The following is a 46,619-nucleotide window of genomic DNA, read 5'->3' as shown; positions in this document are numbered from 1 at the left end:
GCTGCCAAGCAGCCGGCCTCACCGGATCTCCCTTCGGCTCCGCCGCCGCTCACCAGGTCGCGCGTCAATCCCCGCTGAGCACCGTGTCGTTGAGGTCCACCAGGCCGAGTTCATGGGCGAAGATGACCAGATGCAGCCGGTTGCGCAGGCCCAGCTTCCGCATCAGGCGCTGGACATGGGACCGCACCGTGTTGCTGCTCACCCACAGCCGGGCCGCGATCTCGGCGTTGTTGCGGCCGGTCCCGATCAGTGTGAGCACTTCGCGCTCGCGCTCCGAGAGGGCGTCGAGGGCCGCCCCCGCGTCCCGGTTCACCGTCCACTCGAAGACCAGCTTCCCCATGCTCAGCCGCTCGTCGGCGAGGATCTTCTCCGACACGACGGTGCAGCGCTGGGCCACCAGCAGCGCGGCATCGGACAGTTCACGGTCCGACGCCGCGCTGAGGATGATGCCGTGCGCGCCGAACCACATGACGCCCGCCAGCTCCGCGAACGGTTCGTCCACCACGAGGAGCGTCGGCGCGTGCACCGAGTCCAGCGCCGAGGCGACGCGATGGGCCAGCCAGACGCTGTCGCGGTCGACGGCGGCCACCAGCAGATCGGGGCGTCGCCGTTCGGACCGCCCCTTCTCGTACGGCAGTACGTCGAACCCGCCGAGGGCGACGAAGCGTAGCTCCAGTGCCGTACGACGTCTGTCGTCCGGACACATGACGATCACCGATACCAATGCTCCCCCTGTCAATGGCACGTTCGGATCGACGCGAGACGCGAGACGCGAGACGCGGCAGTGCTCAACTCCTCTGAGTACGCCCCCGGATGCCGGCTTTTTCCAGCCGGGGGACAACTTCGCTCGCGAAATACTCAATTTCGACAAGGTAGTCCACAAAAGAGAGCGCGATCCCGGAAACGCCTGCTTGGGCGAACGAGATGATGGTGTCGGCGATCTCGTCGGGCGTGCCCACCAGCGGGTGGCCGCCGTGTCCGGCGGCGAAGCGGGGCCGGAACATGTCGATCTGCTCCTGGCTGAACGACTGCGGATTGATGCCCTGACCGCTCATCACGGTGTCGACACCGTCCCAGTCCGCGTTCTCCCGCGCGTAGTAGTGCAGGAACTCCTCGGCCTCGGCGTGGGTGGGCCGGCAGACCACGTACGCGTTGGAGAGCACGCCGACGCCGCGGCCGCCGTTGCGGGCGGCCGCCTCCCGGACACCGTCGACCAGAGCCGTGCCGCGCCGGGGATCGAAGGCGGCGGTCAGCAGGAAGTCGGCGTTGCGGGTGGCGAAGCCGCGGCCGGCCTCCGAGACGGCCGCGTTGATGACCGGCAGCGTGCCGCGGGCTGGCCGCGGGCTGGTGTGCAGGCCGCGCAGGCCGGGGAAGTACGTGCCGTCGTGGTCGAAGGGCCGCTCGCTGCTCCACAGCGTGCGCACCACGTCCCACCACTCCTGGGCGTGCGCGTAGCGCTGCTCGGGACTGCCCGGCAGGTCCAGGCCGAACGCCTCGTACTCCGCCTGGTACCACCCGGCGACGATATTGAGCCCGGCCCGGCCGTTGCCGATCCGGTCGAGCGTGGCCAGCTGCTTGGCGGCGACCATGGGAGGCACCAGCGCGCTGTGCACCGTGGCGAAGACGGAGATGCGCTCGGTCGCCGCGAGCAGTCCGGCGGCCCAGGTGATCGTCTCCAGGACGTCCTCGTGGAAGGTGGTGCCGGGCCAGCCGATCCAGCGCCCCACCGGGAGGAGAAAGTCGATTCCCAGCCGGTCGGCGAGGACGGCGAGGCGGACGTTGTCGTCCCAACTGCCCGACCAGCGCTCGGGAACGGTGGTGATGGCCAGACCGGACGAGGCGTTGGGCGCGAACAATCCCAGCTTGAATCCGTTCTCGGTGGACATGGCGTGCTCCATGGGGGTCCTCTCCGAAGGTGCGGACGCTCGGTGCCGCCGCGGGTCCGGACGCCCGGTCCGCGGCGGCACGATCACCGTGGCACATCGCAATTAAGCCACCGTTAGAGCGCGTTAGGCCCTCACCCTTGCGGTGCCCGGCTCTCAGCCGGTCCAGGTCTCCCGCGCCCGGTAGGCGGGGGCCCAGAGCTTCTTCATGGCCATCCGCATCGGCATCGGCATGAAGGACGTCACGCGCCGCAGGTTCTCCTCGGACGCCTCGTCGAGGAGCCAGGGGAACAGCTCCGCGGCCCCGGAGAGGCCGAGGTGTTCGCGCTGGTCGGCGGTGAAGGCCTTCCACTCCTTGTCCGTGAGCGCTTCCTGGACGTAGGGCAGGCCGTCCTTCTCCTCGTGTTCGAGGTGGTCCGCCAGGCAGGTGGCGAGCTCGGCCACGGCCTTCTCGACCTGGCCGGCCGGCGTCCGCGGGTCCCCGAGGACGGCGTCGACCTGGGCGAGCAGGGGGTCGATCAGGCTGTGCTCCGCCTCCAACTCCCGCAGTGTGGCGAGGATCTGGGGTCGGTGGGCGAGACCCTTGGCCATCCGGGGCCACAGATCGCGGTCCTCGCCCTCGTGGTGGAAGTGCAATTGCGTCTTGAAGATCTGCCAGCCCGTCTCGACCCGCTTGCGGGCGAGCGGATCGTCGCCGTGGGGCCGTGCCGCGGCCTTCTCCAGGCGGCGCAGGTCCCGGCGGAAGGCATCGTGACTGACCAGCATGACCGTGAGGTCCACATGGCTGCCGCTCATGGTCTGTTCTCCGTTCCTGTATGGAGCGAGGACCGGCCGGAGCTCCCGGCCGGTCCTCGCGGGGGGCGTACGGGATCAGGCGCGCTTGCGGCCCACCACGGCCGTGGCGTGCGCGGGCAGTCGCAGGACCTGCTCGACCTCCAGGCCGGCCTCCTCCATCCAGCCGCGGCACTGTGCCGGGGTGTACTCGTTGCCGGCCGGCGACTGCATCATCATCGTGAGGCTCATCAGCAGCGTGTCCGCGTCCCTGCGGTCGTCGTCGATCATCGGGTCGTAGACGATCACGGCGCCGCCCGCGGGGATGTTCGCGGCCGCCTGGGCGATCAGGTCCTTGCGGGTCGCCACCGGGGTGTCGTGCAGGACGTTGCCGAAGATCACGACGTCGGCGCCGGGGATCTTGTCCTTGTAGAAGTCGCCCCCGTGGAACGAGATCCGGTCCGACACGCCCCGGTCGGTGGCCAGTTCCTCCAGGAACGGCTTCATGACCGGGCGGTCGAAGACGCCACCGGTGAGGTGCGGGTGGGCGAGCAGCAGGGTGTCGGCGAGGTTGCCGCGGGCGCCGCCGACGTCCACGAAGGACGAGTGCCGCGACCAGTCGTACTGGCGGGCCAGCTCGGGGCCGATCGCGCTGTTGAGGCTGTCCATGGCGGTGAGGAACTGACGCAGCCGCTGCGGGTCGCGGAAGATCTGCGCGAAGGGCACCTTGCTGGCGTCCTGCCCGTGGGCGTCGCCCGTGCGCAGCATGTCGGCCAGGGTCTCCCAGCCCGAGCCCATGAAGCCGGTGGTCATCTTCAGGAAGCCGCCGACGTAACCGGGTTGTCCGGGGATCAGATTGCGGGCGGCGGCCGGGCCGTTGCGGTAGACGCCCTCGGCGTCACGGGTGAGCAGGCCGAGGGCGGCCAGCGAGTCCAGGAAGTCGGGCACTCCGCGCTCGTGCAGACCCAGCCGGCCCGCGATGTGCTCGGCCGTGCCGGGTTCCTTGCCGAGTGCCTCGAACAGCTCCAGCTCCATGGCCGTCATCAGCAGCTTGCTCCGCATGAACGACCAGCCGACCAGCATGATGTCGAACGCGTCGTCGAGAGGCGCGCCGGTGCCGGCGGCCTGTGTGGGTGCGGAATTGGGCATGCTCATGTCATTGTCCCTTCGGTTTCATGGAATCGAGATTCTGAGGGGGCGGGCAGCCGACGGCCCCAAGGTCCGTCGCGAAAGCGGTGCCGTCCGCCCGCAGGGCATCGCGAGCCGGGCGGGTCCTTCGCGACACGCCCTGGGGCGTGTCTTCGAAGACCCGCCTGCCCGGTGACGCCCCGCCCGCCCCACGGGCGGACGGCGCTACTTCGAAGACATGCCTAGGCCGTCCACATGCCGACTTTTTCCAGGGCCGCCCGGTCCGAGTCCAGGACGATCTGGTGGACCAGGCGGAGATCGTCGCCCGGCTCGATGCCGAGCTCGTCCACGAGGCACTTCCTCGTGGCGCGGTAGACCTGAAGGGCCTCACCGCTGCGACCGGACAGGAAGAGGGCGACCATCAACAGCGCGTGCAGGCGCTCGTTGTAGGGATTGGCCGCGACCAGTTCACGCAGCCGCGCTATGGCTTCGCCGCGTCTTCTGCCGAGCCGTACTTCAAGGGAGATGCGGCCTTCTTCGACCCCGATCCAGGATTCCTCAAGGCGGGAGGCGGCGCTCTGGATCAGCATGCCCTCGCGCAGACCGACGAGCGGAGCGCTGCGCCAGAGACCCGATGCCTTCGAGAAGTGATGCAGTGCGGTTTCTTCGTCCTGCTCTTCCAGGGCCGCGACCGCGCGCTCGCGATGCCGATCGAAATCGACTATGTCGAGCATTCCCTCGTCGATCGACAAGTAATAGCCCGGGGGTTCTCCGATGAGGAAGAGATTACTACGCGCACTGCTCTGCTGCAGCATTTTCCGGAGCTGCGAAATATAGACGCGCAGCGCCTGTAGGGCCGTACGTGGCGGGCCCTGCGGCCAGAGCTCATCGATGAGCGATTCGATGGAGAGGACTCGGTGGTGGTTGACCAGGAGGGCAGCGAGCAGAACGCGGAGTTTGTGTGCCTGCGGAGTGAGTATCCGGTCCCCGTCGTGCACCTGCAATTGTCCGAGCAACTTGAAGCGCATGGTGTGTTTCCCCCCGTGTTTGGAATGGGCTGCTACTGATACGGATTCAGCTTCTGCATGGTGCCGGCGAAGAATCCGAGGGGGCGCCCGTCGCGCCGCAGCAGGCCGATGTCGACGACCTTCCCGATGATGATCACGTGGTCGCCGCCCGCGACCTGCTGCGCCACTTCACAGGTCACGTAGGCCAGCGAGTTGGTGAGCACGGGGCTGCCGCCGCGCCCGGGCAGGGAGTTGACCTTGAGGAAGCGGTCGACCCCGGAGGCGAAGAGGCCGGCGATGTCCCGCTGCTCCTCGGCGAGGATGTTCACCGTGAACGAGGAGCCCACTTCGAGGGCCGCGCGGAAGGACGATCTGTTGTGCAGGCAGAAGAGCACGAGAGGGGGGTCGAGGGAAAGCGAGGCGAAGGAGTTGACGGTCACTCCGAAGAGCTCTCCGGAGTATTTTGCCGTGATGACCGTGACGCCGGTCGCGAAGCGCCCGAATATGGTGCGTAATTCGCGTTGGTCGATGAGTTCCGCGGTTCGCTCACCGAATTCGGTGGCTTGGTTGACCACCATTGTGTTTCCTCCTGTCTATGCCAAGAGGTGCGATGGGTATGTGACAGGGGGCGGAATATTTAATTCCGATTAATTCCCTGTTGGGTGATCGCGCTTTGCGAAGAGTTGGCCTTTGCTTTTCGACGTCACGAAGCTATCACGGGGGCGTCGTCCGAAACTCAACCCCTCGGATGAATCTAGTCCCGCTATGGGCCGCCGTGGAGCGTCGCTCCGCGCGCGTCAGAGCATCGCTGTCCCGCCGTCGACCAGGAGATAGCCGCCGGTCAGGTACGAGGAACGAGCCGAGGCGAGGAACGCGATGGTCTCGGCGACGTCGGAAGGCGTCCCGTTGCGCTTGACAGCGGTTCTGTTCGCGTTGTCCGCCTTTACCTGCTCGGGCATCTTCGAGGCCAGGGAGCTGAGGATCAGGCCCGGGGCCACCACATTGACCCGTACGCCGTCGGCACCCACCTCGCGCGCCAGCGTTCTGGCCGCCGCCTCCAGGGCCGCCTTCGACATGGACAGTGCCCCGAATCCCTCGGGAGAGCGCCGTGACAGCGAGGCGCCGACGGCCACCACCGCGCCGCCGCGCCCGCGCTCGACCATCCCCGGCACCAGGGCGTGCACCGGATTGAGGAAGGCGTTCAGCTGCGCCTCCACCACGTGGAGCGCCTGGTCGCGGGGGGCCTTGAGCAGCGGGCCCGGCCGTACGGCCCGCCCGCCGACCCCCGCCGCGTTGGCGATCAGGATGTCGATCGGCCCGACCGCCTCCTGGGCCAGGGCCGTCATCCGGTCCACCTCGTCGGCCCGGGTCACATCGGCCTGGAGGGCCACCGCGGTGCCGCCCCGCGCCGTGATCTCCTCGACGACCCGGCGCGCGGCGGCCTCGTCGGCGCGGTAGTTGACCACCACCGCCGCGCCTTCCCGGGCCAGCAGGTGTGCCGTGGCGGCGCCGATCCCGCTGCTGCCACCGGTGACCAGGGCCGCCTTTCCGGCGAAGTCCTTGTGCTGCTCTGTGTCCATCAGGAGTGCTTCCTTCCGTGAATGTTCTGTGAGGCGTGCGAAGTGCGCCGGCGCCGTCCCGCTCAGCGCCGGGATCCCGGGGCGAGGCGACGGAGCGGGAGCAGGAAGACGAGCAGGAAGACCAGTGCGTAGACCGCCACTTCGTAGCCCAGGCTGCTCTTCATCGAGTCCGAGAAATGCTGCTGGCGCGCCGTGTCCAGGCTCTCCCGTACCAAGCGCGGCACGGCCGGGTCCCCGGTGGCGCGCGCTCGGTCGGTGAGCGCGGTGCAGCTGGGCAGGGGAGCCGAGCGGTCGGTGGCGCGCGCCTGGTCGGTGAAGCAGTCGGTCAGTGAGCGTTCGAGCGCCGCGGTGTCCGGTGCGGAGACCGACAGCTGCTTCAACCCGGCGCGGAAATGGGGGAGTTCGTCGTGCGCGGCGGCGCTCGCGTTGCTGCTCAGCAGGCCGAAGAAGAGGGCGCCGAGCACGGCGACGCCCACCGCGTTCCCGGACTGGCCCACCATGGCCTTGACACCCGCCGCGGAGCCGGCGCTCGGGCCGACCGCCTCGGCGAGGACCACGTCGTTCACCGTGGTCACGATCAGGCCGAGGCCGAGGCCCACCACGAGTCCGGCGGGTGTCAGGGTCCATACGGACAGGTCGGTGGGGTACGCGTGGAGCGTGACCATGAGGGCCACCATGCCGAGCGCCATCACGAGGGCGCCGGCCTGCACCAGCCGCTTGCCGAGCCGGGGCATGAGCGGGATGGAGATCCCGGAGGCCAGGCCGGTACCGACGGCGATGGGCAGGAACGCGAGGCCGGTGCGCAGCGCCGACCACTGGTAGCCCGCCTGCAACTGGACCGCCAGGACGAGGAAGAACGCGGAGATGCCGGCGAAGCTGATGAACTGGACGACCAGGCCGAGCCCGAACGAGCCGCCGCGGAACAGCGCCAGATCCACCACCGGCCACCCGCCCCGCTTCTCCAGCGTCCGCTGGTGCCACAGGAACAGCCCCACCGCGGGCACCGCGAGAGCCAGCAGCGTCCAGATCCACCACGCCCAATCGGCGTCCCGGCCCTGGATCAGCGGGAAGACGACCAGGGCCACCACGGCCGTACCGAGCGTCGTGCCCAGGAGGTCGAGGCCCGGACGCTGCTCGGAGCGCCGCTCGGTGACCAGCAGCATCGCCCCGATCGCGGCGATCACACCGACGGGGACATTGATCAGGAAGATCATCCGCCATCCGGAGCCGAACAGGTCCAGGTCGATCAGCGCACCGCCGAGCAGCGGTCCCGCGATCCCGGCGAGACCGGTGACACCGCCGAGCGCGCCGAAGGCCGCGGCGCGGTGCCTGCCGGTGAAGGTGACATGGATGATCGCCTGGACCTGGGGGAACATCAGGGCCGCCGCGAGTCCCTGGACCAGCCGGAACAGCACGATCTGTGTGCCGCTGGTGGCGATGCCGCACAGCAGGGAGGCGCCGGCGAACGCGAGCACGCCGCAGACGAAGATCCGGCGGCAGCCGAAGATGTCGCCGAGGCGTCCGCCCGCCACCAGCCCCGCGGCGAAGGTCAGTTGATAGCCCGCCAGGATCCACTGCACCTGGGCGTAGCTCGTGTGGAAGGAGTTCTGGATCTCGGGAGACGCCACGGTGACGATGGTGACGTCGAGCAGTTCCATGAAGGCGGCCAGGAGAATGACGGCCAGCCCCAGCCAGGTGCGCCGTGTCGGCGCCGGGGGAGGATCGGCCGGAGTGGACGGGGCCGCGGTGCCGGTGCTGAGATCACTCACGAAGGGCTCCCGCTGGTTGCCGTTTGCAAAAATAATTAGTACCCTAACGAATTAATTCACAGATGGTCAACCGGCCTCTCAGCAGCCGGTTCGGTGACAGGGGATACTCGCTGTGACCAGGCAACGAGCGGAGGAACGAGTGCCGAAGCAGGAACCCCCCGGGACCGGGACGGAGACGGATCCAGGGCCGACGTGGCTGCGCAAGAGCATCGCTCCGAAGCTGCGCCTCGCGGCCAAGGAGTCGCGTGCGTTCTTCGAGGAGGAGCTCAGCAAGTCCGGTGCGACATTCGCCGCGTGGACGATTCTGGCGACCCTCAAGCTGGAAGGGCCGATGATCCAGCGCAGTCTCGCCCAGTACCTGAGCATCGAGGGGCCCACCCTCTCCCGGCATCTGGAGACGATGGAGCGGCGCGGCCTCGTGGTCCGCACACGCGACGGCGCCGACCGCAGAGCGGCCGTGGTCGCGCTGACCGACGAGGGCCTGTCCCGGTACGAGGAGATCGAGTCGGTCGCCCTGCGCAGCCAGGAACGGATGCTGGAAGGACTCAGCGACGCCGATATCGTCCAGCTGGGCGAGCTGCTTGAGCGGATCCGCTCCAACGTCAAGGCCGACTGAACCGCGGGTGAGCGGGGTACTGCCATGCGATCCTCGCCTCCACGGCGCGTCGGGCGCGCTGATTCACGGTGTTCACCCGAATCTCAGCCGACACGTGTGAAGCGAGGGTCAAGCAGCCGAAAAGGGCGAGGCTTCGGCCTGCACGGCCGGCATCAGCGCCGCGACCAGCCGGTCCGCGCAGTCCCCGGGAGTGTCCCGCCGCGGTGTGAAGGCGGCGAAGAAGACCTGCCGGAAGCAGGCGCCGAGCAGCAGCGAGGCGACGGCCTCGACATCGGTGCCGGGCGCGACTCTGCCCAGGGCCTGCTCGGCGCGGAGATAGGCGGCCACCGGGCCGGCCGTGTCGGCGCGCTCCGGCAGGTCGCCGAGGCGTGCGAGCAGGGCGGGATCGGTACGGAAGGCGGCCAGGGCCCGCACGCTCTGCTCGTAGTGGGCCAGGGCGGCACGGGCCAGCACCCGCAGATTCTCGTGGACGCTGCCCCGGCCCGCCGCCCGGGGCGGTGAGCCGGGGCAGCGGGCCGGGTCGAGGGGAACACGCTCGACGAGGACGGCCACGAACAGGTCCGTCTTGCTCGCGAAGTGCTTGTACAGCAGGGCCTCCGAGCAGCCGGCGGCCTCCGCGATCCGCTTGGTGGTCGCGTGGTGCGTCCCACCGTCCCGCAGGACGGCGACCGCCGCGTCGAGGATGCGTTCCCGCGTGGCCCCGGACATGTCTGGCAGTCCCCCTTCTGCCGGTGGTGCCTCACTCGGTGACGAAGTCGCCCATCATCGCCATGTCCTCGTGCTCCAGGTTGTGGCAGTGGATCATGAAGGTGCCGGCGTAGTCCGTGAACCGCGTGACCACCTCGACGGCCTCGGCCGGACGCAGGTCCACGGTGTCCTTCCAGCCGTGGTCGAACGCCCCGGGATCCCGGTTGTTGCGCGAGACCACCTGGAAGTGGTCCAGGTGCAGATGGACGGGGTGGTGGAAGTTCGTGGTGAACCGCCACACCTCGGTCCTGCCGAGCTTGGGCCTGGCCAGCGCGCGGCCCGGCTCGTACTCCTTGCCGTTGATCGTCCAGCCCGCGCTGGAACCGCGGAAGTGGAAGTCGCGGGTGACCGTGGCACGGCCCGGGTCGAGCCGGGGCACATCGCTCAGCTGCCGCGGCACCTTCGTGTCGTCGGCGGGCGAGCCCGCGCCGACGTCGAAGCGCATGACCTCGGCCGTGGAACCGTCTCCGAAGCGGTTCAGGAGGCGCACCTTCGTACCCGGACGGTAGCGGGAGAAGTCGACGACGACATCGAAGCGCTCGGCCGGGGCGATCTCCAGGGCGTCGTGGAGGCGGGGCGCCGCCAGCAGCCCGCCGTCGCTGCCGATCTGCACGAAGGCGTCGCCGCCCTCCGGCTGCGGGTCCAACTCCAGTTTGTACAGGCGGGCGTTGGAGGCATTGAGGAACCGCAGCCGATAGCGCAGCCGCTCCACCTCATGCACCGGCCAGGGCGCGCCGTTGACCAGGATGACATCGCCGAGCACACCGTTCATGTAGGCGTCGGTGACGCCCGGGGTGTGCAACTCCTTGTCCACCCACGGGTATTGGAAGGACCCGTCGGCGGCGAAGGAGCGGTCCGTGATCATCAGCGGGATGTCGCGTGCGCCGCGCGGCAGCGGAAGCCGCTCCTCCTCGTCGTCGTGCACGAGGTGGAACCCGGCGAGCCCCATCCAGACGGCCACGCCCGTGTAGCTCATGCGGTGGTCGTGGTACCAGAGCGTCGCGGCCCGCTGTTCGAAGGGGTACGTGTACGTGCGCGCGCCCGCGGCCAGGTCCATCGCGCCGTGGTCCACGGACATGCCGTGCGAACCGCCGCTCATGTCCTGGGCGACGCGGTGTGCGTCGTACGAGCCGTCGGCCGGAAGGATCAGCGAGGTCGGATAGCCGTCGCTCGCCGCCGGAGTGTGGCCGCCGTGCAGATGGACCACGCCGGGACGGTCCAGCTCATTGCGGTGCCGGACGACGGTGCGGCGCCCGGAGCGCGAGACGATCGTGGGTCCGGGGAAGGTTCCGCCGTACGTCCACGCTTTCGTCCGCAGGCCCGGCAGGATCTCCAACTCGGCTGCCTGCTGCGTGATTTCGTAGGCGTCCGTGGTGGCGCTCTTCGACACCGGCTCCAGCACCCGGGGGAGGGGGAGCGGCGTCCGGTAGGGCTTGGGCAGGTCGGCCCCGCTGGTCAGCAGCTTGCCGGGGCGGCCCTCGCGCACGTAGTCGCTCAGCAGGGGCCAGCCCGCCGCCGCCAGCGCGCCCGCGCCGAGGACGGCACCGCCCGTACCGAGGAAGGCGCGCCGCCTCATGCGACCGGCTCCGTCCGCGCGGTCTCGTCGTGCGCCGGGGCGGAGCGGGTGCCGGGCGGCAGCGGGGTGGTCATCGCGCGCTGGGAGAGCACAGCGACGGCCGAGACGAGGATGACGCCGAGCACGACATGTCCGGCGACGCTGCGGTTGAGTCCGAGGACCATCTGGGCGATGAGCGCCAGGAGCACCACGACCGAAGCCGGAAGGACCGACTTGGGGCCTCCCGAGCGGCGCACGAGAAAGGCGGCCACGGCCATCAGCAGCGCGACCACCACGATGACACGGCCGAGAATTCCGTGCATCTTCAGCATATCGAAATGGCCGCCGAGGAAGCCCCCAGCAAAAGCGACCTGAATGAGCATCAGAACGGACTGAAGCGCTCCGGTAATGCGCAGGGACAGCAGAGATCGGCGTAACGACATGACAGAGATCAAACCCTGATTCCCCATCGCCGCGCAACCCCAATCGGGCTGTCCAGCAGGCCGGTTGGCCGCCCCACCGCCCGCGACCAGCGACGGTAAAGCCAAGATTAAGCGGGCCGGCGATCCCCGCTCAAGCCGCCAATTCTCATATGGGCCGGGCGCGGCCCGCTCCCTACGCTTTGCGGGACAGGTCCCATGAACCCGACGGCCATTGCCGTTTCTCCCGGAGGCATACGATGGCGGCGCTCACCCACACCGAAAACCCCTGGACAAGAAAACTCGTCGCGGCACCCAACAGCAGGTTGCGGATGGTGTGCTTCCCGCACGCCGGCGGCTCGGCCAGCTACTTCCGGCCCCTGGCCATCGCGCTCTCGCCGGACATGGAGACCGTCGCGGTGCAGTATCCGGGGCGCCAGGAGCGCCGTGCGGAAGCCCCGTTGGAAAGCGTCGGGCAGCTCGCGGACGCGGCGTTCGAGGCGCTGCGTGAGCTGCCCCCGCGCCCCTTCGCGCTGTTCGGACACAGCCTCGGCGCCCTGGTCGCCTTCGAGGTGGCCCGGCGCTTCGAGGCGGCGGCGGGGCCGCGCCCGGTGCGGCTGTTCGCCTCGGCGGTGTGCGCGCCCTCGGTGCTGCGGCCGCCGACGGCCCATCTGGCCGACGACGAGACGCTGATCACCGAGCTGTGCGCGCTCGGCGGCACGAGCCGCGCCCGGCTGTCCGCGGCGGAGATCCGCGCGCTGTCCCTGCCCGCGGTACGGGCCGACTACCGGGCCGTCGAGCGCTACCGGCCCGAGCCCGGGGCCCGGGTCGCGTGCCCGCTGACCGCGCTCGTCGGCACCGAGGACCCGATCGTCTCCCTGCGGGACGCCCTCGCGTGGCAGACCCACACCAGCGCGGGCGGCGCCACGCGGACCTTCGCGGGCGGGCACTTCTATCTCGACCGGCAGATCCAGGCCGTGGCCGACACGGTCACTGACGCACTCGCACCCCAACTCGCGTGCTCCTGAGGACTGTCCGCCGGACCCCGTCGCGCCCCCGGCCGGTTCACGCGAGCTCATCACGCTGCTTTCGCGGCGCTTAATCGGCCGTCCGTAGCTTCGGCACATCATTGATTCCGTGCTTTCGCACGGATGGTGATGTCCGGTCAGATCCCGTCGGCGCGGCGGGTGGACTCATGACTCATCCCTTGGAGAGCCGATCGATGACAACCGAAACCGGCCAGGTCAGGCCCGCTGACGTATGGCAAAAGGCGGATTCGGCAAAGAAGTTCCTCGACCAGGCGGCGATCGAGCTGGCGTCGGTCAAGCAGGAACTCGACGAGATGTTGCGGGTGTCCACCGGCAGCCAGGTGCTGGACGTCGGCTGCGGCATGGGCAACGACGTACGGGCGATCGCCGAGCGCGTGGGCCCCACCGGCCGGGTCGTCGGCCTCGACTCCAGCGAAGATCTCATCGCGCGGGCCACGCCTGCGGGGTCCGGCGCCGCCCCGGTCGAGTTCCTGCACGGACAGGCCGGTGCGCTGCCGTTCGCCGATGACACCTTCGACGCCGCCCGCGCGGAGCGGGTGATCGAGCATGTGCCGGACCCGGCGGCGGCCGTCGCCGAGATGCTCCGGGTGGTCAAGCCCGGCGGCCAGGTGCTGATCACGGACCCCGACCACGGGCTGTGGGCGCCCGACCTCGCCGACCGCGAGCTGACCCGCACCATCATGAACTGGTGGGGCGACCACGTGCCCAACCCCTGGGTGGCCCGCCGCCTGCGCGGCCTGTTCGCCCAGGCGGGCGCCGTCGACATCACCGTGCGGCTGCGGCCCGTCGTGCTCACCAGCCTGGCCAGCGCGGATTCGCTGACCTGGATCGGCAAGGCCGCGGCCCTGGCCGGCGCCCAAGGCATTGTCGACGAGGCGGCGGCCCGCGCCTGGGGCGAGGAGATCCTGCGCCGGGACGCGGAGGGCAGCTTCCTGATGTTCGGCACGTTCGTCGTGGTGTCGGGGTTCAAGAAGTGACCGCCAGGACCGTGGTGACGGAGCACGCGCGGCTCGCCGAGTTCTGGTTCGGCACGGCGTGGGCCGGCGGCGACGTGAGCATCGCGGACGAGGTCTTCGCCGAGGACTTCGTACTCAACGGCAGACGGGTGGGCCCCGACGGACCGCGGCGCAGTGTGCTCGGTGTGCACCGGGCGTTCTCCGACATCGGCGTCGAGCTCGACCTGGTCGTCACCGACGGCTCGCACGTGGTGACGCACTACACCACCACCGCCCGGCACACCGGCACCTACCGAGGTGTCCCCGCGTCGGGCAACTGGATCAAGGTCTCCGGGATCGTCATCTGGGAGATCCACGGCGGCAAGGTCGTGCGCGACCGGAATGTCTTCGACACCGGCGAGGTCGTCGCGCAGATCACCGCTCCACAGCCCACGACCGGCGACGACAGGTGAGGAAGAGACCAACATGAGCGAATCTGCTGCGGCCACACAGGACTTCGACGTCATCATTCTCGGCGCGGGCAGCGCCGGCACGGTTCTCGGTGCCATCCTGGCCCGACACGATGTGCGGGTCCTGCTCATCGACGCCGCGGTGCACCCGAAGTTCGCGGTGGGCGAGTCCACGACGCTGTACACCCTCAAGGGCTACCGGCAGCTCGCCGAGCGGTACGGCATCCCCGAGCTGGAGTACCTGACGTCCTACGAGTCGGGTCTGGAGAACATCGGCCCGACCTCCGGGGTCAAGAAGCACTTCGGCTTCATGCTGCACAAGGAGGGCGAGGAGCCCGACCCGCTGGAGGTCAACCAGTTCAGCCCGCCCTCCAAGGCGCTCCAGACGGGCCACCTGTTCCGGCAGGACACCGACTCCTTCCTCTTCCACACCGCCATCAAGTACGGCTGCGCGGTGCGCCAGGGCTTCCGCGTCGCCGACATCGACCTGGGTGAGGACGAGGTGGCGGTCCAGGACGCGGGCGGCGAGCGGTTCACGGCCCGCTACCTGGTCGACGGCAGCGGCTTCCGCTCCCCCGTCGCCGACAAGCTCGGGCTGCGCGAGGGGCCCGACGCGCTCAAGCACCACTCCCGGTCCCTGTTCACCCACATGATCGGGGTGAAGCCGACCGACGACGTGCTCCGCATGGAGCCCGAGGACCTGCCGCCGATCCCCTGGGTCGAGGGCACCATGCACCACATGTTCGAGCGGGGCTGGATCTGGTCGATCCCGTTCAACAACGAACCCCGGTCGAAGAACCCGCTGGTCAGCGTCGGCCTGACCTTCGACGAGCGGCGCTACCCCAAGCCGGAGGGGGTGACCCCCGAGGAGGAGTTCCGGCAGTTCATCAAGCGGTTCCCCGCGGTGGAGCGGATGTTCGTCGACGCGGTGACGGTCCGTCCATGGGTGTCCACCGGCCGGCTCCAGTACACCTCGAAGGAGACCGTCGGCCACCGCTGGTGCCTCATGTCGCACGCCGCCGGGTTCCTGGACCCGCTCTACTCGCGCGGCCTGACCAACACCACGGAGATCATCAACTCCCTCGTCTGGCGGCTGCTCGACGCGCTGCGCGAGGACGACTTCGACGTGGAGCGCTTCCGTTACGTGGACACCCTGCAGAAGGGCCTGATCAAGTACAACGATCAGCTGGTCAACGCCTCCTTCATCGCGTTCTCCGACTACGAGTTGTGGAACGCGGTCTACCGGGTGTGGGCGGCGGCGGAGGTGCCGATCAACCTCCGCTTCGACCGCTTCATCGAGCGCTTCCGCGCGAGCGGCGACGACCGGGTCTTCCAGGGGATGGAGGACGTGCCGTACCCGGGGCTGCTCCTGCCCGACCAGCCCACCTACAAGGCCGTGTTCGACGAGATGGTCACCCTGTGCGACGCGGTCGACCGGGGCGAGATGCCGGCCGCCGTGGCCGGGCGCAAGCTCATGAAGGCCATCGAGGCGTCGCCGGGCACCCTGCGCGGCATCGGCCTTGAGGACAAGAACCGGCGCTTCATGTTCCCCGGCATCCCGGAGCTGAAGTCCATGTCGGCCTGGCTCCTCGACGAGGCGCCGCAGGAGATGAGCTATCTCGCGCCGACGGCTCCGGCGACCGCCGGGAGCGGCGCGAGCGGTGTCCGTGAAGTCATCATCCCCGAATAGCGGGGCCGTCGGCGGCGGACGCCGGGGACTCCTCACCGTCCTGGTCAGGGGAGTCATCGGCTGCGGAGGGTGGTTCGGCCGGTTCCTCTGGGACGGACTGCAGGGGGTGGGCTCGCTGTGGGTGGGCCCGCCGCCCGCCGCGGACCCCGACCAGGACCCCGACCAGGACCAGGACCAGGGCCGGGACAGGGGCCGGGACAAGGGCCGGGGCAAGGGCCGGGGCCAGGACGGGGACCGGGACCACAAGGAGCCGCGGCCGATCCTGGACGCGCCGCCCGCCGGACACCCGGAGCGGCTTGTGGCCAGAACTCCCTTGTCCCGCGCGGAGGCCGAGCTGTGGGCGCGCTTCTACTCGGACTCCTGACCCGACGCCCCGAGCGCCGCCGTGCGGCGGCGTGCGGCGGCGGCAGCGCGCGCAGCCCTCGCAGGACGTGACTTTCGGAGGAGCCCATGTACGAGGAACCAGAGGACAAACCGCACAACGGGGACCGGGTGCCGGCGCCGCCGCTGGGACTCGCCGGGGTGGAGGACGAACCCGGGGAGCCGCACATCGTCCGCGGCATCGACTGAACCACGTACCGAACTTTCCGATATCTCAGTGAGGCGACTATGGCCAAGTCCGGCACCCTAGAGCTGCAACCACCGCCGCTGCGGAACGTCCGTTCACTCACGGGCCTGCGGTTCCTGATGTCCATCACCGTCTTCATCTGCCATGTCGCGGTGGTGATGCCGGTCCCGCACGTCAACGACGTACTCGGGCTCGCGGGATCCGGCGGCACGTTCTTCCTCGTCCTGTCCGGGTTCGCGCTGACCTGGAGCTTCCGCGGCAACGACACCCTTGGCTGGTTCCTCGGCCGCCGCCTGGCGCGGATCTGGCCCACTCTGGTGATCGCCATCGCGCTGCCGCTCGGCTTCGCCCTCGCCGCGCCGGGAACCGACGGGGGGCACATGATCGGGGCGGCTCTGGCCAGCCTGTTCTTCGTGCAGGCGTGGATACCCGGGGTCGTGCTCGAATCGACCAACCCCGTGACATGGATGCTGTCGTGCGTGGTGTTCTTCTACGCCATCTTCCTGTGGGTCGGGCGCTTCGCGCTGCGGCGCAGCCCGCGCCAGCTGGCCTGGCTGGCCGTGGCGACGCTGGCGTACGGCTGGGCGCTGCGCGTCGTGCTGTGGTTCGCCTACCCGCCCAGCGAGCCGCTGGCGCTCGACGACGCCGCCGGGCTGACCTTCGGTATCTACTCGCCGCCAGGACGCATCCACGAGTTCCTGTTCGGCGTGCTGATGGCGGCCGCCATGCGGCGTGGCATGCGCTTCCGCTTCTCGGTCGGCCAGGTGTTCGCGGTGATCGCCGTCGCGCTCGGCGTGATGTGGGTGCTGGCCGGCTCCTCGGTGCGCAGCGCGGTCCCGCACGACCCGCTGGACCTCGTGATGGCACCGCTCTACGCCTGCCTGCTCGCCGCCTACACACAACGCGAACTGGACGGCCGTTCCTCGCTGTACGCCCGTCCCGCACTGGTGTCGCTCGGCAAGATCTCCATGGGCATCTACCTGTTCCACTTCACCGTGATCTTCACCATCGCCGCGATGGTGTATCCGGAAAAGCAGATGGTGGACTTCTTCCTCGACCCGGTGACGCCGGTGAACGCCCACTGGCTGTGGGCCGCGGTCGGCCTCGCGATCTCGCTGCTCGTCGGCTGGCTGGCGCACCGCTACTACGAGGACCCGATCGAGCGCAGGATCCGCGCGTTCCTCGACGCCCGGTCCGGACGGGGCACGCCCGCCGCGGTGCCCCGGCCCGCGGCGGAGAAGCCGGGCCTGGTCGGCTCGTCGTCCTCCGAGTCCACCTGAGCGGCGCGCCGTTGACAGCGTTCTTACCGGCACCCCAGTACGGGCCACGATCGGCGATCGTGGCCCGTACCCCGTTGGACCTGGATGAACTCGTCGAGCACTGGACGCTGCAGCCAGCCGGGCGCCCATGGATTCACGTACTCGGCCGAGTTGGCGGTCAAGCCTGGAGCGGGTCCTACGATGAGCCGGTGACCGAAACACTGCCCCCCCGTGGGCATTGACCTCTTCGACGTCGAACGGCTCCTGCTGACCGAAGCTGCGGAACCGCCGCTGCCGCCGCACGACGCTGAGGCCCGGGACCGGGCGTGGGACATGGCGGTCCGAGACAACCCCACCCTCTTCGACGGGCCTGTGGTGGCGTGTGGGGGACTGGAGCGGACCGGCCCGCGCATCCTGCGCCTTTCCTGGGTACGTGTGACCTACCGGCACTACGCGCTGCGTCGCGTTCCCGGCGCCATAGCACTGCCCTCGTTGTTCGTGAACGTCGTTCAGCCGGCCGGCGACGGCCGTGTGCTGGCAGCGAGGATGTCGTCCTCTACGGCTGCCCCGGGCCGCTGGCAGTTGCCGGGTGGGTCTGTGGAGCCCCCCCCAGGACGGGGCGGTGCTGGACGAGTCGGCACTGGCCGGCCAGGCCGCGCGGGAACTTGCCGAGGAGTTGGGGATCAGCGCCGTCGCCGAGGAGCTGAGGCTGTGGGTCGTTACCCGCGGCGAGAACGGCAGTGTCGGCCTGACCTACCTTGCCCCTGCCCTTCCCGAGGCGACATTGCGCGCGGACTTCACCGCTGCCGCAGCAGCCGAGCGTGTTCGGGGCCGTGAACCTGAACTCGACGACATCGCCCTGGTGCGCTCACCGGACGAACTGGCCGCTCTGACGGGCCCACACGCGGACTACCTGAAACCGATCGTCCGCCGCTTCGCAGGGTGCCGCTGAGGTCAGGCGCCGACGAGGAAGTCGCGTCCCCGTTCGTCGAGATCGGCCACGCACCGCAGGCCACGGGCCCGGAAGCGTGCGAGGTCACCGCGCATACGGGAGACCGCCTTCCGGGTACGGACGGAGCGGACACCGTCCATGTGGTCGATGGCCCGGTGCCAGGTGGCGCACGCCTGCTCGATGCTGCCGCGCTTGAGGTGCATCTCCGCGCCCGCGACCAGGTCCAGGGCGACGATCCGCGCGTAGGTGTCCGCGGGGCGGGCCGTGGCGGCCAGCGCGTACTGCTCGGCGGCGGCCCGGTGGTCTCCTACGGTCTCGTGGACCTTGGCGGTGCGGGAGTACACCGACGCGGCCGGTGGGCCCCAGGCCAGCGCCCAGAACGGCACCTCGTCGCCTGGGGCACCGGTCAGCAGGGTGCGGGCGTGTTCGGCCTCGGCGAGGGCCGTGCGGTGCTTGCCGCTCTTGGCCAGGGTGTGGGCGTGAACGACGCGGAAGAGTGCTTCGGTCTGGGCGTCCACCCGTCCCTTGGCCCGGTTCAGTCCGGTCTCGGCCAAGCCCAGGCAGTGCTCGGGGCGATGGAGCTTGAGACCCTGCATGGCCATCGTGCGCATCACGAATCCGTCCTGCCCGCGCAGGCCGGATTCCGCGGCCAGAGCGTAGGACTGGAGGTAGTAGCGCTGGGCGAGTCCCTGCTGACCTGCGTCGTAGCTCTTCCAGCCCAGCAGGTGGACGCCTCGGCCGGCGGCGGACAGCATCTGCCGGCGGACTTCGTCGGTACGGAACCGGGCCCGGCACAGCGGGGCGACGTCGTCGCGGAGATAGGTGACCAGGGCGCTGCGGCCGTGTTGTCCGCCGTGGCGTTCGTCCATCTCGGAGAACGCGTGGATCATGTCACGGACGGCGGCGACGTCGGCCATGCCGACGGTGTAGCCGGTGCGGGCGGCCTCGGTGCGGGAGGCGATGTCCTGTACGTGGCTGAGGGGTAAGGCCGCGGAGGCCGCAGAGTAAGCGGAGGCCGTCAGGAAGCGGCGGCGGTCCAACTCGTACCTCCACATCGGCAGCAAGGCGTCCAGCGGGTCGTTCCCCAGGGACAGTCCGATGGTGTCATTCTCGGCCTCCGCCGGGGAGGGCAGGCCGAGGTCGGCGTTGGTCAGGAGGCGGCCCAGGCGCCGGGAGAGCGCGACCGCGAGGTAGCGGGGTGTGTCGCCGCGGGGAACGGATCCGCTGAGCCAGTGCTCGACGTTGGACTTGTTCGTTCGTAAGTCTGCGCCGCACTCGGCGGCGACCGCGCGGACTGCCTTGGCCAGTGCCTCGTAGGTGAGGCCGGATTCGGCGACAAGGGCGCTGAGCTGGACGTTCGGCGTGCGCGTGGTCATGAGCACCTGCCCCGTATATACGCGATATACCGCTTGGACTGCCCATCACCGTACCGCTCCGATGAGCCCGCCGGTTGACTGTTCATCAGGCCCGAACCCGGCGGCCGGCATCGTCAGCGCCTCGCCGGATCTGCTCCCGTGCCCACGTCTGCGAACCGTAGGTGATGCCCCATGCCCAGAGGAGGGATCGTCATGGACGAGCAGGATGATCGCTGGATCACCGCAACGGCGTCGGCTCTGCTGGCGGCGGAGTACGAGCGAGTGCCGATCGGCGCGCTGACCGTCCGGAGACCGGAGCTGTCTTTGGAGACCGCCTACCGGGTGCAAGGGGCGGCGGTGGCCCGGCGGATCTCGGGCGGCGCCCGCGTCGTCGGCCACAAGGCCGGGGTGACCTCTCGGGCCATGCAGGAACAGATGGGCGTCGACGAGTCGGACTCGGGTGTCCTGCTGGACAACATGGTGCTGCCTACCGGCAGCACCATGGCCCGGTCCGTGCTGATGCAGCCGCGGGTGGAGGCGGAGATCGCTTTCCGGCTCGGCTGTGACCTGGCGGGCGAGAACGTGAGTGTGGACGAGGCACGGGCGGCGGTGGAGAAGGTGTTCCTCGCCCTGGAGGTGATCGACACCCGGTTCACCAGCTGGCGCATCACGGTCGCGGACAGCATCGCCGACAACGCGTCCTGTGCCCGGGTGGTCACCGGGCCCATGGTGCCGCTCGGCGCGGACATGGACCTGGCCGCCGAGCTGCTGGTCGTCAGCGTCGACGGCACCGCAGTGGCCACCGGAGAGGGCCGCGCCGTCCTCGGCGACCCGCTCCGTGCCCTGACCTGGCTCGCCGGACGGCTGCACCGCGCCGGCGACGGACTGCGCGCCGGGCAGCTGGTCCTGGCCGGGGCCGTGCACGCCAGCCTCCCGCTGGAGGCCCGGAGCACGGTGCGCGCCCGCTCGCCGCATCTTCCGCCGGTCGAGCTGCGCGTGCGCTGATCCGCAGCACCCTGCTGACCTCGCCCCGCCCCTCTCACTCATGCACCCACCCTCTCCCCTCGAATGAAGGAGCGGCCGATGGCTGCTGATGAACAGTGTCTGCGTGTTGCGGTACTCGGCGCGGGCCTGATCGGCGTCGACCTCGCTGACAAGATCCACCAGTCGCAGAAGCTGGAACTGGCCCTGGTGGCAGGGCGCGACCGGGACAGCCTGGGGCTGCGACGGGCGGCCGAGATGGGCCACCCGACCACGGCCGGCGGGATCCGCGCCGTGGTGGATGCCGGGCCCTTCGATGTGGTCTTCGACGCCACCAACGCCGACAGCCACGCCGGGCACTGGGCGGCGCTGCGCCCGACCGGCACCACCCTGATCGACCTGACCCCCACGGGGCTTGGCACGGTCATAGTCCCAGGGGTCAACAGTCACCGGTCGGCGGCCTACCAGCACGTCAACCTCGTCAGCTGCGGCGGGCAGGCGGCCATTCCGGTCCTGTACGCGATCTCCAAGCGCTGCACCCCCACCTACATCGAGGTGGTCTCCACCGCGGCGAGCGCGAGCGCCGGCCGGGCCACCCGTCTGAACCTCGACCAGTACATCGCCACCACCTCCGCCGCGATCCGGACCTTTACCGGCACCCGGGAAGTGAAGGTGATGGTCAACCTCAGCCCCGCCCGGCCCGCCCCGCCGTTCCGGGTGGCCATGACCGTCCTCGCGGACAGCATCCGCCCCGCGCCGGTCCGCACGAGCATCGCGGCCGCCGCCCAAGCCGTGCGCGCCTACACGCCCGGGTTCAAGGTGACCTCACTCGCCGTGGACCCGGGCCGGATCTCGGTCGCGGTGGAGGTGACCGCCGGCGGCGGCCGCCTGCCACCTCACGCCGGAAGCGTCGACATCATCAACGCCGCCGCCGTCCTGCTCGCCGAGCAGTCGGCCGCCGTCTCCCGATGAAGGGAACCCCACCCGTGAACACACACCCGCACGAGCGGCCCCGAATCCTCCTGCACGACCCGACCCTGCGCGACGGCCACCACGCTGTCGGCCACCAGCTCGACGCCGACCAGCTCCGCGCCTACGCCATCGCCGCGAACGCCGCCGCAGTGCCGGTGGTAGAGGTCGGCCACGGCAACGGCCTGGGCGCCTCCAGCCTCCAGATCGGCCGCTCCAAGCTCGACGACGCCACGATGCTCACCACCGTCCGCGAAGCCCTCACCTCGTCGAGGATGGGCGTCTTCATGGCCCCCGGCTGGGGTACCTCCGACGACCTGGAGGCCGCCGTTCACCACGGCGCCGACGTCGTACGGATCGCCGCGCACTGCACCGAGGCCGACGTCACCGAACGCCACCTCGGCGTCGTCCGCGACCTCGGAGCCGAAGCCCAGGGCGTCCTGCTCATGAGCCACATGGCCGGCCCCGGCGAACTCGCCGAACAGTGCGCCCTGATGGTGAAGTTCGGCGCTCAGGCCGTCGGCATCATGGACTCCGCCGGGCACTACCTCCCGTCCGACGTCACTGCGCGCGTGCACGCCATCGCCGACGCCGTCGACGTGCCGGTCATCTTCCACGGCCACAACAACCTGGGCCTGGCTGTGGCGAACAGCCTTGCCGCCGTGGACGCCGGGGCGACCGTCATCGACGCGACCGCCCGCGGGTTCGGCGCCGGGGCCGGCAACACCCAGCTCGAAGTCCTCGTGGCCGTCCTGGAGCGCCGAGGCGCCGAGACCGGGATCGGCCTGCGCGAGGTCCTGGCCGCCGCCGACGTCGCCGCCGACCGCCTGATGAAGGCCCCACCGTCCATCGACTCGATCGCCGTGGCCAGCGGAATCGCCGGGGTGTTCTCCGGCTTCAAGCGGCCCGTCCTGGAGACCGCACGCGCCGGAAGCGTCGACCCCATCGACCTGTTCCTCGCCCTCGGCGAGCGGCAGGTTGTCGCCGGGCAGGAAGACCTGATCGGCGACGTCGCCCGGCAGCTCAAGGCGGCCACCCGATGACCGCCGCATCCGTCGCTGCCGGGAGCGCGGCCGTGGTCTGCGGAGTCGGTGCGGCGCTGCCCCCGAACATCGTCTCGAACGCCGACCTGACCCCACATCTGGAGACCACGGACGAGTGGATCCGCTCGCGGACCGGCATCACCCAACGGCACGTTGCCGGGACGGACCTGTCCACGACCGACCTCGCCGTACGGGCCGGCACCCAGGCGCTCGCCGACGGCGAACCGGTCACGGTGGAGGCATTGGTGGTGGCCACGACCACCCCGGACCGCTGCTGTCCGGCCACCGCCCCCGCCGTGGCCACCCGGCTCGGCCTGACCGGCATCCCCGCCTACGACCTCGCGGCCGGGTGCACCGGGTTCCTCTACGCCCTCGCCACCGCAGCCGGGCTGATCGCCACCGGCACCGTAAGGACCGTCCTGGTCATCGGCGCCGACCGCCTCGCCGCCCTTCCCGACCCCGAGGACCGCACGACGGTCCCACTGTTCGGCGACGGCGCCGGGGCCGTGGTGCTGCGCCGCGGCAGCGCGGACGAGGCCGGGGCGCTCGGGCCGGTGGTGCTCGGCAGCGACGGCACCGGCGCCGGCCTGATCCGGGCCTCCCGCCCCGGCGCCCTGCACATGGACGGAGGTGAGGTCTTCCGGCATGCGGTCGACCGCATGTCCACCGCATCCTGCCAGGCCGCCACCGCCGCCGGGTGGGAACTTGGCGACGTCGACCGCCTGGTCCCGCACCAGGCCAACAGCCGCATCACTGCCTTTGTCGCCCGTCGGCTCGGCGTCCCCGGCGACCGCCAACTCAGCAATATCGCCGAGACCGGCAACACCGGCGCCGCGTCCATCCCCCTGCTCCTGGCCCGCTCCGCCGCCGACGGCCGTCTCAAGCCCGGCCACCGCACCCTGCTCACCGCGTTCGGCGCCGGACTGACCTGGGGTGCCACCACCCTCACCTGGCCCGGCCTCTGCCGCAGCCACTCACCGAAAGGAGCCGGACATGACCGGTGACCTCACACGCATTCTGACCGACGACCTCAAGCTGCCCGCCGACCGGCTCACCGACGACGCCAGCCTCGACCACGCCGGATTCGACTCCCTCGCCGTCATCGAACTGTCCGTCCTGCTCACCGACCGCTACGGCATCGACATCAGCGACAGCGATATCAAGAACGCCGCCACCCTCGGCCGGCTCGACCTCCTCATCACCTCCAAGCGCAATGGAAGGTGACCACCCCATGACCAGCAACATCAGTCGGCCCGGACGGGTCTGGATCATCACCCCCGGCCTGCACGAAGACCGCTTCGCCAACGCGCGGAAGTCCGGCGCCGCGGTCTCTGTCGTCGACATCGAGGACTCCGTCGCCCTCCCCGACAAGCAGACCGCCCGCACCACCTCCGAAGCGTTCTTCGCCCACTCCGACCCGCCGTGCACCCTCGGCATCCGGATGAACAGCCTCACGACGATCGACGGCATCAAAGACCTCGCCGCCCTCGCCGCCTACACCGCTCGGCCCGACCTCATCGTGGTCCCCAAGGTGGAGTCCCCCCGCGACATCGAACTCGTCGCCGCCGTACTCGACGCCGACGGCTACACCCCCGACATCTGGGCGCTGATCGAAAGCCCCCGGGCCTTCGACACTCTCCCCGCGATCATGCGCGCACCCCGGCTCGGCGGCGTCATCTTCGGCTCTGCCGACTACGCCGCCTCCGTCCGCTGCGGCCTGGGCTGGGAAACCCTCCACTACGCCCGCTCGGCCCTCATCAACGCCGCGACCGTCGCGAACATCCCCGCCATCGACGCCCCCACCTGGGAACTCGACGACCCCGGCATCCTGCGCCGCGACGCCGAACGGGCCAAGGAACTCGGCTTCTACGGCAAAGGCTGCGTCCACCCCCGCCACGTACAGGTCATCAATGAGGTCTTCACCCCGACCACCGAGGAGATCGCGCAGGCCCGCGCCATCGTCGCGGCCGCCGACGCCGGCGGCGGAAGGGTGACCACCGTGGACGGGCAGATGCGCGGCACCCCCTTCTTCAACCGGGCCCGCGCGCTCGTCGCCGAAACGGACCGTACGTCATGAGCGCCGACCTGCCCCACAGCTACCGACAGATCGGTGAGGAGCGGATCCGCGAGAGCGTCGGCCTCGCCTACTCCGAACTCGCCCCCGGCCTGACCATCGAACACCGGCCCGGCCGGACCGTCACCGAACTCGACAACCTCCTCGGCGTCGCCCTGAGCGGCAACGTCGCACCCATCCACACCGATGCCCACTACAGCAGCCAGACCCGGTGGGGCCGCATCCTGGTCTGCTCCGGCGTCACCCTCAACCTCGTGGCCGGCATGACCGTCCGCAGCATCAGCGGCCTGACCACCGCCAACCTCGCCGTCGACCACGTGCGCTTCACCACGCCCGTCCACATCGGCGACACCCTGTACGCCGAGACGAAGATCCTCACCCGCCGAATCTCCGAGAGCCGACCCGACACCGGGGTCATCACCTGCCACACCACCGCACACAACCAGGACAACACCAGCGTCCTGGCCTTCACCCGCACCTTCCTCGTGCCTCTGGATGCCGACGCCGCCCGCGACGCCACCCACTACTGAGGGCGGACCATGAACCAGCAGCTGACCTTCACCCCGGCCGACGACGGCCTGTGGGAGCAGTACGACCGGCTCGCCACCCGCGCCTACGGCCACCCGGTCGGGGACATCACCCACCTGCGCGAGCACGCCGACCTTCAGGTCGCCGTTCGCGGCGGCCGGGTCGTCGCCGGCGGACTGGGCCTCCTCGTCGATCAGTTCTTCGGCGGCGCCCCCGTCCCCAGCGCCTGCCTCGGCGACGGCTGCGTGGCCCCCGAGGAGCGCGGCGAGCACCTGGCCGCCGACATGGCCACCGAACGACTGCGCCCCCTGATCGAACGCGGAGCGGTGATCTCCGCGATCGTGACCTCCTCCACCGGCTACGCCCGCCGCCTCGGATGGGAAGCCCCCACCGGCGTCCTCGCCTGGGCGGTGGCCACCGACGACCTCAAACGCTCCTTCGCCAATGAGGACTTCGAGGCCGAACACGGACTGACCGACGAAGCCGAAGCCCTCCAACGCGACCTCGCCCGCCAGTGGAACGGCCCCGTCCACCGACCCACCTGGTGGCCCCGGTGGAAGCACGACAAGAGCAACCTCACCACCTACCGCTTCGCCCGGCCCGGCCACCCCACCACCGGCCTGCTCAGCCTCACCACCAAACGGCACGAGCGCCACGGCATGAGCCTGGTCGTCCATGACTTCTGGGCCGCCGGCCAGCCCACCGCCGCAGCCATGTTCGCCTTCCTCGGCCACCACAACACCCGCGCCCGCACGATCGAGTTCCGGCGCGGCGCCCTCCCGCCCTACCCCACCCTCCTCCACGGACTCCGCCACCACCGCACAACCGCCGAAGCCTGGCACCCCTGGATGCTCCGCATCCTCAACACCTCCGAGGCCATCCGGCTCCGCGGGTGGCCCACCGACCTCACCGCCGCCGTACCGATCGAGATCGAGAACGAGACCGGCGACTGGGCCCGGTGGATGCTCCAGGTCAGTGACGGAGCAGCCGAGATCATCCCCACCCACATCGAGGGACAGGTGGTCTTCACACGGCGCCAGTTCGCGGTCTGGTACGCCGGCGGCTACCGATCCACCACCTCGGCCCGCATGGCCGGAGTCCACGCCACATCGGAGAAGGCGCTCACGAACCTCGTCCGCAGCACGGCACAGTTCGAGCCCTGGCTGCCCGACCACTTCTAACGGCCCCGACCCGCTAGGTCCTGTCTTCAAAGTAGCGCCGTCCGCCCGGAGGGTGGGCTCGGAGGCGTCCGGTGCGTGCGATCGCAAGGCGGAGGGTCACCCCAGTACTGGATGTACTGGGGTGATCCCGACAACGCGGCGAGCGTGCGTGCCGGACGCCTCCGAGCAGGCGGGACTTTGAAGACAGGACCTAGGTCCTGTCCGGTCCAGCGGGTCGGGCCGGCGGCCGTCAGTGGCACGCCGGCGCGTCCCCCTCCGTGCCGGGCCGTACCAGGCCCGACTCGTAGGCCACGATGACCAGTTGCGCCCGGTCCCGCGCGTCCAGCTTCCCCATCATCCGGCTGACGTGGGTCTTGACGGTCAGCGGGCTCAGCCCGAGTGATTCGGCGATCCCCGTGTTGTTCAGACCGCGGGCCACCAGGACCAGGACCTCGCGCTCCCGGCCGGTGAGCGCGGCGAGCCGGGCGGGCGCCGCGGAGCTCTGGTCCGTGACGGGCACGCGCAGCACCTGGGCGATCAGGCGTGCGGTCGGTCCCGGTGAGAGCAGGGCGTCACCGGTGGCCACCGTACGGATCGCGTCGAGGAGTTCGGCGGGCCGGGTGTCCTTGACGAGGAAGCCGGAGGCACCGGCCCGCAGCGCCTCGACGACATGCTGGTCGGTGTCGTACGTCGTCAGCATCAGCACCTTGACGCCGGCGAGGTCTTCGTCGGCGGCGAGCAGCCGGGTCGCCTCGATGCCGTCGAGATCGGGCATGCGTACGTCCATCACGATGAGGTCGGCCCGCGTGGCGCGGGCCAGCTCCACGGCCGAGCGCCCGGAGCCCGCCTCGCCCACGACCTCCATGTCGGGGGCCGACGCGACGAGCATCGCGAAGGCGGCCCGTACGAGCGTCTGGTCGTCGGCGAGCAGAACGCGAATGGGAACGGTCATCGATTTCCTCTTTCCGTACCGGATTCCCCCACGGCGACGGCGGCGGGCGTGATCATCCCGGCGAGGGCCCGCCCGGCGGGGGAGGCCGTGTCACGAGGGCCGGTACTGATCTTGTGGGCCCTGCCGGCCTTGGGGTTCTTGGTGGGCCCGGCGTCCCCGAGGCCCCGGCCCGGCCGGCCGGCGGCCCCGGCCAGCGGCAGCGTCGCGCGCACCGTGAAGACGTTGCCGGCGCCCGGGCCCGCCAGCAGCGTGCCGCCCACGCTGCGTGCCTGTTCCCGCAGGCCGATGAGCCCGAACCCCGGAGGGTGGGGAGCGGGCGGGAGCCGCCCGGCGGACCGGTTCGTCACCTCGATGTCCAGGGACCCGTCCGTCTCGCGCACCGAGACGCGGATCGCGGGGCGCGGGCCGCCGTGGCGCACGGCGTTGGTCAGTGCTTCCTGGACGATGCGGTACGCCGCCGCGCCCACGGCGGGCGGTGCCTCCAGTGTCTCCGGCACCTCCAGGGTCACGGGGGCACCCGAGGCACGCGTGGCGGCGGCCAGGTCGGGCAGGGCGCCCAGACCGGGCAGCGGGTCACGGCCGTTGTCCGGGCCGTACCTCAGGACCTCCAGCGCGGCGCGCAGTTCGAGCCGCGCCGAGCGGCAGGTCTCCGCGATCTCCTCCAGGGCCCGGGCGACGGCGGCGCGGTCCAGGCGCTGCGGATCCGCGTCCAGGACATGGGCGGCGACGGAGGTGCGCACGCCGACGAGCGTGATGCTGTGCGCCAGCAGATCGTGCAGATCGCGGGCGATGCCCAGGCGTTCCTCCGCGACCCGGCGGCGCACCTCCTCCTCGCGGGAGCGCTCGGCGCGCACGGCCCGCTCCACGGCGGCGGCGGCGTTCTGCCGGTGGTAGCGCACACAGATCCCGAAGGCGACGAAGGCGACGATCCAGCCGGACACGCGCAGCTCCTGGGCGGCCTCGGTCAGGCCCTGCGCGAACTTGACCGTGAGCACCAGACCGACGACACCGACGCCGGCCAGCAGGGAGCGCAGGACGGGCTGAGTGGCGGCGAAGGTGTAGAGGGAGACCATGGACACGGCCACCAGGGCGCCGTGGTGGTAGTCGAGCGCGTGGTACGGGACGAGGAAGGCGGTCATGGCGAGGAACGAACGCGTCGGCGCCGCGCGCCGCCACACCATGGGGACGTGCGCCGCCACCAGCAGTGTCCAGCCCAGCGCGTCGGGGGCGCGCCCCTGGTCCTGGGCGAACCGCGCGAGGGCGACCGCGCTCAGGACCAGGAGCGCGGAGAGCAGAAAGTCGCCGCGCAGGGTCCCTCGCGACGTCGGGGCGCCCGGGTCGGGGCGCCGCATGGTGGTGCTCACAGCCACACCGTCCGTCTCTGTCGGACGGGCGCCCCCGGAGACCGGGGGCGCCCGTGGGCGGTCACGAAGTGGGGGACAGGTCCCGTTCGCGCTCGGTGGGCGGCAGCACCGGGGTCCTGGACAGCGGGCCCGGCCACCACACCTTGCGGCCCAGGGCCACGCTCGCGCTCGTCACCAGGTACGTGCGCACCAGGAACGTGTCGAGCAGCACGCCGACCGCGATCACGAAGCCCAGTTCGATGAGCTGGACCATGGGCATGGCGGTCAGCACGGCGAACGTCGCGGCGAGGACGAGGCCCGCGGAGGCGATGACGCCGCCGGTCGTGCGCAGCGCGGTGAGCGCGGCCGTACCGGGGTCGGACCCGCTCAGGCACTCCTCACGCATCCGGTGCATCAGGAAGATGCCGTAGTCCACGCCCAGGGCGACCAGGAAGACGAAGGACAGCAGGGGCAGAGCCGGATCGGTGCCCCCGAAGCCGAGAAGCGGCTCGAAGACGAGGCCCGCGATGCCCAGCGAGGCACCCCACACGGCGACGACGGCGGCGAGCAGGATCAGCGGGGCGACCAGGCTGCGCAGCAGGGCGATCAGGATGAGCAGGACGGCGAACAGGACGATCGGTACGACGATGTCGCGGTCGCGGTCGTTGGTCTCCTTCAGATCCAGTTGCTCCGCGCTGGGACCGCCGACATAGGCGTCCTGACCGTCGAGCGCGGACCGCAGCGCCTTGATCGTGGCGGTCTCGCCCGGTGTCTGCGGCACCGAGTCGGTGACGACGGAGACCTCGGTCCAGCCCTCGCCGCTGCGCCCGCGCTCCGCGCTGCGCACACCGGACACACCGCGCACGGTGTCGAGCACCGTGTCCGCCCGGGCGGTCGTCGCGGTGACGACGACGGGCTCGGTACCGCGCTCCGGGAAGGCCGCGGCGAGGGTCTGCATGGCGGCCACCGAGTCGGGCTTCTTGTTGAAGGAGTCCTCCTGCTTGAGCGCTTCGGGCAGATTGAAGGTGCCCAGGGCGAGCGCGCCGAGCACCGCGGCACCGCTGAGGAGCACCGTCAGCGGCCGTCGGCCCGCCGAGCTGCCCATCGCGGCGAACAGGGAGCGGCGGACCTTCGGCCGCGACCCGTACGCAGGCACCGAGGGCCAGAACACCCGCCGGCCCAGCAGGACGAGGATGGCGGGCAGCAGCGTCATCATGGCGGCGAGCGCGCACAGCACTCCGAGGGCGCCGAGCGGGCCCATGCCGCGGCTGCTGCCCAGGTCGGCGAAGAGCAGGCACAGCAGGCCGACGGCGACGGTCCCGGACGAGGCGACCACGGCCGGTCCGCAGCCGCGCAGCGCGGCCCGCATCGCGTCGTACGGCTGCTCGACGCGGCGCAGTTCCTCCCGGTACCTGGCCACGATGAGCAGTCCGTAGTCGGTGCCCGCGCCGAACACGAGGATCGTCATGACGCTGGAACTCTGGCTGCTGATGGTCGTGTCGAAGAGCTGGTGCAGGCCGTAGGCGGCGCCCATCGACATGAAGTCGGCGATGCCCGCGACGGCGAGCGGGACCAGCCACAGGAACGGGCTGCGGTAGATGAGGATGAGCAGGATCGCCACGACGGCGACGGTGGTGTAGAGCACCGGCCCGCCCACGGAGCCGTACATCTCGCGCGCGTCGGTGGAGATGGCGTCGGGACCGCCGACCTCCACCGTCATGCCCTCCCCGCCGCGGGCGATGTCCCGTACGTCGGCGACGAACGCGTCGCGTTTCTCGTCGTCCTGGCCGGGCGCGGTCGTGCTGACCGGGTACATCACCGTGGAGCCGTCCTGCGAGGGCACGGCCTGGGGGGTGACGGTCAGCTCGAAGCCGTCGTCGATCCGGGCCAGTTGCTCCGCGGCCCTGGACTTGTCGGCCTCGGTGAGGGTGCCGTCACGGTGGTAGACCACGATGATCGACGTGGCCTCGCCGCCCGGCATCCTGTCCTGGATCTTGGCGGCCTGCGTGGAGTCGGCGCTGGCCGGCAGGTAGTCGACCGCCCGGTTCTCCTGGACGTCACCGAGCTTCGTCGCGAAGGGCGCGGTAAAGGCCAGCAGGGCGATCCACAGCCCGAGCATCGCCCAGGGCAGGGCCCGTCGTCGCTTGCCACTCCGGTGCTCCATGTCTCTCACGGGGCCCTCCCTTGAGGTCAATGTTTGTTAGCTATCAATCTTAATTGAGAGACTTCAGTCTCACGCGGGGAACGGAGCAATTCGTCACGCCGCAGGGGGAGGCGGGGCGTACTCCCACGGGTGGCCCGGGCCACCCCGTACTCCCACGGGAGTACGCGCCCGCCGCCGGGCCGGAGGGCGCCGGCGGGGCAGCGGCCAAAAGTGGCGCGGTGCCGTGCGCGGGCGTGGAATGGAGGAGCGGGGGCGGATGCGTGGAGGCGTCGTGGGTGTGACACCGCTGACCGAGATCCTTGCCAAGCCTTTCGACGAGCGCTTCGCCGTACCGGCCATCAACGTGTTCAACGACCTCACGCTGGAGGCCGTGCTGGCGGCCGCGGTGGAGAACGCCTCGCCGCTGATCGTGCAGACCTCCGTGAAGACGGTCAGGTCCATCGGAAGCGATGTCCTCTACGCCATGTGGACCTCGATGACCGCCGGCATCGAGGTGCCCGTCACCCTGCACCTGGATCACTGTCCGGAACGCGAGGTAATCACCGAGTGCCTGCGGCGGGGCTGGAACTCGGTGCTCTTCGACGCCTCCAAGCTGCCGGTCGAGGAGAACATGCGGCAGACCGTCGAGGTCGTCGCGGAGGCCCGCGCGTACGGGGCCGCGGTCGAGGGCGAGATCGAGTCGATCACGGGCGTCGAGGACGATGTGGGCAGCGACGCCGCCGCCGAGCGGCAGACCCTCGCGGTCGCGCTGGAGTTCCTGCGGACCACACAGGTCGATGTCTTCGCACCGGCGATCGGGAACGCACACGGGTCGTACAAGAAGGCGCCGGTGCTCGACGCCCAGCGCGTGTCCGATCTCGTGGCGGCCTATCCGGTGCCGATCGCGCTGCACGGCGGCAGCGGACTGTCCGACGAACAGTTCCGCGACCTGATCTCCCGGGGGTGCGCGAAGGTCAATATCTCGACCGCCCTCAAGGAGACGTACATGAAGTCGAACCTGGCCTTCCTGCGGACGGCGGCGGAGCGGCGGAAATGGGATCCGCCGTCGCTCTTCCGGACCGTCCGCCAGGACGTCATCGAGCTGGCCGGTTCGCTGATGAGGCTCTTCGGCAGCGCCGGGCGGGCGGGCTAGCCGTGCCCGCGCTCATCTTCGACTGCGACGGTGTCCTCGCCGACACCGAACGCGACGGGCACCTGCCCGCCTTCAACGAGACGTTCGCGGAATTCGGTCTGCCGGTGCGGTGGAGCGACGCGGAGTACGCGGAGAAAGTGAAGGTCGGCGGCGGCAAGGAGCGGATGCGGACGCTGCTGACCCCCGACTTCGTCGCCGCCGCCGGTCTGCCCTCCGACCCGGCCGCACTCGATGAGCGGGTCGCCGGCTGGCACCGGCGCAAGACCGAGATCTATACCGGAATCATCCGTGGCGGCGGCATTCCGCCCCGGCCCGGCGTGCGGCGGATCGCCGCGGCGGCGCACGAGGCCGGATGGACGCTCGCGGTCGCCTCCACCTCCGCGGAGGCGTCCGTCCGCAGCGTGCTCGAACTCGCCATGGGGCCGGAACTGGCCGCCCGCTTCAGCGTTTTCGCCGGGGACGTGGTCCAGCGGAAGAAGCCCGCCCCGGACATCTACGCCTTCGCCGTGCGCGGGCTCGGCCTGGACACCGCGGACGTCGTCGCGATCGAGGACAGCCGTAACGGGATGCTGGCCGCCCTCGGCGCCGGGCTTGCCTGCGCGGTCACGACCAGCGCCTACACCGGCGGGGAGGACTTCACCGGAGCCTCCTTGGTGGTCACCTCGCTCGGCGATCCGCCGCCCGAGGAGACCGTCACCCGGGTGCTGAGCGATCCACTCGGCGTCCGCCCGGGGCCCTGGGTGGTGCTCGCGGACCTGGCCGTCCTGCTCACCGCCGGTGGCGACGAGTCGTACGGCCCGCTCGATCCCGGCCCGCCCGGTCCCCGTCCTCGACCGCACTGACGTCGCGGCAGTCAGGAGAGTCATGCCATCGCCATCACCAACGCCATCACCAACGCCACCGTCATCACCAACGCCACCGTCATCACCAACGCCACCGTCATCGACGGCCGCCGACGACCTCACCTTCGTCGTCCGTACCATCGCCCGGACCGCGGTGGACAACGAAAAGGCCTTCGGCGACCTCGACGCCGTCGCGGGAGACGGCGATTTCGGGTACTCGCTCGCCCGTGGCTTCGAGATCGTGCTCACCGACTGGGATGCCCTCGCCTCGGACTCGCCGGCCGAATTCCTGAAGAAGGTCGCCCTGGTGATCTCCAAGCGGGTCGGTGGCACATCGGGGCCGCTCTGGGGCACCGCCTTCCTGCGGGCCGCCGGGGCCGTGAAGGACCGGCCGGAGCTGAACGCCGCGGACGCGGTGGCCATGCTGCGGGCCGCCGCCGAGGGGATCAAGGTGCGCGGCAGGTCCGACCTCGGTGACAAGACGCTGCTGGACGCGCTGATACCGATGACCGACGCCCTGGAGCAGCGGGTGGCCGACGGCGAACCGGCGCCCGGCGGTGCGGAACTCGCCGCCCTGGCCGCCACGACCGCCCGCGCCGCGGCCGACGCGACGGCGCCCATGCGAGCCAGACGCGGACGCCAGAGCTACACCGGCGAGCGCAGCATCGGCTCGCCGGACCCGGGCGCGGTGGCGATCGCGGTCATGGCGGAGCGCGTCGCCGCCGAGTGGGACGTACGCGACTGACGGCGGGCACCGGGCCGGGCGGCCCGGACCGGCTTCCGGCACCCGGCACCCGGGAACGGCAGGACCAGGAGGAGTTACGGCATGAAGAAGTTCGTCAACGACCCGAAGGACTACGTCGCGGAGATGCTGGAGGGACTGGCCCTGGCCAACCCCGAGACCCTGAAGTACGTGCCCGAGTACAACCTGATCATGCGCGCCGACACCCCCCGGGAGAACAAGGTCTCCATCGTGCAGGGATCCGGATCCGGTCACGAGCCGGCGCATGTGATGACCGTCGGCAAGGGGATGCTCGACGCCGCCTGTCCCGGCGACGTGTTCGCCGCGCCGCCCGCCGACTTCGTCTACGAGACGGTCAAGCTGGTCGCCTCCCCGAAGGGGGTGCTGCTGCTGGTCAACAACTACACCGGGGACCGGATGGCGTTCGAGATGGCCGAGGAGCTGTCGCAGGCCGACGGGGTGACCGTCCGTACTCTCTTCATCGATGACGACGTCGCCGTACAGGACTCGACGTACACCGTCGGCCGGCGCGGGGTGGCCGGCAACTTCTTCGTGATGAAGGCCGTCGGCGCGGCCGCCGAGCGGGGCGCGGACCTCGACGACGTGTACCGGATCGGGGAGAAGGTCAACGCCGTCACGCGCACCATGGGCATGGCGCTCACCGCGTGCACGCCGCCGGCGAAGGGTTCGCCGCTGTTCGACCTGCCCGAGGACGCCGTCGAGATGGGCGTGGGCATCCACGGCGAACCGGGCCGTAAGCGCGAGAAGCTACGGTCGGCGGACGCGATGGTGGGCGAGCTCGTCAGCGCGGTCGTGGACGATCTGCCGTACTCCTCCGGTGACCGCGTCGCACTGATGGTGAACGGCCTCGGCGGCACACCGATCGGCGAGCTGTACCTCGTGTACGGCCTGGCCCACAAGCAGCTGGCCGCGCGCGGCATCGAGATCGGGCGCAGCTATGTGGGGGAGTACTGCACCTCGCTCGACATGGCCGGCGCCTCCGTGACACTGGTCCGGCTGGACGACGAGATCTTCGATCTGCTCACCGACCCGGCCGAGATCCCGATTCGGGTGTTCTGACCGGGCGCGGCGTTGTCGGGGGCGCCGCGTCAGTACCGGCGTTACCGCATCTTGTCCGCCACGGCCTTCAGGCCGTCACGGGCGTTGTGGTAGGGGAACGGCTGGTAGGCGATCACCGTCGTCGGCCGGGCGACGAACGCCACGCCGCCCCGAGCGGCCACCGTCCTGTTCTGCTCCGTCGATGTGCCGTTCAGCGCGCCGAGGAACGGGTACAGGAAGTTGGTCTTCGACGACTGCGCGATTCCCAGCGAGTCGACGTACGTCTCCAGCGTGGTGTTCCAGTCGCCCTTGCCGCGGCGGTCGTTGTCGGCCCAGTCCACCTGGGCGGCGATGGTGAACGCCGCCATCGACATCGCTTTCACGAACGTCCCGAGCGGGTCGGTCGACAGGAATTCCATATCGCTGCTGCCGTACTGCCAGACGCCCACGGACATGTTCGCCGGCACCACCGGTACGGACAGCGCGGTGTTCAGCAGCTTCCAGAAGGTTGATGTCAACCAGTCGTCAACACCATCCGGCCGGCCCGGCGAGTGCGAATCCGCCGAAAATATAATTCGGGCCCTGATCCGGGGGTTCCTCAATTCGATGCCGTGGTCGACACGGCGTCCTGGCCGCCGCCTGGCCGAATATCACCGCCACAGGTCACAGCAACCGAACTCGGCACTCATAACCTCACCGTTATCCGCATAATGCGTCATCCGCCGGTGAATCCGTACATCTTGAGTTCTGATACGCGCAACACGGCATTGGCAGTGGGTTTTGTCGCCGGTCCGGTTGATCCGGCCCGCTATTCGAGAAGGGTTCCGAGGGCCGCGCGGGCGAGGTCGTGCGCCCGGTCGCTGTCAGGGGCGTCCAGGGCGCGGAGGTACCAGTGGCGAGCCTCCCGCGGCTTCTGCTCGGCGGCGGCGATATCGCCGAGCAGGGCCAACACCGGTGCGGTCAGGACGGGTTCCACGGGGTGCGGGCCGCCGGGGGCCGGTGCGGGGGTGCTTTCCGGTGTGGGGCGGGGTACGGGCACGGGGTCGCCTTCCTGTGCGGGACGGGTGTCCGTCGGCGCGGGCGGGATCTCCGCGCGCAGTTTAGATCCGAACAGGGCTGCCGCGCCGACGAATTCGGTGGAATGAGGGAGGTTTTCGCGCCATCGGCGGGACGCGCGAAGCCAGGCCGGGCAAGTACTCCATCCGGCCGCGACTTCGGCGCTACGCTGCTCGGACAGCGATATGAACAGGGAATCTGGGGGTGCGGATGACGGCCGCGGACGACATGTCCCCGGGTGGGCGGGCCCGTCAGGAACTACGGGGCGCGCTCACGGACGGTGCCGGAGCCTCAGCCGCCCTTTCGGCGCTGGGGGCCTCGATCCGGTGGGCCGCGGCGGCGCTCGCGGAGGCACGCGACGGCGACGGCGTCGCCGCGCTTGAGGGGGTGTTCGGCTTGTTCAACGCGCTGGAGGAGCTGCCGGCGCTGGCCGCCGAGGCGCCCCGCCTGGTGGCGGCCGCCCGGCCCGGTCAGCGGCTGACGGAGCAGTTGGACAAGCGGCTCGCGGAACTCACCGCACTCCACGGGCGGCTCCACGACGACCGGACGGCCCTGGAGCGGCTTGCCGCCACCGAGGACGAGCTGCGTCAACGTCTCGCGGACCACGAGGAGTTGCGGGAGCGGATCGCGGAGCTGCGCCGGCTCGAACGTCTGGTGGACACGCTGGACGCGCTGGGTGGACAGCGACGGGTGGTGGACGAACGGCTGGAGGCGCTGCGTGGCCGGGACAACTCCGAGGAGCTGACCCTGGCCGCGGACTGCGACACGTTGGTACGGCTCAGCGAGGATCAGCTGGACGCTCTCGGGCCGCGCGTCCGTGAGGCGTTGCGGCGGGCCGATGAGAGCGGCGAACGGCTCGCCGCGGAGGAACGGGAGCTGGCGCGGGCCAACTCCGAGCTGGATACGCTGCGCCGGCGCCTCGACGAGATCCGCGCCGAGCTCGGCGACCGGATTCCGGAGCTGAGGCGCTATGCCCGTGCGGACCGGGAGCTGGCGGAGGCGCTGTCCGCGCGGGACGATCGGGTCAACGGCGACGGCCGCGGCGACGGCCGTGGAGCCCGTCATACCGACGGCGGGACGGCGCTGGAACGGGCGCGCGCGGACGCCGCCGATGTGGAGCGGCATCTGACCGAGATCGACCGGGTGCTGCGGGAGGCGCTGGAGTAGGGGCGGGAGCCCGGCGGGTCGCCCCGCCGGGCTCGTCCTCGAAGAACGCTGGATGGGCTCGGTTTCCCGGCGACCGGCGACCGGCGACCGGCGATCAGCCTTCAGGGACGGGGACGTCGTCGACGGTGAACGTGGAGTTGTCGGCGGCGGTCGCGGCGGTCGCGGCGGTCGGGGCGGTCCCGTCCGGGCCGGTCCCGGCCGCGCCGGGTCGCGAGCGGCGGCCGAGACCGGTCTCCATGGCGGCGAGCAGGCCACGTACCTCGCGCGCGTTGCCGAAGCCGGTGGGGTCGGTTCGCCGTCGGGCGTCGAGCCATCGCCCGGCCCGCTCGGCGACCTCCGGTGTGAGGAGGTAGCCCTCGGCCTCGGCGCTCCGGCGCAGCACCTCGACAAGCTCCTCGGTGCTGTACGAAGGGAACTCCACGCGCAGCGTGAAGCGGGAGGCCAGACCGCTGTTGCTGCGAAGGAACTCGTCCATTTCGCGCGGATAGCCCGCGGCGATCACCACGAGCCGGTCGTTCCAGTGCTCCATCTCTCTGACCAGAGTGTCGATGGCTTCCTTGCCGAAGTCGGCGCCGTGAATGGCGGAGCCGCTGGTGAGGCTGTACGCCTCGTCGATGAAGAGCACCCCGTCAAGTGCCTTGTGCACGGCTTCGCGGACCCGGGGCGCGGTCGTACCGACGTACTCGCCGACCAGGTCGACGCGGGTGACTTCGACGACATGACCCTGGCGCAGCAGCCCGAGGCCGCGGAGCATCGTGCCCACGTCGCGTGCCACGGAGGTCTTGCCGGTGCCGGGCGGCCCCGAGAACAGCAGGTGCGGGGGCGCGGGCAGGTCTCTGCCCCGGGCCTGGCGCAGCCGGATACGGTCCGCCAGGGCGGTGATCGCCTCGCGCACCGAGGCGAGGCCGACCATGTCGTCCAGGCCGGACAGCAGCGTGCCGTCGTCGGGCGGTGGCGCGGGCGGGCGGCAGTCCTCCGGCAGGTCCTCGATGGAGAGCGGCTGATCGATGTCTTCGCCGACCCGGGCGGCCCAGGCCGTGAAGATCCTGCTGCTGAGCTCGCGCATGGTGCCGGCGTTGCCGAAGTCGGGGCGGCGCGTGGCGTGCAGTTCGGTGACGACCTGAAGCAGCTGCCCGGCCAGCGTCTTGTCCCAGATCAGGCCGCTTGCCTCCAGGTTCCCCAGCAGGATGGTGTGCAGGACGTCCGGCGGGTAGTCGGGAAAGGTGATGCGATGGCCGAACCGGCGGGGGAGGCCGAGGTCGGAGGCGAGGAACTCATCGATCATGTGGGGGTAGCCGGCCGCGATCACCACGAGCCGGTCCCGGTCGTTCTCCAGCCGGGTGATCAGAGGCTTCAGGACGTCCCGGTCGAAGCCGCCGTTCTCGCTGTTCAGGCCGTGCACCTCATCGAGGAACAGCACTCCGTTCATGGCCTCGTCCATCACGGCGTTGGCCCGGGCGGCGGTCTGTCCGACGTAACCGGCGATCATGTCGTCGAGCCGTGCCTCCACCACATGGCCCTTGCTCAGCACGCCCAGCTCCCGGTACATCTCGCCGACGAGCCGGGCCACCGTGGTCTTCCCGGTACCGGGCGGACCGGCGAACAGCATGTGGGGGGAGGCCGTCGCCGCCCCGGTGCCGCGCCCCCGCGCGCGCAACAGCCGTTCGCTGACCACCCGCCGGCGCATCTCCTCAAGATGTTTCTTCACGGGCTCCAGGCCCGGCAGGTCGGCCAGCCGCTCTTCGGCCGACCGCGTGTCCCGGTCGGCGGATGTTCCGGTACCGGGCCCGGCGGAGCGGGGCAGCCAGCCACGCTCGGCCAGCTCCTTGCGGCTGAACGGAGTGTCGCCGAGGGACAGCAGGTGGCTGCGCCAGTTCTTCACGGTGAGCGGTTGGGCCGCCATCGCCCGTACCACGGTGTCCAGTTCGCGCCAGTTGGCGATACGGAGTCCGTGGCGTAGTCGCAACCGCTGTACGAGGCGGTGCAGTTCGGCCTCGTCCGGATACCCGATACGGGCGGAGGGCGCGCCCCGCCGACGCAGCCGGGCGACCAGGCCGGGGTAGCCACTCAGCGACTCGACGTACTCCACGCAGGCGTCGAACGTCGCGCGCGCGAAGACCAGGACGACCGGGTGATCGTAATCGCCGTGCCGTGCCCAGTCGCCGAAGAAGGTGTTCAGGGGGCGCGTGGCGTCGGTGTGCCGCAGCGTGCTCTCCGCGTCGGTGAACACCACGGCCGTGCGGCGCGGGGGGTTCGCCAGATAGCCGGACAAGGTCATGACGGTGAAGGGGTCGGAGAGGGTGCGCGGCGGTCCGGGCTCGGCGGGCGCGGTGGTGCGCTCCCCGGCGGGCCCGGCGTTCCGCGCCTCGGCGGGCGGACGGACCACCAGCCGGCCGAGCGGGCCGCGCAGACGGGGATGGCGCATCAGGCCCGGCCCCGCCGATCCCGCCTCCCCCGTCGATCCGGCCGATCCCGCGTGCCCCGCCGGTCCCGCCGGTCCCGCCGACGGCCGCGCCGGCGCGGCCGCTCGGGCGCGGCCGGCCGGCCGGGACCGCTCCTCGGAGTCCGGGTCCAGGAAGTACAGCGGCCGGCGCTGGGAGCTGTACGCCACATACGCGCAGGACTCGGCGCGCAGCAGATGCCACAGTGAGGCGTCCAGGTCTCGTTCCCGGTAGTCGGTGCCGATGAAGGTGTCGTCCACGCCGGGCCCGTACAACACGGTGAACGGCTCGCCGGTACTCAACCGCAGGTCAGCGAAGCGGGAGCCGAGCCGACCGGTCATGAGGAGGCACCGGGCGCGGCGCGCTTGCCCAGCCGGAACCGGTTCAGGTCGGTGGCCACCGGGTCCGGGACGCCGGGCTCCGTCTCCAGGGGACCGGTCGGGTGCCCGTCCTCCTGGAGCGCGCGCTGCACCGCCTCGGCCCGGTCCCTGATCTCACGTTCCGCGACCGTGTCGTAGTCGTACGAGAGGACCCGCAGCACCTGTCCGGTCTCACCGTCCGGCGCGGGCAGGACCTGCACCACGATCTCGTTGCCGTTCGCGTGCTGGAGGACGGCGTGGTACGAGCGGCGCTCGTCCTCGTCCAGGTATTCGCAGTCCGTCAGCTCATAGGCGCCGATACGGGACAGCGTCTCGGCCACCGAGTCGGCGAGGTTCACGCGGAGCTGGGAGGCGAGCTGCCGCATGCCGGCCCGGTCCACGAGTTCGCCGAGCCGCTGCTCCAAGTCCGCTGCCTCGGCCGTCAGTTCGCGCTGCTCGGCGGCGGTCGTGGCGTCGTTCCTCGCCAGGGAAAGCCGTTCGGCCAGGTGCTCGCGCAGGTCCTTGAGCTCGCCCTCCGACCAGTGGTCCACGTCGAGTTCGACCCCGGGCAGCGGCTGTCCGTCGGGGCCCATGACCGGCCTGACCTCGTTCTCCGTGATCAGCGTCTCGACCAGGACCAGGGCGTCGGTGGCCGCGGTCGCGGCGAGCCGCCGTTCCAGCTCCCGGTGCTCGATGTCGAGACGCAGCTCGCTGAGGTCGAGGTAGGCGCGCTGCGCGAGGGCGAGCGCGGCCTCGTACTGGCCGATGTCGCTGTTCTGCCGCGCGGTGTCGAGATCCAGGCGGAGCCGGTCGAGTCTGCCGGGGGCGTGGCGTTCGTGCGGCAGGGTGGTGGCGATGAAATCGGACATGGTGACACCGTCGGAGAGCCAGCCCCGGGTGGCGCTCGCGGCGCGCTCGCGGCTCCCGGCGAGCTCGTCGACGCGTCCGGTGAGCTCGTTGACGTGTCCGGTGAGGCCGGCGATGTCGCGGCGGCGCTGGTCGCATTCGGCGGCGAGCTCACGTTCCAGGGCCGTGCGCTGTTCGTCGAGCGCGGTACGGGTGTCGCGTTCGAGGCGTTCCGCCGTCCCGCGCAGTTCCCGGTGCAGGCGCTCGGACTGCTCGCGCAGCCTGCGGTCGGTGTCCCGCTCCAGCCGCTGGGTCTGGGCCGAGAGGCCGGAGAGCGCCTGTTCCGTCCGGCGGGTGTGCTTCTCCAACGCCTTGCGGGTACGGGCCTGGTCGGCCTCGGTCCGCCGCCGGACCTCATTGAGGAGCCGGGGAACGTCGCGCCGTACCTGCTTGAGGTTCTGGGCCGCCCGCTGGGCCTGGTACCACGCTGTCTCGTCCACCAAGATGCGTTTCATGCCGCTCATGGTCAGTCGTCCTCACCTGGTCGGTTGTCCGCTGGTCGGTTGTCCTCGGTCCCCGCCCGGGGGCGCCGGGGTCGCTGAGGTGTGTCGTCGGTGGGGTGTGGCGTCGCTGGAGGTGCTGGGGGCGTCGCCTCGGGTGTCCCGGGCAGGCTCAGCCGCGAACGGGCCTTCTCCACAGCGGAGTTGAAGGCCGCGAGCAGCCCCGGGGGTGGCACCCCGACGAGCAGGGCGGTGGGCCCGTCCACAGTGATCTCGGCGGTACGCGGCCGGCCGGTGAAGTCGTATCCGCATCCGGCGAGCCGGGGCGTGAGGTGGTGGACGCGCTGGTTGCCGCTGCCCCGCAGCCCCTTGCCGTCGTCCAGGCGGGCGACGTACTGGCCGTCGATCAGCACATCCAGGAGTCCGACGAGCTCGGTGACCCCAGCTGAGGGCGGCCGGGCTCGCAGCCGTTCCAGGCGGTAGCCGGTGAAGCAGATCACCGAGAGGTCGCGCCGCGCGCGGGCCGCGCGGACCAGCGCGGCGAGCCCGGCGGCCTGGGCCATCGGCTCGCCGCCGGAGAGCGTCAGACCCGTCACGCCGGGGTCGGCCAGCAGTTCGCCGGCCAGCTCGGCGGGGTCCACGCGGCGGGCGGGGCGGTTCGGGATCCACTCCGGCGCCAGACAGCCCGCGCAGTGGAACGGGCAGCCCTGCACCCACACCACCGACCGCCGCCCGGGGCCCAGGGCGTGGGTGCCGATCCGGGTGGCGGCGACGTTGAGGTCCTGGCCGGTCATGGCAGCTCCGGTTCGGAGGGCGCGCGCCGGTCGCGTTGCGCGGGCGGCTGCGCGAATGGCTGCGCGGGGGGCTGGGTGGCCGGCTGCGCGAGCGGTGGCTCGGGCGGTCGCGGCGGGGCGCCGAGCCAGGGCCCGTCCCCGCTCGGCGGAAGTGATCCGGGCCGCGGGATCGGCTTGGGGCCGGTCTCCGCACCGGCCGCCGCTGCGGCCGACGCCCCGGGCGGCCCGACGCGGTCCGGCCGGTAGGCGAAGGTGATGCCGTTGATCACCACGTCGTCGCCCGGCCGGCAGACGGCGTTCGCGCTCCGGGCCGGTGTGCCGTCCGGGCTGTAGCGGAGGTGCAGCGCGATCCCGCGACGGCCGTCGTCCGCCCGGAACCGGCGGCCGTGCACGCTGCCTCTGCCACCGATCCGCGGTGGTACGAGCGTCAACCGCCGCCCGCGCAGGACGACATGGTCTCGCGGGCGGTCCTCGAAGTCCGGGGCCGAGGCCGGATACAGCACCAGTACGCCGCTCAGGACCGGCCGGTTACGCCGCAGCCAGAGCAGCAGGACCCCGAGGAGGGCCGCCACCGGCACGCCGATCAGCAGGGGAAGCGCCAGCGGCGAGCCGATCTCGGCCCGCAGCCGTATCCCCTTGTCCGGACCGTCCACCGCCGCCGGCACCTTGAACGTCACGTCGTCGAGGGTGGCCGCCCAGGGCGTCGCGACCTCGCCGTGCACGGTGAGGCCGGCTTCGGCCTCCCAGGTCCGCCGGACCGGCAGCGCGCCGGCGTCGGGCTCGCCCCGCACCTGGACGTCGAACCGCCGTTGCGCGCCCGGCTTCAGGGACACCCGGTCCGGCAGGCCGGTGACGGTGAGCGGCTGTCCGTTCAGGGTCGCCCTGAGGCCGGTCACGGTCAGCGGCACCCGCTCGGTCGTGGCGGTCAGCGTCAGCGTGGCCGCTGCCCCGCCGTCGCCCAGGTCGAACGTCCCGGCGGGCGACCACGCGGCGGTGACGCCCTTGCCCGCGTCCTCCGCGATCAGCCGCGCGGCCTTGCGCGTCCGGGCCCGCTCGGCGGCCCGCCCGAGATACTCGTCGAGGTCCTGCACGGACTCCGGGCGCAGTTCGGTGGTCTTCGGGACGACGCGGGCCAACTGCGCGGTGCCGGACTCGTCGGTCACCAACGGCAGTGAGTAGGCGGCCAGTTCGCGTCCGCCGGCCAGCTCGGCGCCCCGGTCGCGCAGCGCGTCCCAGGCCGGTCCGTCGGCCTTGGGATACCTGGAGCCCTTCGCCGGCTCGTGCTTGCCGTCGGTGAACATCACCACGGACCCGACCTCGGCGGCGCCGGGCCGCTCCAGCTCGCCCAGGCCACGGTCCAGGGCGGCGCCGATGTCGGTGCGCACACCGGAGGGACCGGCGCGGGCGGGCAGCTTGTCGACGATGCCCGCCGGATCGGACGGGCGGCCCAGATAGACCGTCTCGGCCTTGTTCCCGAAGGTGAACAGGGCGACGTAGTCCCGCGGCGACAGGCTCTTCAGGAACGGCAGCAGCGCCGACCGCACCGACGCGTACCGCCCCTTGCTCAGCATCGAGCCGGAGACATCCACCAGGATGACGTAGTCGGCGGGGAGTTCGTCCAGGCCGAGCTCGGTGTAGATCTCGGTACGGCCGGGCTCCGGTCCGGCCTTGGCAGGAACGACGGCCCCGCCGATGTCCGTACGGGCGATCGCGGGAGTCGCCCCGGTCGCTGGAGTCGCCCCGGCTGCCGGAGTCGCCCTGGCTGCCGGAGCCGCCCCGGACATCGTGGCGGCCAAGGCCGTGAGCCCCAGGGCGGCCAGCCCGGAGACGGCGCGGTGGACGGTGCGGACGCGCGCGTGTCCTGTTCTCGCTCGCGACGGCGGCTTGTTCATCAAGTGAGGGCTCCTCGGGCGCGGCACCTGGTCAGAGGCGGTCTGGTCAGGGCGGTCTGGTCAGGGCGGTCTGGTCAGGGGCGGTGGGGACGGATCAGGTTTCGGGCGGGACGGGCAGTGGGCCGAGCGGTACGCGGGTCTCGGTCTCCGGGCCCGCCGCGACCGGGCGCAGCACCAGGGCCGCCGCCCCGTCCGCGGCGACCCGGACACCGACCCGGCAGAGCCCTTCCGGCGAACCGGTGGGCAGCGTGATGTCCGGCAGCGGGACCGGGCGGCCGTCGGGGCTGACGGCCTCGACCCGCAGCGGGCGCCCGGCCGCCGCGTCGGGAAGTACCTCGGCGGGCCGGCCGGCCCGTACGGCGAACACGGTGTCACCGCCCGGCTCCAGGGCCCCGGGGGCGGACAGCTCAAGCTCCTCGGTGTGCGGTCGTCCGGCCGTACGGCTGTGGGTACTGATACGTACGGCGTACGGGTAGCGGTCGCCGGGGTCGGCGAGCCCGGCGGCCACAAGGGCGCCGCCGACCGCCGCCGCGTACCCGGAGTCCACCTCCCCGGGCAGCGGAAGCAGCCGGTGACTCCTCCCCAACTGCTTCGCGAGCGGCAGGAGTCGGGCCAGACCTCCGGCGAGCAGCAGTGGGGGCGGCTCGGCCGCGCCGGGCGGCGCGGCGATCTCGGCCAGGGCCCGGCGTACCGCGTCGATCAGCGGGAGAAGCGATCTCCGTACGATCCCCGCGGTGATGTCCCGGCCGGCCAGGCGGTAGACCACGGTGTCGTCGAAGGGGTCGGGGCGACTCATCGCCTGGTCCACGGCGAGCCCCAGACGGCGCCCGCCGGGATCGTCCCGGCGCGCGGCCGCAAGGCGGCGGTGCCCTTCCTCGTCGTCGGACAGACCGGCGGCGGTGAGGATCGCCCTGTCGAGTTCCGCTCCCAGGAGGCCACTTGAGCCGGTCTCCTCGGCCGTGGCACGAAGCAGTACCGAGGAGCCGGCCAGTGTGCAGCGAGCGGCGTCGACGGCGCGGGCCCCGGCATCGCACACGAGGTATTCCCCGGCGCCGGCCGTCCCGCCCGCGGTGTGCCGGACCAGGGCGAGCAGGGCGTGCGCGGTGCCGATCGCGCGGACCCGTGGACAGCCGTCCGCGGCGAGGGCGGCCGTCGCGGGCCCGGCGAACTCGCGCGCGTCGCGCCGCGGCAGGACCACCACGGCCCCGGCGGGCGGACCGTACTCGGCGCGGTAGGCACCGTACGCCTCGCGCAGCGCCTCGATGGGCCCGCCGCGCGCGGCGGCGGAGAGCGGCAGTCCCTCGCCGGGTATGTCTCCGCGCAGCGATACCGGGCGCGGCGGCCCGGCGCCGGGCGCCGCGACGACGAGCCGGGCGTAGCGGGTGCCGATGTCGAGGGCGAGTGCGTGCGGCCGGTTCATGCCTGGTCACCACCTCGGCGCCGCAGCCAGGGCAGCCGGGGCCCCTTGCCCCGGCCGGGGTCGGTGACGGGTGCCCGGCGGGACAGGTCGCTGTACGGGCGGCCTCCGGAGGGTCCCGGTGGTACCGGCGGGGACCCCGGCACGGGCGTTGTCGTCTGCCTGCGGGACGGCTTCCGGTCCAGGAGTTTGATCGCGCGTTCGACGCTGTCCTTCAGCTCCTGGTGGCGTTCCAGTGCCCGTTCCCGGATCAGTTCACCGAACCGCAGCTGGGCGATGGAGTAGTAGAGCAGGTCGCCGAGGTACCGCTGCGGGGAGTGCCGGTTGAGGTGCCCGGCCAGTCGATGGACCGACTCGCCGTGTCCCGCGTGATCGTGGAGCCACGGCGCGATCGCCTCAAGTACGGCCGAGGGATACTCGACGATCTGCTGCGCGCCCCTGACGTACCGGGAGTTGGGGCTGGCCACCACGATGGCGTCGCCCAGCGCCTCGGGAGCGGTGGTACGGGTGGCGACAAGCCGGCGGATCTCGGCGGTGTGGGCCAGCCACTGGAGGTCGGGGTGGTTCCGCAGGCGCTGCTCCCACTGCGCGGGCATGCCACGGGTGATCCAGTCCCCGGCGCGTTTCAACAGCTCGGCGATCCGGTCGAGCAGCGGGCCTTCCAGATTCTTCAGACCGCCCTCGTCCGAGGGTTTCTGGGGGTTGGTCAGCTCCCACAGCACCGGATAGGGCACCTGGTCGAGCCGTTCACCGACCAGCCCCGAGGTCAGCGCGGCCTCCCCCCGGCTCGACAGCTCCAGTTGGGGCACCTCCCGCCTCAGGACCGCGGCGTACTCGGCGGCCGCTCTGTCGTCGTCCGCGATGAGGCGGGACCGCTGCATGCCCCAGCCGAGCACAAGGAGCTGGAGCAGATCGGCCCAGGCGGCGTGCCCCCCGGCAAGGTGGGGCCGCTTCGGTACGAGGACGTCGATGCGGCGGAGCAGGAAATCCCGGTCCGCGTCGGTACCGCTCCGGCCCACCGCGACCTCGTACAGCTCCGGGTGAAGCGAGGAGAGCGCGTCCGGATTACGGGCGTGGCAGGCGAGGCTGAGTCCGGTGCGCCAGGCCGTCGGGGAGATTCCGGCGAACGCGTCGATGGCGGCCCGGTCGGCGGGGACGGCCGGCGGTTCGCGGTGGATCAGGGCGACGGCGCGCAGCCAGTCCGGCACCTTCCGCTCGCCCTCCGCGCCCGGCCATCGCGGCGGTTCGATCCCCGTGTCCGGCGAGTACGGCGGTTCGATCCCCGTGTCCGGTGAGTAGGCCGGTTCGCTCGCCGTGTGCGGCCGGTGCAGCAGTTCCCGGACCATCCGGTCGTCCAGCGTGTTCCGCTCGGCGTTGACGTCGAGCCAGTCAAGGGTCAGTCGCG

At 71.1% G+C, this 46,619-nt stretch carries 44 protein-coding genes (1 of these 44 running past the window's edge); 21 read left to right on the top strand and 23 right to left on the bottom strand.

Annotation, left to right across the window (positions count from 1 at the left end):
* Positions 1-64: 64 nt before the first annotated feature.
* The 8 genes from ACFRMN_RS12165 to ACFRMN_RS12130 form a co-directional block, all read right to left on the bottom strand.
* Positions 65-706 (bottom strand): response regulator transcription factor, encoded by a 642-nt coding sequence (locus ACFRMN_RS12165; RefSeq protein ID WP_383017261.1) that lies wholly within the window; start codon positions 704-706, stop codon positions 65-67.
* An 82-nt stretch (positions 707-788) separates the two neighbouring features.
* Positions 789-1,886: an LLM class flavin-dependent oxidoreductase gene (locus ACFRMN_RS12160; RefSeq protein WP_383017229.1), complete on the bottom strand. Its 1,098-nt coding sequence runs from the start codon at positions 1,884-1,886 to the stop codon at positions 789-791.
* A gap of 153 nt (positions 1,887-2,039) precedes the next feature.
* Positions 2,040-2,678, bottom strand: a complete 639-nt coding sequence (locus ACFRMN_RS12155; protein ID WP_383017226.1) for a hemerythrin domain-containing protein — start codon at positions 2,676-2,678, stop codon at positions 2,040-2,042.
* Positions 2,679-2,753: 75 nt separating this feature from the next.
* Positions 2,754-3,809 (bottom strand): methyltransferase, encoded by a 1,056-nt coding sequence (locus tag ACFRMN_RS12150; protein ID WP_383017222.1) that lies wholly within the window; start codon positions 3,807-3,809, stop codon positions 2,754-2,756.
* 215 nt (positions 3,810-4,024) lie between these two features.
* Complete coding sequence (locus tag ACFRMN_RS12145; protein WP_383017219.1) at positions 4,025-4,810, bottom strand: BTAD domain-containing putative transcriptional regulator; 786 nt, start codon at positions 4,808-4,810, stop codon at positions 4,025-4,027.
* Positions 4,811-4,842: 32 nt separating this feature from the next.
* Positions 4,843-5,367, bottom strand: coding sequence for a flavin reductase family protein (locus ACFRMN_RS12140; protein ID WP_383017216.1), 525 nt, complete (start codon positions 5,365-5,367; stop codon positions 4,843-4,845).
* Positions 5,368-5,586: 219 nt separating this feature from the next.
* Positions 5,587-6,369: an SDR family NAD(P)-dependent oxidoreductase gene (locus ACFRMN_RS12135; RefSeq protein WP_383017213.1), complete on the bottom strand. Its 783-nt coding sequence runs from the start codon at positions 6,367-6,369 to the stop codon at positions 5,587-5,589.
* A gap of 62 nt (positions 6,370-6,431) precedes the next feature.
* The gene (locus tag ACFRMN_RS12130) at positions 6,432-8,138 is read right to left on the bottom strand and encodes an MFS transporter (protein ID WP_383017210.1); all 1,707 of its coding nucleotides are present in this window, start codon (positions 8,136-8,138) and stop codon (positions 6,432-6,434) included.
* A gap of 139 nt (positions 8,139-8,277) precedes the next feature.
* Here ACFRMN_RS12130 and ACFRMN_RS12125 point away from each other — a divergent pair, with 139 nt between their 5' ends.
* Positions 8,278-8,754 (top strand): MarR family winged helix-turn-helix transcriptional regulator, encoded by a 477-nt coding sequence (locus ACFRMN_RS12125; RefSeq protein ID WP_383017207.1) that lies wholly within the window; start codon positions 8,278-8,280, stop codon positions 8,752-8,754.
* Positions 8,755-8,862: 108 nt separating this feature from the next.
* Here the strand turns inward: ACFRMN_RS12125 and ACFRMN_RS12120 are convergent, their stop codons facing one another.
* From ACFRMN_RS12120 to ACFRMN_RS12110, 3 genes are read right to left on the bottom strand one after another with little or no spacing between them, the layout of a single operon-like run.
* Positions 8,863-9,462, bottom strand: coding sequence for a TetR/AcrR family transcriptional regulator (locus ACFRMN_RS12120; protein WP_383017204.1), 600 nt, complete (start codon positions 9,460-9,462; stop codon positions 8,863-8,865).
* Positions 9,463-9,493: 31 nt separating this feature from the next.
* Positions 9,494-11,077 (bottom strand): multicopper oxidase family protein, encoded by a 1,584-nt coding sequence (locus ACFRMN_RS12115; protein ID WP_383017201.1) that lies wholly within the window; start codon positions 11,075-11,077, stop codon positions 9,494-9,496.
* A complete protein-coding gene (locus tag ACFRMN_RS12110; RefSeq protein ID WP_383017198.1) occupies positions 11,074-11,388 on the bottom strand; it encodes a hypothetical protein in 315 nt (104 codons plus the stop codon). Before ACFRMN_RS12110 ends, ACFRMN_RS12115 begins: the two co-directional genes overlap by 4 nt.
* A 347-nt stretch (positions 11,389-11,735) precedes the next feature.
* Between ACFRMN_RS12110 and ACFRMN_RS12105 the strand changes: the two genes are divergently transcribed.
* The 7 genes from ACFRMN_RS12105 (at position 11,736) to ACFRMN_RS12075 (ending at position 18,398) form a co-directional block, all read left to right on the top strand.
* Positions 11,736-12,503, top strand: coding sequence for a thioesterase II family protein (locus ACFRMN_RS12105; protein ID WP_383017196.1), 768 nt, complete (start codon positions 11,736-11,738; stop codon positions 12,501-12,503).
* A 194-nt stretch (positions 12,504-12,697) separates the two neighbouring features.
* Entirely contained in the window at positions 12,698-13,501 is an 804-nt protein-coding gene (locus ACFRMN_RS12100) for a methyltransferase domain-containing protein (RefSeq protein ID WP_383017194.1), read from the top strand.
* Positions 13,498-13,932: an ester cyclase gene (locus tag ACFRMN_RS12095; protein ID WP_383017192.1), complete on the top strand. Its 435-nt coding sequence runs from the start codon at positions 13,498-13,500 to the stop codon at positions 13,930-13,932. The genes ACFRMN_RS12100 and ACFRMN_RS12095 overlap by 4 nt, the downstream gene beginning before the upstream one ends.
* Before the next feature lie 13 nt (positions 13,933-13,945).
* Positions 13,946-15,619 (top strand): NAD(P)/FAD-dependent oxidoreductase, encoded by a 1,674-nt coding sequence (locus tag ACFRMN_RS12090; RefSeq protein ID WP_383017189.1) that lies wholly within the window; start codon positions 13,946-13,948, stop codon positions 15,617-15,619.
* Entirely contained in the window at positions 15,597-15,983 is a 387-nt protein-coding gene (locus tag ACFRMN_RS12085; protein WP_383017186.1) for a DUF6059 family protein, read from the top strand. Before ACFRMN_RS12090 ends, ACFRMN_RS12085 begins: the two co-directional genes overlap by 23 nt.
* A gap of 245 nt (positions 15,984-16,228) precedes the next feature.
* A complete protein-coding gene (locus tag ACFRMN_RS12080) occupies positions 16,229-17,467 on the top strand; it encodes an acyltransferase family protein (RefSeq protein ID WP_383017183.1) in 1,239 nt (412 codons plus the stop codon).
* A gap of 601 nt (positions 17,468-18,068) precedes the next feature.
* Positions 18,069-18,398 carry a hypothetical protein gene (locus ACFRMN_RS12075; protein WP_383017180.1) on the top strand — a complete coding sequence of 110 codons (330 nt, stop codon included), beginning with the start codon at positions 18,069-18,071 and terminating at the stop codon, positions 18,396-18,398.
* 2 nt (positions 18,399-18,400) lie between these two features.
* Here ACFRMN_RS12075 and ACFRMN_RS12070 read toward each other — a convergent pair whose 3' ends face one another.
* Positions 18,401-19,774: a hypothetical protein gene (locus ACFRMN_RS12070; protein ID WP_383017177.1), complete on the bottom strand. Its 1,374-nt coding sequence runs from the start codon at positions 19,772-19,774 to the stop codon at positions 18,401-18,403.
* 192 nt (positions 19,775-19,966) lie between these two features.
* Here ACFRMN_RS12070 and ACFRMN_RS12065 point away from each other — a divergent pair, with 192 nt between their 5' ends.
* The 8 genes from ACFRMN_RS12065 (at position 19,967) to eis (ending at position 26,529) form a co-directional block, all read left to right on the top strand.
* Positions 19,967-20,758 carry a 2-keto-4-pentenoate hydratase gene (locus ACFRMN_RS12065; RefSeq protein ID WP_383017174.1) on the top strand — a complete coding sequence of 264 codons (792 nt, stop codon included), beginning with the start codon at positions 19,967-19,969 and terminating at the stop codon, positions 20,756-20,758.
* Positions 20,759-20,836: 78 nt separating this feature from the next.
* On the top strand, positions 20,837-21,706 hold the full coding sequence (locus ACFRMN_RS12060; protein WP_383017171.1) for an acetaldehyde dehydrogenase (acetylating): 870 nt from the start codon (positions 20,837-20,839) through the stop codon (positions 21,704-21,706).
* Positions 21,707-21,720: 14 nt separating this feature from the next.
* Complete coding sequence (dmpG, locus tag ACFRMN_RS12055; RefSeq protein ID WP_383017168.1) at positions 21,721-22,746, top strand: 4-hydroxy-2-oxovalerate aldolase; 1,026 nt, start codon at positions 21,721-21,723, stop codon at positions 22,744-22,746.
* On the top strand, positions 22,743-23,750 hold the full coding sequence (locus ACFRMN_RS12050) for a beta-ketoacyl-ACP synthase III (RefSeq protein WP_383017165.1): 1,008 nt from the start codon (positions 22,743-22,745) through the stop codon (positions 23,748-23,750). Before dmpG ends, ACFRMN_RS12050 begins: the two co-directional genes overlap by 4 nt.
* Positions 23,740-23,970, top strand: a complete 231-nt coding sequence (locus tag ACFRMN_RS12045) for an acyl carrier protein (protein ID WP_383017161.1) — start codon at positions 23,740-23,742, stop codon at positions 23,968-23,970. The genes ACFRMN_RS12050 and ACFRMN_RS12045 overlap by 11 nt, the downstream gene beginning before the upstream one ends.
* 7 nt (positions 23,971-23,977) lie before the next feature.
* Entirely contained in the window at positions 23,978-24,823 is an 846-nt protein-coding gene (locus ACFRMN_RS12040) for an HpcH/HpaI aldolase/citrate lyase family protein (RefSeq protein ID WP_383017158.1), read from the top strand.
* Positions 24,820-25,350, top strand: a complete 531-nt coding sequence (locus ACFRMN_RS12035) for a MaoC family dehydratase (RefSeq protein WP_383017155.1) — start codon at positions 24,820-24,822, stop codon at positions 25,348-25,350. Before ACFRMN_RS12040 ends, ACFRMN_RS12035 begins: the two co-directional genes overlap by 4 nt.
* A 9-nt stretch (positions 25,351-25,359) precedes the next feature.
* Positions 25,360-26,529: an enhanced intracellular survival protein Eis gene (gene eis / locus ACFRMN_RS12030; protein ID WP_383017152.1), complete on the top strand. Its 1,170-nt coding sequence runs from the start codon at positions 25,360-25,362 to the stop codon at positions 26,527-26,529.
* A 229-nt stretch (positions 26,530-26,758) separates the two neighbouring features.
* On the opposite strand, the gene ACFRMN_RS12025 is transcribed toward eis, so the two are convergent.
* From ACFRMN_RS12025 to ACFRMN_RS12015, 3 genes are all read right to left on the bottom strand, one after another.
* Positions 26,759-27,460, bottom strand: a complete 702-nt coding sequence (locus tag ACFRMN_RS12025) for a response regulator (protein ID WP_383017149.1) — start codon at positions 27,458-27,460, stop codon at positions 26,759-26,761.
* The gene (locus tag ACFRMN_RS12020) at positions 27,457-28,824 is read right to left on the bottom strand and encodes a sensor histidine kinase (RefSeq protein WP_383017146.1); all 1,368 of its coding nucleotides are present in this window, start codon (positions 28,822-28,824) and stop codon (positions 27,457-27,459) included. Before ACFRMN_RS12020 ends, ACFRMN_RS12025 begins: the two co-directional genes overlap by 4 nt.
* Before the next feature lie 61 nt (positions 28,825-28,885).
* A complete protein-coding gene (locus tag ACFRMN_RS12015) occupies positions 28,886-30,967 on the bottom strand; it encodes an MMPL family transporter (RefSeq protein WP_383017258.1) in 2,082 nt (693 codons plus the stop codon).
* A gap of 256 nt (positions 30,968-31,223) precedes the next feature.
* Between ACFRMN_RS12015 and ACFRMN_RS12010 the strand changes: the two genes are divergently transcribed.
* From ACFRMN_RS12010 to dhaK, 4 genes are all read left to right on the top strand, one after another.
* Positions 31,224-32,099 (top strand): class II fructose-bisphosphate aldolase, encoded by an 876-nt coding sequence (locus ACFRMN_RS12010; RefSeq protein WP_383017143.1) that lies wholly within the window; start codon positions 31,224-31,226, stop codon positions 32,097-32,099.
* 2 nt (positions 32,100-32,101) lie between these two features.
* On the top strand, positions 32,102-32,941 hold the full coding sequence (locus ACFRMN_RS12005) for an HAD-IA family hydrolase (RefSeq protein ID WP_383017140.1): 840 nt from the start codon (positions 32,102-32,104) through the stop codon (positions 32,939-32,941).
* A gap of 22 nt (positions 32,942-32,963) precedes the next feature.
* Entirely contained in the window at positions 32,964-33,686 is a 723-nt protein-coding gene (gene dhaL, locus ACFRMN_RS12000; protein WP_383017137.1) for a dihydroxyacetone kinase subunit DhaL, read from the top strand.
* 81 nt (positions 33,687-33,767) lie between these two features.
* Entirely contained in the window at positions 33,768-34,763 is a 996-nt protein-coding gene (gene dhaK, locus ACFRMN_RS11995) for a dihydroxyacetone kinase subunit DhaK (protein WP_383017134.1), read from the top strand.
* A 41-nt stretch (positions 34,764-34,804) separates the two neighbouring features.
* Here dhaK and ACFRMN_RS11990 read toward each other — a convergent pair whose 3' ends face one another.
* Together ACFRMN_RS11990 and ACFRMN_RS11985 are read right to left on the bottom strand one after the other, a co-directional pair.
* Complete coding sequence (locus ACFRMN_RS11990; RefSeq protein ID WP_383017132.1) at positions 34,805-35,260, bottom strand: hypothetical protein; 456 nt, start codon at positions 35,258-35,260, stop codon at positions 34,805-34,807.
* Positions 35,261-35,550: 290 nt separating this feature from the next.
* Positions 35,551-35,781, bottom strand: a complete 231-nt coding sequence (locus ACFRMN_RS11985; RefSeq protein ID WP_383017129.1) for a hypothetical protein — start codon at positions 35,779-35,781, stop codon at positions 35,551-35,553.
* A 227-nt stretch (positions 35,782-36,008) separates the two neighbouring features.
* On the opposite strand from ACFRMN_RS11985, the gene ACFRMN_RS11980 reads away from it, so the two are divergent.
* On the top strand, positions 36,009-36,965 hold the full coding sequence (locus tag ACFRMN_RS11980) for a hypothetical protein (RefSeq protein ID WP_383017126.1): 957 nt from the start codon (positions 36,009-36,011) through the stop codon (positions 36,963-36,965).
* Positions 36,966-37,059: 94 nt separating this feature from the next.
* Here the strand turns inward: ACFRMN_RS11980 and ACFRMN_RS11975 are convergent, their stop codons facing one another.
* The 6 genes from ACFRMN_RS11975 to ACFRMN_RS11950 all read right to left on the bottom strand — a co-directional run.
* Entirely contained in the window at positions 37,060-39,747 is a 2,688-nt protein-coding gene (locus ACFRMN_RS11975; RefSeq protein ID WP_383017123.1) for an AAA family ATPase, read from the bottom strand.
* The gene (locus tag ACFRMN_RS11970) at positions 39,744-41,126 is read right to left on the bottom strand and encodes a hypothetical protein (protein ID WP_383017120.1); all 1,383 of its coding nucleotides are present in this window, start codon (positions 41,124-41,126) and stop codon (positions 39,744-39,746) included. Before ACFRMN_RS11970 ends, ACFRMN_RS11975 begins: the two co-directional genes overlap by 4 nt.
* A gap of 11 nt (positions 41,127-41,137) precedes the next feature.
* A complete protein-coding gene (locus ACFRMN_RS11965) occupies positions 41,138-41,905 on the bottom strand; it encodes a 4Fe-4S single cluster domain-containing protein (RefSeq protein WP_383017117.1) in 768 nt (255 codons plus the stop codon).
* Complete coding sequence (locus ACFRMN_RS11960; RefSeq protein ID WP_383017114.1) at positions 41,902-43,797, bottom strand: VWA domain-containing protein; 1,896 nt, start codon at positions 43,795-43,797, stop codon at positions 41,902-41,904. Before ACFRMN_RS11960 ends, ACFRMN_RS11965 begins: the two co-directional genes overlap by 4 nt.
* Positions 43,798-43,891: 94 nt before the next feature.
* Positions 43,892-45,217 (bottom strand): hypothetical protein, encoded by a 1,326-nt coding sequence (locus tag ACFRMN_RS11955; RefSeq protein ID WP_383017111.1) that lies wholly within the window; start codon positions 45,215-45,217, stop codon positions 43,892-43,894.
* Positions 45,214-46,619, bottom strand: partial view of a hypothetical protein gene (locus ACFRMN_RS11950; RefSeq protein WP_383017108.1) — the 3' portion only. 1,390 nt of this gene lie beyond the right edge of the window; 1,406 of the gene's 2,796 nt are visible here — the last part of the coding sequence; its start codon lies beyond the right edge, outside the window — the gene reads right to left on this strand; its stop codon occupies positions 45,214-45,216. Before ACFRMN_RS11950 ends, ACFRMN_RS11955 begins: the two co-directional genes overlap by 4 nt.

The sequence above is a fragment of the Streptomyces sp. NPDC056835 genome, assembly GCF_042789485.1.
GTDB lineage: Bacteria > Actinomycetota > Actinomycetes > Streptomycetales > Streptomycetaceae > Streptomyces.
Note: the sequence above shows the minus strand (reverse complement) of the source record. Positions and strands in the feature narration are given on the sequence as shown.

Coding starts and splice junctions, on each gene's coding strand:
- ACFRMN_RS11955 (WP_383017111.1), bottom strand. CDS start 45,217: ATGAACCGGCCGCACGCACTCGCCCTCGACATCGGCACCCGCTACGCC.
- ACFRMN_RS12015 (WP_383017258.1), bottom strand. CDS start 30,967: ATGGAGCACCGGAGTGGCAAGCGACGACGGGCCCTGCCCTGGGCGATG.
- ACFRMN_RS11975 (WP_383017123.1), bottom strand. CDS start 39,747: ATGACCGGTCGGCTCGGCTCCCGCTTCGCTGACCTGCGGTTGAGTACC.
- dhaL (WP_383017137.1), top strand. CDS start 32,964: ATGCCATCGCCATCACCAACGCCATCACCAACGCCACCGTCATCACCA.
- ACFRMN_RS11970 (WP_383017120.1), bottom strand. CDS start 41,126: ATGAAACGCATCTTGGTGGACGAGACAGCGTGGTACCAGGCCCAGCGG.
- ACFRMN_RS12070 (WP_383017177.1), bottom strand. CDS start 19,774: ATGACCACGCGCACGCCGAACGTCCAGCTCAGCGCCCTTGTCGCCGAA.
- ACFRMN_RS12050 (WP_383017165.1), top strand. CDS start 22,743: ATGACCGCCGCATCCGTCGCTGCCGGGAGCGCGGCCGTGGTCTGCGGA.
- ACFRMN_RS11980 (WP_383017126.1), top strand. CDS start 36,009: ATGACGGCCGCGGACGACATGTCCCCGGGTGGGCGGGCCCGTCAGGAA.
- ACFRMN_RS12065 (WP_383017174.1), top strand. CDS start 19,967: ATGGACGAGCAGGATGATCGCTGGATCACCGCAACGGCGTCGGCTCTG.
- ACFRMN_RS12040 (WP_383017158.1), top strand. CDS start 23,978: ATGACCAGCAACATCAGTCGGCCCGGACGGGTCTGGATCATCACCCCC.
- ACFRMN_RS12080 (WP_383017183.1), top strand. CDS start 16,229: ATGGCCAAGTCCGGCACCCTAGAGCTGCAACCACCGCCGCTGCGGAAC.
- ACFRMN_RS12010 (WP_383017143.1), top strand. CDS start 31,224: ATGCGTGGAGGCGTCGTGGGTGTGACACCGCTGACCGAGATCCTTGCC.
- eis (WP_383017152.1), top strand. CDS start 25,360: ATGAACCAGCAGCTGACCTTCACCCCGGCCGACGACGGCCTGTGGGAG.
- ACFRMN_RS11960 (WP_383017114.1), bottom strand. CDS start 43,797: ATGAACAAGCCGCCGTCGCGAGCGAGAACAGGACACGCGCGCGTCCGC.
- ACFRMN_RS12150 (WP_383017222.1), bottom strand. CDS start 3,809: ATGAGCATGCCCAATTCCGCACCCACACAGGCCGCCGGCACCGGCGCG.
- ACFRMN_RS12060 (WP_383017171.1), top strand. CDS start 20,837: ATGGCTGCTGATGAACAGTGTCTGCGTGTTGCGGTACTCGGCGCGGGC.
- ACFRMN_RS12035 (WP_383017155.1), top strand. CDS start 24,820: ATGAGCGCCGACCTGCCCCACAGCTACCGACAGATCGGTGAGGAGCGG.
- ACFRMN_RS12160 (WP_383017229.1), bottom strand. CDS start 1,886: ATGTCCACCGAGAACGGATTCAAGCTGGGATTGTTCGCGCCCAACGCC.
- dhaK (WP_383017134.1), top strand. CDS start 33,768: ATGAAGAAGTTCGTCAACGACCCGAAGGACTACGTCGCGGAGATGCTG.
- ACFRMN_RS12105 (WP_383017196.1), top strand. CDS start 11,736: ATGGCGGCGCTCACCCACACCGAAAACCCCTGGACAAGAAAACTCGTC.
- ACFRMN_RS12025 (WP_383017149.1), bottom strand. CDS start 27,460: ATGACCGTTCCCATTCGCGTTCTGCTCGCCGACGACCAGACGCTCGTA.
- ACFRMN_RS12100 (WP_383017194.1), top strand. CDS start 12,698: ATGACAACCGAAACCGGCCAGGTCAGGCCCGCTGACGTATGGCAAAAG.
- ACFRMN_RS12145 (WP_383017219.1), bottom strand. CDS start 4,810: ATGCGCTTCAAGTTGCTCGGACAATTGCAGGTGCACGACGGGGACCGG.
- ACFRMN_RS11965 (WP_383017117.1), bottom strand. CDS start 41,905: ATGACCGGCCAGGACCTCAACGTCGCCGCCACCCGGATCGGCACCCAC.
- ACFRMN_RS12155 (WP_383017226.1), bottom strand. CDS start 2,678: ATGAGCGGCAGCCATGTGGACCTCACGGTCATGCTGGTCAGTCACGAT.
- ACFRMN_RS12165 (WP_383017261.1), bottom strand. CDS start 706: ATGTGTCCGGACGACAGACGTCGTACGGCACTGGAGCTACGCTTCGTC.
- ACFRMN_RS12110 (WP_383017198.1), bottom strand. CDS start 11,388: ATGCTGAAGATGCACGGAATTCTCGGCCGTGTCATCGTGGTGGTCGCG.
- ACFRMN_RS12120 (WP_383017204.1), bottom strand. CDS start 9,462: ATGTCCGGGGCCACGCGGGAACGCATCCTCGACGCGGCGGTCGCCGTC.
- ACFRMN_RS12045 (WP_383017161.1), top strand. CDS start 23,740: ATGACCGGTGACCTCACACGCATTCTGACCGACGACCTCAAGCTGCCC.
- ACFRMN_RS12140 (WP_383017216.1), bottom strand. CDS start 5,367: ATGGTGGTCAACCAAGCCACCGAATTCGGTGAGCGAACCGCGGAACTC.
- ACFRMN_RS12090 (WP_383017189.1), top strand. CDS start 13,946: ATGAGCGAATCTGCTGCGGCCACACAGGACTTCGACGTCATCATTCTC.
- ACFRMN_RS12115 (WP_383017201.1), bottom strand. CDS start 11,077: ATGAGGCGGCGCGCCTTCCTCGGTACGGGCGGTGCCGTCCTCGGCGCG.
- ACFRMN_RS12135 (WP_383017213.1), bottom strand. CDS start 6,369: ATGGACACAGAGCAGCACAAGGACTTCGCCGGAAAGGCGGCCCTGGTC.